Source organism: Xanthomonas populi (assembly GCF_002940065.1).
Lineage (GTDB): Bacteria > Pseudomonadota > Gammaproteobacteria > Xanthomonadales > Xanthomonadaceae > Xanthomonas > Xanthomonas populi.
In genome coordinates, this window is record NZ_MDEJ01000009.1 from 1 (window position 1) to 56,334 (window position 56,334).

The 56,334-nt window shown below is 63.9% G+C and carries 32 protein-coding genes, 1 other RNA gene and 9 pseudogenes; 17 read left to right on the plus strand and 25 right to left on the minus strand.

What is annotated here, in order from left to right; translation table 11 throughout:
• Window positions 1-211: 211 nt before the first annotated feature.
• From XpopCFBP1817_RS21515 to XpopCFBP1817_RS23870, 4 genes and pseudogenes are all read right to left on the minus strand, one after another.
• Entirely contained in the window at window positions 212-484 is a 273-nt protein-coding gene (locus XpopCFBP1817_RS21515; protein ID WP_158251266.1) for a hypothetical protein, read from the minus strand.
• Window positions 485-1,053: 569 nt separating this feature from the next.
• Window positions 1,054-1,677: a VC1465 family Xer recombination activation factor gene (locus tag XpopCFBP1817_RS02595; protein WP_279627091.1), complete on the minus strand. Its 624-nt coding sequence runs from the start codon at window positions 1,675-1,677 to the stop codon at window positions 1,054-1,056.
• Window positions 1,678-2,301: 624 nt separating this feature from the next.
• Window positions 2,302-2,649, minus strand: coding sequence for an SEC-C metal-binding domain-containing protein (locus XpopCFBP1817_RS23865; protein ID WP_128415863.1), 348 nt, complete (start codon window positions 2,647-2,649; stop codon window positions 2,302-2,304).
• 358 nt (window positions 2,650-3,007) lie between these two features.
• Window positions 3,008-3,304 (minus strand): annotated as a pseudogene (locus tag XpopCFBP1817_RS23870) (helix-turn-helix domain-containing protein); the annotation flags it as partial.
• On the opposite strand from XpopCFBP1817_RS23870, the pseudogene XpopCFBP1817_RS02610 reads away from it, so the two are divergent.
• From XpopCFBP1817_RS02610 to XpopCFBP1817_RS02625, 4 genes and pseudogenes are all read left to right on the plus strand, one after another.
• Window positions 3,203-6,724: pseudogene (locus XpopCFBP1817_RS02610) on the plus strand (response regulator); the annotation flags it as partial. The pseudogenes XpopCFBP1817_RS23870 and XpopCFBP1817_RS02610 sit on opposite strands and share 102 nt — an antisense overlap.
• Window positions 6,725-6,756: 32 nt before the next feature.
• The gene (locus tag XpopCFBP1817_RS02615; RefSeq protein WP_128415864.1) at window positions 6,757-7,749 is read left to right on the plus strand and encodes an HD-GYP domain-containing protein; all 993 of its coding nucleotides are present in this window, start codon (window positions 6,757-6,759) and stop codon (window positions 7,747-7,749) included.
• Window positions 7,750-8,094: 345 nt separating this feature from the next.
• Complete coding sequence (locus XpopCFBP1817_RS02620) at window positions 8,095-9,525, plus strand: DHA2 family efflux MFS transporter permease subunit (protein ID WP_128415865.1); 1,431 nt, start codon at window positions 8,095-8,097, stop codon at window positions 9,523-9,525.
• 761 nt (window positions 9,526-10,286) lie between these two features.
• Window positions 10,287-10,553: pseudogene (locus tag XpopCFBP1817_RS02625) on the plus strand (transposase); the annotation flags it as partial.
• 125 nt (window positions 10,554-10,678) lie between these two features.
• Here XpopCFBP1817_RS02625 and XpopCFBP1817_RS02630 read toward each other — a convergent pair.
• Both XpopCFBP1817_RS02630 and XpopCFBP1817_RS02635 read right to left on the minus strand, forming a co-directional pair.
• Window positions 10,679-10,936, minus strand: coding sequence for a hypothetical protein (locus XpopCFBP1817_RS02630; protein ID WP_244171042.1), 258 nt, complete (start codon window positions 10,934-10,936; stop codon window positions 10,679-10,681).
• 553 nt (window positions 10,937-11,489) lie between these two features.
• Window positions 11,490-16,499, minus strand: a complete 5,010-nt coding sequence (locus XpopCFBP1817_RS02635) for an NAD-glutamate dehydrogenase (protein WP_128415867.1) — start codon at window positions 16,497-16,499, stop codon at window positions 11,490-11,492.
• Window positions 16,500-16,785: 286 nt separating this feature from the next.
• Between XpopCFBP1817_RS02635 and XpopCFBP1817_RS02640 the strand changes: the two genes are divergently transcribed.
• Genes XpopCFBP1817_RS02640 through XpopCFBP1817_RS02650 form a run of 3 tightly spaced genes read left to right on the plus strand, consistent with a single transcriptional unit; the run spans window position 16,786 to window position 21,968 of the window.
• Window positions 16,786-17,445, plus strand: coding sequence for a TetR/AcrR family transcriptional regulator (locus tag XpopCFBP1817_RS02640; RefSeq protein ID WP_128415868.1), 660 nt, complete (start codon window positions 16,786-16,788; stop codon window positions 17,443-17,445).
• Window positions 17,446-17,459: 14 nt separating this feature from the next.
• Window positions 17,460-18,785 (plus strand): efflux RND transporter periplasmic adaptor subunit, encoded by a 1,326-nt coding sequence (locus tag XpopCFBP1817_RS02645; RefSeq protein WP_128415869.1) that lies wholly within the window; start codon window positions 17,460-17,462, stop codon window positions 18,783-18,785.
• A gap of 12 nt (window positions 18,786-18,797) precedes the next feature.
• Window positions 18,798-21,968, plus strand: coding sequence for a multidrug efflux RND transporter permease subunit (locus XpopCFBP1817_RS02650; RefSeq protein ID WP_128415870.1), 3,171 nt, complete (start codon window positions 18,798-18,800; stop codon window positions 21,966-21,968).
• A gap of 376 nt (window positions 21,969-22,344) precedes the next feature.
• Here the strand turns inward: XpopCFBP1817_RS02650 and XpopCFBP1817_RS02660 are convergent, their stop codons facing one another.
• Complete coding sequence (locus XpopCFBP1817_RS02660) at window positions 22,345-23,337, minus strand: LacI family DNA-binding transcriptional regulator (protein ID WP_128415871.1); 993 nt, start codon at window positions 23,335-23,337, stop codon at window positions 22,345-22,347.
• Between the two features lie 176 nt (window positions 23,338-23,513).
• On the opposite strand from XpopCFBP1817_RS02660, the gene ptsP reads away from it, so the two are divergent.
• The 5 genes from ptsP (at window position 23,514) to XpopCFBP1817_RS02685 (ending at window position 32,095) form a co-directional block, all read left to right on the plus strand.
• Complete coding sequence (gene ptsP / locus XpopCFBP1817_RS02665) at window positions 23,514-26,039, plus strand: phosphoenolpyruvate--protein phosphotransferase (RefSeq protein WP_128415872.1); 2,526 nt, start codon at window positions 23,514-23,516, stop codon at window positions 26,037-26,039.
• Window positions 26,036-26,992, plus strand: a complete 957-nt coding sequence (pfkB, locus tag XpopCFBP1817_RS02670; protein WP_128415873.1) for a 1-phosphofructokinase — start codon at window positions 26,036-26,038, stop codon at window positions 26,990-26,992. Before ptsP ends, pfkB begins: the two co-directional genes overlap by 4 nt.
• Before the next feature lie 115 nt (window positions 26,993-27,107).
• Window positions 27,108-28,835 (plus strand): PTS fructose transporter subunit IIC, encoded by a 1,728-nt coding sequence (locus tag XpopCFBP1817_RS02675; protein WP_128415874.1) that lies wholly within the window; start codon window positions 27,108-27,110, stop codon window positions 28,833-28,835.
• Between the two features lie 184 nt (window positions 28,836-29,019).
• Complete coding sequence (locus tag XpopCFBP1817_RS02680; protein ID WP_167393796.1) at window positions 29,020-30,297, plus strand: carbohydrate porin; 1,278 nt, start codon at window positions 29,020-29,022, stop codon at window positions 30,295-30,297.
• 637 nt (window positions 30,298-30,934) lie between these two features.
• Complete coding sequence (locus XpopCFBP1817_RS02685; RefSeq protein WP_167393800.1) at window positions 30,935-32,095, plus strand: alpha/beta hydrolase family protein; 1,161 nt, start codon at window positions 30,935-30,937, stop codon at window positions 32,093-32,095.
• 302 nt (window positions 32,096-32,397) lie between these two features.
• Here the strand turns inward: XpopCFBP1817_RS02685 and secF are convergent, their stop codons facing one another.
• The 7 genes and pseudogenes from secF to XpopCFBP1817_RS02720 all read right to left on the minus strand — a co-directional run bounded on the left by secF (window position 32,398) and on the right by XpopCFBP1817_RS02720 (window position 39,030).
• Window positions 32,398-33,366, minus strand: a complete 969-nt coding sequence (gene secF, locus XpopCFBP1817_RS02690; protein WP_128415875.1) for a protein translocase subunit SecF — start codon at window positions 33,364-33,366, stop codon at window positions 32,398-32,400.
• 59 nt (window positions 33,367-33,425) lie between these two features.
• Window positions 33,426-35,270, minus strand: coding sequence for a protein translocase subunit SecD (gene secD, locus XpopCFBP1817_RS02695; protein ID WP_167393797.1), 1,845 nt, complete (start codon window positions 35,268-35,270; stop codon window positions 33,426-33,428).
• A gap of 199 nt (window positions 35,271-35,469) precedes the next feature.
• A non-coding RNA gene (locus tag XpopCFBP1817_RS02700) (sX9 sRNA) lies at window positions 35,470-35,545 on the minus strand.
• A gap of 60 nt (window positions 35,546-35,605) precedes the next feature.
• A complete protein-coding gene (gene yajC / locus XpopCFBP1817_RS02705; protein ID WP_128415877.1) occupies window positions 35,606-35,959 on the minus strand; it encodes a preprotein translocase subunit YajC in 354 nt (117 codons plus the stop codon).
• A gap of 131 nt (window positions 35,960-36,090) precedes the next feature.
• Window positions 36,091-37,236: a tRNA guanosine(34) transglycosylase Tgt gene (tgt, locus tag XpopCFBP1817_RS02710; RefSeq protein WP_128415878.1), complete on the minus strand. Its 1,146-nt coding sequence runs from the start codon at window positions 37,234-37,236 to the stop codon at window positions 36,091-36,093.
• Window positions 37,237-37,317: 81 nt separating this feature from the next.
• Window positions 37,318-38,386: pseudogene (gene queA, locus XpopCFBP1817_RS02715) on the minus strand (tRNA preQ1(34) S-adenosylmethionine ribosyltransferase-isomerase QueA).
• A gap of 212 nt (window positions 38,387-38,598) precedes the next feature.
• Window positions 38,599-39,030, minus strand: a complete 432-nt coding sequence (locus XpopCFBP1817_RS02720) for an Lrp/AsnC family transcriptional regulator (RefSeq protein ID WP_064634670.1) — start codon at window positions 39,028-39,030, stop codon at window positions 38,599-38,601.
• Between the two features lie 120 nt (window positions 39,031-39,150).
• On the opposite strand from XpopCFBP1817_RS02720, the gene XpopCFBP1817_RS02725 reads away from it, so the two are divergent.
• Window positions 39,151-40,647 carry an aminotransferase class III-fold pyridoxal phosphate-dependent enzyme gene (locus XpopCFBP1817_RS02725; protein WP_128415879.1) on the plus strand — a complete coding sequence of 499 codons (1,497 nt, stop codon included), beginning with the start codon at window positions 39,151-39,153 and terminating at the stop codon, window positions 40,645-40,647.
• Window positions 40,648-40,868: 221 nt separating this feature from the next.
• Here the strand turns inward: XpopCFBP1817_RS02725 and XpopCFBP1817_RS02730 are convergent, their stop codons facing one another.
• From XpopCFBP1817_RS02730 to XpopCFBP1817_RS02745, 4 genes and pseudogenes are all read right to left on the minus strand, one after another.
• Window positions 40,869-41,576, minus strand: a complete 708-nt coding sequence (locus tag XpopCFBP1817_RS02730; RefSeq protein ID WP_128415880.1) for a glycosyltransferase family 32 protein — start codon at window positions 41,574-41,576, stop codon at window positions 40,869-40,871.
• Between the two features lie 244 nt (window positions 41,577-41,820).
• Window positions 41,821-42,692: pseudogene (locus XpopCFBP1817_RS02735) on the minus strand (metallophosphoesterase family protein); the annotation flags it as partial.
• A gap of 96 nt (window positions 42,693-42,788) precedes the next feature.
• Window positions 42,789-43,862: a phytase gene (locus XpopCFBP1817_RS02740; RefSeq protein WP_425479044.1), complete on the minus strand. Its 1,074-nt coding sequence runs from the start codon at window positions 43,860-43,862 to the stop codon at window positions 42,789-42,791.
• A gap of 44 nt (window positions 43,863-43,906) precedes the next feature.
• Window positions 43,907-46,464, minus strand: a pseudogene (locus tag XpopCFBP1817_RS02745) (TonB-dependent receptor).
• Between the two features lie 151 nt (window positions 46,465-46,615).
• Between XpopCFBP1817_RS02745 and upp the strand changes: the two are divergent.
• Window positions 46,616-47,249: pseudogene (gene upp, locus XpopCFBP1817_RS02750) on the plus strand (uracil phosphoribosyltransferase).
• A 141-nt stretch (window positions 47,250-47,390) separates the two neighbouring features.
• Here the strand turns inward: upp and XpopCFBP1817_RS02755 are convergent.
• Window positions 47,391-49,052: pseudogene (locus XpopCFBP1817_RS02755) on the minus strand (glycoside hydrolase family 9 protein); the annotation flags it as partial.
• Window positions 49,053-49,478: 426 nt separating this feature from the next.
• On the opposite strand from XpopCFBP1817_RS02755, the gene XpopCFBP1817_RS21780 reads away from it, so the two are divergent.
• Entirely contained in the window at window positions 49,479-49,730 is a 252-nt protein-coding gene (locus XpopCFBP1817_RS21780) for a hypothetical protein (protein ID WP_167393795.1), read from the plus strand.
• Between the two features lie 66 nt (window positions 49,731-49,796).
• Here XpopCFBP1817_RS21780 and ggt read toward each other — a convergent pair whose 3' ends face one another.
• The 6 genes from ggt to rsmD all read right to left on the minus strand — a co-directional run bounded on the left by ggt (window position 49,797) and on the right by rsmD (window position 53,777).
• Window positions 49,797-51,590, minus strand: a complete 1,794-nt coding sequence (gene ggt, locus XpopCFBP1817_RS02760) for a gamma-glutamyltransferase (RefSeq protein ID WP_128415882.1) — start codon at window positions 51,588-51,590, stop codon at window positions 49,797-49,799.
• A complete protein-coding gene (locus XpopCFBP1817_RS02765) occupies window positions 51,587-51,871 on the minus strand; it encodes a YfhL family 4Fe-4S dicluster ferredoxin (RefSeq protein ID WP_128415883.1) in 285 nt (94 codons plus the stop codon). Before XpopCFBP1817_RS02765 ends, ggt begins: the two co-directional genes overlap by 4 nt.
• Complete coding sequence (locus XpopCFBP1817_RS02770; RefSeq protein WP_128415884.1) at window positions 51,862-52,044, minus strand: hypothetical protein; 183 nt, start codon at window positions 52,042-52,044, stop codon at window positions 51,862-51,864. Before XpopCFBP1817_RS02770 ends, XpopCFBP1817_RS02765 begins: the two co-directional genes overlap by 10 nt.
• Before the next feature lie 61 nt (window positions 52,045-52,105).
• A complete protein-coding gene (locus XpopCFBP1817_RS02775; RefSeq protein ID WP_167393799.1) occupies window positions 52,106-52,603 on the minus strand; it encodes a hypothetical protein in 498 nt (165 codons plus the stop codon).
• 47 nt (window positions 52,604-52,650) lie between these two features.
• Window positions 52,651-53,157: a pantetheine-phosphate adenylyltransferase gene (coaD, locus tag XpopCFBP1817_RS02780; RefSeq protein ID WP_128415885.1), complete on the minus strand. Its 507-nt coding sequence runs from the start codon at window positions 53,155-53,157 to the stop codon at window positions 52,651-52,653.
• Window positions 53,154-53,777, minus strand: coding sequence for a 16S rRNA (guanine(966)-N(2))-methyltransferase RsmD (rsmD, locus tag XpopCFBP1817_RS02785; protein ID WP_128415886.1), 624 nt, complete (start codon window positions 53,775-53,777; stop codon window positions 53,154-53,156). The genes coaD and rsmD overlap by 4 nt, the downstream gene beginning before the upstream one ends.
• Before the next feature lie 238 nt (window positions 53,778-54,015).
• On the opposite strand from rsmD, the gene htpG reads away from it, so the two are divergent.
• Together htpG and XpopCFBP1817_RS02795 are read left to right on the plus strand one after the other, a co-directional pair.
• A complete protein-coding gene (gene htpG, locus XpopCFBP1817_RS02790; protein ID WP_128415887.1) occupies window positions 54,016-55,920 on the plus strand; it encodes a molecular chaperone HtpG in 1,905 nt (634 codons plus the stop codon).
• Window positions 55,921-56,022: 102 nt separating this feature from the next.
• Window positions 56,023-56,247: pseudogene (locus tag XpopCFBP1817_RS02795) on the plus strand (transposase); the annotation flags it as partial.
• Between the last annotated feature and the right edge of the window lie 87 nt (window positions 56,248-56,334).

The following is a 56,334-nucleotide window of genomic DNA, read 5'->3' on the forward strand; positions in this document are numbered from 1 at the left end:
CGCTGATTTTTTGAAGGTATGGTCATCATCCAGTGCGTGTCACCACGGCTACGACTTGGTTGTTCGAGGTGCCCATAAGTCTGCATGGTGCGGGTTTTTGTCGATGCTTCGCCCAACAAAATGCCCGCGTCGTTGCCGAGGCGGGCAGTGGGATCTACAACTGTTTGCGCGGGGTGCTCCCGCACCCCTCTGTAGATACTTCCGTGACGCGTCACATAAACACTACGCGGCGATCGCCACCCTCGTTGAGCGAGTTGACACAAATCTCGAGCTTGGCTGGCCAGATGCGACCAAAGCGGACTGCAAGATCTGGTCGATCAATGGTCTTCCAGAAGAAAAAGAAGACCCGCATGTACTTGAGCATGGCCCACCAATGAGGCTTGAGGATAGGGAACGTGACTGAGCGGTAGAAGCCCAAAACACCATAGCGATAGTTGCGTAAGCGGCGATGACAACGAGCGCGAAATCGGGTGCGCGGATGCATAGTTCCCCCTGTATTTGGTGATGCGTTACGAAATTAGAACTCAAGCTGTGAGCGAGAGTTTTGCCATCGGCGCTCGGAGTAGCTCTCCGCGGCTACGTACTCATGCTGAAAAGAGGCTCCAAGGACTCCGGCAGGAACGACGCGGTCTGGACATAGAAGAAAGACGGCCATTCGTGGGCAAGGCATGCCTCGGATCTCACCTCCGTGGTTCGTACACGTGTGACCAGGCCGGGCTTTGACACTGAGCTTGTTCTTGCCAGGACCGGGCAGGGGGGCGTCGCGCCCACCCATCGCTGAAGCTCCAGGTTGTCGCGACGCCCAAGCTGGGCGGGTGTTATCGAGCGCATTGCGCATGCCAGGCGACGAAGCAACGAGCTGAGGGAGTGGATCGTGCGGCTTGGCAGGCACCTGAGGCTTTTCACCATCGAGGTACTGGCGGACAGCCATCGATACAAGGGCGTTGAGCGAGATGCCGAGGGTCTTGGCTTTAGTCGACGCTTCAGTCTTGAGCGGCTCAACAAGGCGGACGTTGGGAGCCGTCTTGCGGGCACCCGTGAGGATCTCGACCTTCATGCGTGGCTCCGTTCTGACTTTTGGCCCGTGTTACTGCTCGGGCCAACCGGTGGTCGGCCGGCTGCAGCTACGAAGGTCATGCGGCGATCGAGGACAACGGAGCTCTTATTGACCGGCCCAGCCGGTGAAAAGGTCCCAGATGTGTCGACACCCTGTAGACACCTGGTAGACACAGGTGCTTTGACGATCCAGTTCGGAGCCTGGCAATGATATGCCATCGCCGTGGCCACGAGGACTGGAGGCCCGTCACGCCGGCGCGCACGCTCATTGCGGAACTCCTGCGCCTGCAGGACGAGGAAGGACCACCAAGCCAGGTCGACGGATCGCAGCTCACGGCCTTCAGGAGTGACCAGGACGTCGCCAAGGATCTGGAAGCCTGACCAGGCAGGTCCGAGCAGCTTGCGGCCACGCAGGACGCGCATCAGCTTGTAGGCGCTGTACGGGATCTCCGATCGAGCAGACTCCCAGTTGGCGATGGTCCTGACGCTAACGCGCAGCAGCTGGGCGCAGGCCTTGACCGTCAGTGACTGCATCAGCCTGGCAGTGCGGAACTGTTCTGCCTGGTGCTGGAGCTGCAGTGCAGATGGCCGGCCGCGCCCCCTAAAGGGGACACGGCCCATTTCGCATAATATATATTATGTCCGACCCGGTTCTGTGTCTTCATATGCGTGCCGCCTCCAACGCGGCCCTGAGTGCTGCCGGTGGTTGCTGCCACCGGCAAGAATTGCCCTGATAGGCATGAAAAAACGGGTCAGCAGTCGGGTTAGCGCCCGGCCCTGGCCCGCACTCTTGCGCGGCTCCAGCCGCTAAGTGCAGAGCGGCGCATCCATGCGCCATACCCGCAGGGGCGCAGCCCCTGCACCCCACAAGCAGCCACACAGCGACTATCGCCGTGCTGACCGCTAAGCGGAAATGGTCAACCAACACGAGGGCCGCCATCGGCCCGCGCACGCACCCTCGCTCGGTCGCTCCGTTGCATGCTCCGTCCGGAGGCGGCCAAGTCATATCGTTCACGATATGCAGCGGATAACCGGCGTTGCGCCTGTGCCAACCAGGTCTCACAGTCCTCTACAACAGAGGCCATGGCGATCCGCTCAGCGATCGACACGGCACCCTCAGCATTGCGCTCAGCGCGAACGGCATAGGCCGCTGCAACAACCTCCTGCAGTCGAGTGACCGCCTGACGCAGGTAATCGATATCGGCGCTCACATGCCACCGCCGGCATTTCGTGACGCGTCACGATTTAGGTCCACTCCGGATGGCATTGCTTGGCCTTCTTGCCGCTGCCGCAGGGGCACGGCTCGTTCCGCCCTACACGGGGCCTGCCTGCTGGAGTCGAGAGCAAGCGGCTCACAGCAGGAGGTGGCGCAGCCGGAGGCTGCACGGGAGGAGCCTGTTTGACCGGCTTTGCTGGCCTGGGCGACTGCATCCCATTGCTTAGGGCAGCAGGAAGGTAGGTGCGAAGGACAAGAATCGCTGCGGTATTGAGTGGAACACCCAACGACTCGGAATACTGCTGGAGTTGCGCTTTCAGATCGGGCGGAAGCCGAAGATTTAGCCGTTCTCGTGGAGCTTTGGTTGATTCGTTCATGGCACCAGTTTGGCACCACTTTCAGCGCATGGGAAGCAAAACCGAGGTTTCTGAATCCACTGACTCCCCTGTTAGACGAGGGGAGTCTTCCCGAAGCAGCCAAGGCAACCCAAGAATCACACGGAAACCATTGCAGCGCAAGGGTTTCGACGCAGAACAACTCCCGCTTCGCAGAGTCGTACTGCGCCGTCCTGAGTGTCATAACGGCACCATTTTGGCACCACTTTGGCGCAGGCCGAGCAGATGAGAGGATTTGGAACTGTTTCTTTAGGGCATCAAGCTCACGAAGCAGCGGCCCCATCATATGAGCGCGGCGGAACAGAAGAGAAAGCCAGTCCAGGTCTGTTGCCTTAATCTCACGACCCTCAGCGGTCACAAGGGCACCGCGATGATTGATAAAGCAGCTGCGCCACTCGGGGTGGATCAGATCGCCATGCCGATATACACGGAGCAACTTGAAAGCGGCATAGGTCGGCCGCGCCCTACCCGTCTCCCAATGTCCAATAGTTCGAACGCTAACGTTGAGGAAGCGCGCAGCCTGCTCGCGAGTGAATCCGCGGTCTCGCTGTTGGGTTATCGCACTCCCAGCGAGAGCGGCTTTCTGGTGCTGCTGGCGGTTTATCGCGAAGGAATGCCGCTGCAGACGCCGCAACAACGCATGCTGGCGACCACTGGCTGGGTGTATGCGCCTTTCAGCGTCGGACAGATGGTGCAAAGCGCGTTGGGCGAGCGCGATGACGTGGCGCTGGATTTGTCCGACAAGAACGAGCCGACGCACACGTTCTATCGCAGCGGCACGCCATCGAGCGACAGTGCACGTCGTCCGCCGGTCGTGCAATTGCTGCCCATCTATGGGCGCACCTGGATCATCACCGCACACCCCACCGCCAGCTTTCTCGCATCCATCCACCAGACCTCGCCTTGGTTGATCGGCAGCCTGGTGATGGGTGCGTCTGCGCTGTTTGCAGCATTGCTCGGCTTGTATTTCAGCAACGGATTGCGCCGTGAAGAAGTGCTGCGCAAACAGATGGAACTGGCCGCGCTGGTCAGCAATTCCAGCGAAGCGATCGTTGCCGAAACCCCGGATGGACGCATCACGCACTGGAATCCTGCGGCCGAGACGATGTTCGGTTACACCTGCGAAGAGGCGATCGGCCGCACCTTGGCAACGCTGCTATTGCCGCAGCCGTATGCGGCCCCTGAAATCGAACACCCCGACGAACCGCATCCGTTGATAACGTCTGCAGCGCAGACCATGCGCCATCGCGATGGCTACGCGGTCTATGTGCTGGCCAGCAAGGCGCCGATCCTTGAAGGCGACGACACCCTCACCGGGCATTCGCATTTCTTCCGCGACATCTCCGAGCGCGTGCGTTCGCACCAGCGCATCGTCGATCTCAATGCATCGCTCGAACACCAGGTGGCCGAGCGCACCAGCGAGCTGGTCAAGTTCTCCGCACTGCAACGTGCGATTCTGGCGCACGCCGGTTACGCCATCATCGCCACCGATTCCAGCGGCTTTGTCACGCTGTTCAATCCGGCCGCAGAAAAGCTGCTGGGCTACCGGGCCGACGATGTGATCGGCCGGCGCAAGGCTAGCCAGTTCATCGAGCCGGAAGAACTGCAGAAGCGCGCGCATCTGCTCGCCGATCAAACCGGTAGCCCGGTGGCGCATACGTTGGAGGCCGTTGCCGCACTGACCAGCCTCGGCCGCAGCGACACCAGCGAATGGACCTATGTCAGTCACGAAGGCCGCCACCTGCCGGTGTTGCTCACCCTGAGCACCTTGCGCGACGACAACGATCAAGTGATCGGCTACCTGGGCGTGGCAGTAGATCTCACCGAGCAAAAACTGCACGAAAAACAGCTGCGTCTGGCAATGGATGCGGCCAAGAGCGCCAACCAGTCCAAGTCCGATTTCCTGGCCAATATGAGCCACGAAATCCGCACCCCGATGAACGCCATCCTGGGCATGCTGTATCTGCTTCAACGTAGCGAACTGCCCGCTGCAGCGTTGGACATGGTTGCCAAGATCGATCGGTCTGCGCGCTCGCTGCTGGAAATCATCAATGACATCCTGGATTTTTCCAAGATCGAGGCCGGCCGCATCGATCTGGAACGCGCACCGTTCGACCTCAACCAGCTGTTCGACAATATCGCCGACCTGATGCGTTCTTCGCTTAGCGCCAAGCCGGTGGAAATGATCGTCGAACCGTTGCCGCGCGACAGCCGCTGGCTGCTCGGCGATGCATTGCGCATCAATCAGGTGCTGGTCAATCTGGTCGGCAATGCGATCAAGTTCACCGAACAAGGCGAAGTGGTGCTGTCGGTGCGGCGCTTCCCCAGTGGAGACCCGAACAAGCTCAAGCTGTTGTTCTCGGTACGCGACACCGGCATCGGCATTTCAAAGGAAAAGCAGAACCTGATCTTCTCGCCGTTTCTGCAAGCCGACACCTCCACCAGCCGGCGTTACGGCGGCAGCGGCCTGGGCCTGACCATCAGCCGACGCTTGATCGAATTGATGGGCGGCGAGCTGGAAGTGGAGAGCGTGCCGGGGCGCGGCAGCGAATTCTATTTCGTGGTGACACTGGAAAAATCCGCGCCACCGCAGGCGCAGCGCGAGTTGCCGACGCTGCCGTTAGAGTCGATGCCGCGCGTATTGATCGCCGACGACCACGATGCGGCGCTCAACAATCTGGTGCGCATCGCCACCGAACTCGGCTGGCGCGTGGATGCGGTGGCCAGCGGCCAGGCCGCGTTGCAGGCGATCGAACAGGCGAGCGAGCCCTACGACATCTTCTTGCTCGACTGGCGCATGCCAGACATCGACGGCGTGGCGATCGCGCACCAGATCCGTGCGCGTGCAACAGCTGGCCCGCATCCGGTAATCGTGATGGTCACCGCGTACGAGCGCCGTCTACTGGAGCAACATCCCGAACAACAGGATCTGGATGCGGTAATGACCAAGCCGGTGACCAGTGCGGCATTGCATCGGCTGGTGGAGCAACTGATCGACGGGCGCCCTGGCGCACGCCCCGCCACGCCCACCGTTGTCGCGCGCCGGCTGGAAGGCGCGCATCTGCTGCTGGTGGACGACAGCGAGATCAATTGCGAAGTGGCACAACGCATTCTCGAAGGCGAAGGCGCCAGGGTCACCGTCGCCCACGATGGCGAACAGGCGGTCAACACGCTCAAGCGCGCGCCGGATCTTTTCCATCTGGTGCTGATGGATGTGCAAATGCCGGTGGTGGATGGCTATGAAGCGACGCGGCGGCTGCGACAGATCCCTGCGCTGGCCAGCCTGCCGGTGATCGCGCTCACTGCCGGCGCATTCCGCCCGCAGCAGGAAAAAGCGCTGGAAGCCGGCATGAACGGCTTCATCGCCAAGCCCTTCAACGTGGAGGAACTGGTCACCGCCATCCGCCATTTCCTGCAGCCGGCGCTGCACCGTATTCCCGCGCTTGCGCCCCAGACCGAGCAGCACGCCAGCGAGGAGTGGCAACACGCCGATCCGGAAGTGCTGGATGCGGCGCGCGCGCGCAGCCTGTGGCGCGAACGCGAGCCGTACGCGCGCTACCTGCTCAAGCTGCTGCGCGATCATCCAGAACCGGCGCAGACCGCTGCCGAGCATCTGCGCAACAACGAATTGGCGGCCATCGGCGCGCTGGCGCACAAGCTGCGCGGCGCGGCAGGTTCGCTGGCATTGCCGGCGCTGGCCGGTGCGGCCGGAGATCTGGAAAGCCGGATCGATCAAGGCCACGATCTCATCTCGGCGTTGACTGCGCTCAAAGACACCATGCAGCGCACCGCCACCGCGATCCATGCCTTCCTGCAAAGCAGCCAGAGCGACGAAGTCACTGGCGACGATGGTGTCGCGCTGGACAAAGACAGCGTGCAGATCCTGCAGGCCGCCTTCGCCAGCGACGACGCCGACAAGATCGACCACGCGCTGCTGATCTGCGCGCCCCATTTGCCGGGTAACCTGCAGGAAGAACTGCAACGCGCCGTCGAAGATTTCGACTTCCATCGCGCCGCAGCCACCTTGCGCGATTGGCAGGCCACCCACTTCAGCTGACCGCCGCCCGCGCCGGTTCGCAAGGATCCACCATGCCGTCCCGTCCAATGCTCTGCGTCGACGACGAATCCAGCAACCTGGCGACGCTGCGCCAGCTGTTGCGAGACGATTTCCCGCTGGTGTTCGCCAAATCCGGCGGCGAAGCGTTGGACGCGGTGAGACGCCACGCGCCGGCACTGATCCTGCTGGATGTCGAATTACCCGACATGGACGGGTATGCGGTAGCGCGCACGCTCAAGCAGCAGCCCTCCAGCATCACCATCCCGATCCTGTTCGTGATCTCGCGCAGCAGCGAACACGACGAGCGTGTGGGGCTGGAAGCGGGCGCGGCCGATTACGTCAGCAAGCCCTACTCGCCAGCGTTGCTCAAGGCACGCATCGCCACCCAACTGACGCTGACCGAAAACGCGCGCCTGGCGCAGCAATACCGCGATGCGATCCATCTGCTCGGTACCGCCGGCCAAGGCCAGGACGCCGACACCGGCGCGCATATCTGGCGCATGGCCGCGTATACGCGCGTGCTGGCCGAAACAGTGGGTTGGTCAACGCAGCAGGCGCAGCTGCTGCAAGACGCCGCGCCGCTGCACGACGCCGGCAAGATCGCGGTTCCCGGCAGCACCCTGCACAAGCCCGATTCGCTGGACGAACACGAACGCTCGGTGGTGCGGCAGCATCCGCAGGTGGGGCACGATTTGCTGCGCCACGGCCGCGGCCCGATGTTTCGACTGGCCGCAGAAATCGCGCTGCATCATCACGAATGCTGGGACGGCAGCGGCTACCCCAGGGGCTTGGCAGGCGATGCCATTCCCGAAGCGGCGCGCATCGTGGCAGTGGCCGACGTCTTCGACGCGCTATGCGGGCGGCGCGCCTACAAGGCCCCATGGGCGGTGGAAGACGCCATGCGCAAGCTTGAAAGCATGGCCGGCAAACAACTGGAACCGCGCCTGGTGCAGCATTTCCGCCAGGCATTGCCGAAGATCCTGCACATCAAGGACGCCTGGGACAGCCCGGCCGCACAGCATTGATCTGAAAGCTATCGACAACACCTTCCTTTTTGCGATGGGAGAAGGTGGCGCATAGCGCCGGATGAGGGGATGACCAGCCGGGGTACGACCAGCCGGCGCGCTATCACTGCGCGCGCTCTACATCAGCATCAGCGCCCCGGCTACCCATCTCGGCATCAACGCCGACACCCCAACATCCAGACCAGCGTGTCTACATCAACACGCATGCACCGTTCCACCCCACGCGCTTGAACCTCGGCCCACACGAGCGGACAATACTCAGGTTGCGCCAGGCGCGGGCCGATCCGGTCGCCGTCTGCGGCGCCATCGATGCGGCCCCGCAGCGGCCCCGCAACCGAGAGTCCGATGTCCTCCAGCGTGTCCGAGGCCGGCGTCACGCCGCTTCCGCGTTATCCCGATTACCGCATCATCTCGCTGATCCTGGCCTGCGCCATTTTCATGGAGCAGATGGACGCCACGGTGCTGGCGACCGCGCTGCCGACCCTGGCGCGCGACTTCGGCGTCGCCGCGCCGGCCATGAGCATCGCCATGACCAGTTACCTGCTGGCGCTGGCGGTGCTGATTCCGGCCAGTGGCGCCATCGCCGACCGCCTCGGCCTGCGTCGCGTATTTGGCGCATCGATCTGGGTGTTCGTTGGCGGCTCGATCCTGTGTTCGCTGGCCGACAGTCTGCCCATCATGGTCGCCGCGCGCGTGCTGCAAGGCGCCGGCGGCGCGATGATGGCCCCGCTAGGCCGGCTGATCCTGTTGCGTACCGTGGAGCGCCGGCACCTGGTGTCGGCGATGGCCTGGACATTGGTGCCGGCCTTTATCGGCCCGATGCTGGGCCCGCCGCTGGGCGGATTTTTCGTCTCGTGTCTGGATTGGCGCTGGATTTTCTACATCAACGTGCCGATCGGCATCGCCGGCTTTTTGCTGGTGCGACGTTTCATCCCGGATATTCCCAGCGAATCGGCCCCCGCACGCTTCGACCTGCGCGGCTTCGTGCTGTGCGGAACCGCATTGGGCTGCCTGTTGTTCGGCCTGGAAATGGTCAGCCAGGAAAACGGCATCGGCGAGGCGAGCTGGCTGTTGGCGATCGGCGGCGCTGCGGCAGTTGGGTATCTGTGGCATGCGCGCCATCACCCTGCCCCGTTGCTGGATCTGACACTGCTGCGGATCGACTCGTTCCGGCTGTCGGTGATCGGTGGTGCGCTGATGCGCATCACCCAGGGCGCGCATCCGTTCCTGCTGCCGCTGCTGTTCCAGATCGGCTTCGGCATGAGCGCCGCGCACAGCGGGCGCTTGATCCTGGCCACCGCGCTCGGCGCACTGCTGATGCGCAGCCTCACCCCGCAGTTACTGCGCCGCTTCGGCTATCGCAACAGCCTGATCGGCAACGGCGTGCTCGCCAGCCTGGGCTACATGGTGTGCGCCTTTTTCAGGCCCGACTGGCCACCGGCGCTGATGTTCGGCCTGCTGCTGTGCTGCGGCGCCTTCATGTCGTTCCAGTTCGCCGCCTACAACACCATCGCTTACGAAAACGTGCCTGCCTGGCGCATGAGCCGTGCCAGCAGCCTGTACACCACCTTGCAGCAGCTGATGCTGTCGGTGGGCGTGTGCGCTGGCGCGATGATCCTCAAACTGGCGATGCTGGCCGGCGATCACCTGCAACCGCAGCAACGCGATTTCTCGCTGGCCTTCTGCGTAGTCAGCCTGATCTCGCTCAGCGCCACCTGGTGGCATGTGCGCTTCGACAAGCATGCCGGGCAGGAAATGAGCGGGCATCGGGCTTAGGCATTAGGACCGCCCGCCTGCAATCGAAAACCATCAGAAAATCGCGTAATGTCCTCCGATAACCAAGCTTGAAAACCGGCGGCTTAATGCATGAAATTGTATGTCTACATTGATTAATGCGCTTGGAACTACATTGTCCAGCATGGGATAGACCTTAAAAAGTAGCTACCCCCGCAACGTTACGAGATATGCGTTACCACCGAGATCGAAATTGAGCTAGCGGCAATTCCCGACATCGGTGCTGACGGGTCCGACAAAAGCAACCTGAAACAGTCGATCCAGAAACTAAGAGAGCAGAATACGGTAAAGATTACCCGCCCTTTCGGATTCGCAGCCCCCTACGGAGGCTTCGGACAAGGCACTTTTCAGTCAGCACAAGAATAGAGAGTGGCACGCAAAACACTACCTGGCAGATCCACCACGCAAGCGCAAAGCCTCAGGCCTGCCAGCCGGAACGACTGATGCAGACCTGGCTAGAAGTGCGAGTGATGCAGTCGTTCTTACTGCTGAAAGCGCGCAAAAGTCCGGCCCGCTCAAATCCGCAGCGAATGAAGGTAAGCACGTCATTTTTTTAGGTCAAGATTTTGAATCAAGCGGCATGAGTCTAGGGATGTACGTCACTCTCAGACTGAGAGCATCGGGATAAACATTCGCTCTCATGCCCATGAACAGCTAGAACGAGACCTTGCTTGGCATCCAGGAACCTCTGAACAACGCACCCAAGATGCGCGACACTATCCGCTCACGTTGAGGAAGCGTCCATGCAACTGACGTTCGGTGACGCTGAGGGCCTGGGCAAGCGCAAACAGACCCGCCGCCAGATCTTCCTGGCCGAGATGGAGCAGGTCGTACCGTGGCAGCAATTGCTCGGGCTTATCGCGCCATACTATCCGGTGTCAAGACGCACTGATCGGCAGCCGTACGCCCTGTCCACGACGTTGAAGATTCATCTGCTGCAGCAGTGGTATGCGCTCGACCCGGCGATGGAAGAAGCGTTGCACGAGATCCCGACCTTGCGGCGCGGTGCCGTAGCCCTTACTGGTTATCAGCAATCAGGTCAGCACTGGTAATTGGGTGCTGAGCACCCAACATCTCTCGCAACCAGGATGCAGAAAGTCCGTCGCCGTTCGATAACTGACGTTCGCGCTGCCTTTTACGATGTAGCTGCAATACGTTCTTGCAACGCATTGAGCGATTCTTTTCCCGACTCAGCCAGCGCACGCGACGCATAGAGCAAGCGGTCGGTGAGCTCGCCGTCCAAGCCAGATTGGCCAGCCTCACGGGCTGCCTCACGGGCTGCCTCACTGGCATGCAGCATTTCCAACACGCCCTGCAGGCCTAGCAAGCAGTGATCGATATGTGCGCATTTGAGAGCCAGGCCAAGTTGCATCGGCAGATCGGACCAATGGATGCCGTTGGTTGCTTCCGCACCACGTCACTCGGACAGTCGACGGAAGAACACGTCTTCATACTCCGTGGTGCGATTGGGTGCATCGGGGCTTGTGGCACGTGAATCTGATGCAGTGCTGCCCGAATGGGCAGAGTTGTTGCGCGGCATGATGGCTCTCCTTGGATGATGGAGTCCGTCACCCCGCTTCCAAACGAGGTGGCGGACGGTGCGCGGTTGGAAGACCGGTCCAAGGGCCGGCGGGCCTTGCGGTCCCCGCGCACCGCCCGCCATAAAGCTGACGAGCACGCCCCGCCATCAATCAGCAAGCACAAAAAAAGCGCCTGCATCGACAGTGTGGGCGCTTGTGCGCCTTGGATTTCGGGCTTCCACACCCGGCTGTGGGAGTTACCGCAGCAAAGAGATCTTTATTGCGGCAGCCAAGAGTGTCAAGTGCCGCAGTTGTGTACAAAAAAAGCCGCGCTAAGGCGGCATTTTTCGTAGACGCAAATGACAACACGGCGAGCTGCGGGCACCGTGGTGGCGAAACAGTGTCTCGCCACTGCGGATATTGCGGTTACAACCCGTGCGCCGCCAACTGCCCCAACCTCTGCACTGCGACCGACACGGTCGGGTAGTCCAGGGTCTTTTGCTCGGCCACGTCGGTGAGCATGGCCAGGGTGAAGCGCAGGCTGGAATCGTCGCGTGCCAGCCAGTGGGCCACCTTGTCCTCGGCACTGATGCCGGGCATGGTCAGCACCTGGCCGACCAGCGCGCGTTGGTGTGCGGCCAGCTCGTCGCGCAATACGCCACGTGCCACCGCGTGCCAACGGCCGTTGACCTCCAGCGCGTCGATCTGCTCGAACAACCACGGCAGCCGCAGCGCTTCGCCCAGGCGGAAATGCACCTTGGAGACGTCCACCGGCTTGAGCTTGCGGGTGCGTGCGGTTTCGATGATGTCGAACGCCGGCTCCAGATAGCGCAGCTCGGACAATTGCTGCGCCAGCGCCGGGGTCAGGCCCTTGTCCTGCCACTCCTGTACGCTGGACTCGTACTGCGGGCGCTGCGTGTCCGAGAGCACGCCCGAGGCCACACGGATGTCGTTGAACGGGCCGTGGTAACGCTCCACCGCAGCGGTGATGCCGGGCATCGGGCCGGGGCGGAACAGCAGCCAACGCACGAACGAGCGTTGCAGGCGCCAGATCACTTCCAGCGCATCGATCTGCACCGACTCGGGCACCTTGCCGTCCAGCGCATCGATCTGCGTCCACAGCGCGCGCGCGTCCAGCGTTTCGCGGCTGATGGTGTAGGCCTTGGCAACCTCGCCGATGCTGCGGCCGGTGTCTTCCTGCATGCGCATCAGAAAGGTGGCGCCCATGCGGTTGATGGTGGTGTTGGTCACCGCAGTGGCGATGATTTCGCGCTTGAGGCGGTGACGCTCCATCGCATCGGCGTATTTTTTCTGCAGCGGCTGCGGGAAGTAACGCTGCAATTCCTTGGACAGATACGGGTCTTCGGGAATATCCGATTCCAGCAGCTGCTGGAAGGCCACCAGCTTGGAGTACGACAGCAGCACCGACAGCTCCGGACGCGACATGCCCTGCCCGCGCGCCTTGCGTGCGGACAGTTCGGCATCGGAGGGCAGGAACTCGATCTGGCGATCGAGCAGGCCTTGCAGTTCCAGCGTGCGGATGAAGTGCTGCTTGGAACCGAGGCGCTTGACGCTCATCCGCTCCATCAGGCTGATCGCCTGGTTCTGGCGGTAGTTGTCCCACAGCACCAGGTCGGCCACTTCGTCGGTCATCGAGGCCAGCAGCGTGTTGCGTGCCTCGTAGGTGAGCTTCTTGGCCTGCACCATGTCGTTGAGCAGGATCTTGATGTTCACCTCGTGATCGGAGGTGTCCACGCCGGCCGAGTTGTCGATGAAGTCGGTGTTGAGCAGCACGCCGGTTTGCGCAGCTTCGATACGGCCGAGCTGGGTCAGGCCCAGATTGCCGCCCTCGCCCACCACCTTGCAGCGCAACTCGCCGCCATTGACGCGCAGGCCGATGTTGGCGCGATCGCCCACATCGGCGTGCGACTCGCTGGACGACTTGACGTAGGTACCGATGCCGCCATTCCAGAACAGATCCACCGGTGCTTTGAGGATGGCGTTCATCAGCGCGTTCGGCGAGAGTTGCTTGACGTTGGATTCCAGACCTAGTGCCTCGCGCACCGGCGCGCTGATGTCGATGGATTTGAGCGTGCGCGGATAGAGGCCGCCGCCGGTGCTGATCAGCTTGGCGTCGTAGTCGGCCCAGCTGGAACGCGGCAGCTTGAACAGGCGCTCGCGCTCGGCGAACGAGGCGACCGGGTCCGGCGTCGGGTCCAGGAAAATATGCCGGTGATCGAACGCAGCCAGCAGGCGGATATGCCGCGACAACAGCATGCCGTTGCCGAACACGTCGCCGGACATGTCACCGATGCCGACAACGCTGACATCCTGGCTTTGGCAATCGCGCCCCATCGCACGGAAGTGCCGTTTGACCGACTCCCACGCGCCCCGCGCGGTAATGCCCATGCCCTTGTGGTCGTAACCGATCGAGCCGCCGGAAGCGAACGCATCGCCCGTCCAGAAACCGTGATCCAGCGCCAGCCCGTTGGCGATGTCGGAGAACGTGGCGGTGCCCTTGTCGGCGGCAACCACCAGGTAAGGGTCGTCCTGGTCGTGACGCACCACCTGCGGTGGCGGCACGATCTTGCCCCCGACGATGTTGTCGGTGATATCGAGCAGGCTCTGGATAAACAACTTGTAGCAGGCGATGCCTTCGGCCTGCACTGCGTCGCGGTCGCCACCGACCGGCGAACGCTTGACGTAGAAACCGCCCTTGGCACCGACCGGTACGATGACGGTGTTCTTGACCATCTGCGCCTTGACCAGGCCCAGCACCTCGGTGCGGAAATCCTCGCGCCGGTCCGACCAGCGCAGGCCGCCACGCGCCAACGCGCCGAAGCGCAGATGCACGCCTTCCACCCGCGGGCTGTAGACAAAGATCTCGCGGTACGGACGCGGCTTGGGCAGATCCGGCACGATTGCCGAATCCAGCTTGAAGCTGATGCAGTGGCCGTGCTTGCCGCTCTTGTCGGTCTGGTAGTGGTTGGTGCGCAGCGTGGCATCGATCACATCGATGAAGCTGCGCAGGATGCGGTCTTCGTCCAGGCTGGCGACGCGATCCATCAATTTCAGCAGCGTGGCGCGGGTGGCCTCCTGCTGCGCGCTGCGGTCGCTGCCACGTGCCTGCAGCACCGGCTCCAATGCCTTGAGCGTGGCTTCGTCGCCGGCCGCGAACACCGACAGTTCCTCGCGCAGCCGTTCCTGCCCGGCGAAGATCTGCGCCTTGGTTTCGTTGCCGGTGGATGGGTCGAAGCGCGCTTCGAACAATTCCACCAACAAGCGCGCCAACAGCGGGTAACGGGTGAACGTGACCTCGACATAGGCCTGCGAAAACGGCACCGCCGTCTGCAACAGGTACTTGCAGTAACCGCGCAGCAACGCGACCTGGCGCCAATGCAGGCCGGCGGCCAGAATCAGGCGGTTGAAACCGTCGTTCTCGGCATCGCCATTCCAGATCCGCTCGAACGCTTCGCCAAAGCCGGCATCGGCGTGGGCGGCGTTGATCTTGCCGGCGGTGGATTCGACCTCGAAATCCTGGATATACACCGGCGTCTCGCCCACCTGCAGCCGGTACGGCCGCTCGGAGATCACCCGCAGGCCCATGTTCTCCATCATCGGCATCGCATCCGACAGCGGAATGTCGTCGAGCTGGCGGTACAGCTTCAGGCGCAGGCCTTCGCCGGCGTCCAGGCGCATGCCGTCGTCGCGACGGATTTCCTGCAGGCTCAGATGCAGATCGTCAGGGCCATCCAGCGCAGCAAGATGCTCGACATCGGACACCGCCGATTCGATCGAGGACTCTTCGATATAGCCGGCCGGCAATGCACGGCCGAAGTTGGCCGCCATGCGCAAGCCGTTGGCTTCGCCATGCCGCGCCACCAGCGCCTCGCGCAAAGCGTCGCGCCAATTGCGCAGCAGATGCGCCAGCCGCGATTCCAGTTCGGTGGTATTGAATTCCAGCGCCTCGCCACTCTTGGGCCGCACGATCAGATGCAGCTGCGCCAGCGGCGACTCGCCCAGCACCACGCTGGAGTCGATGTACTCGCCATGCAACGCATCTTTCAACAAGGCTTCGATGCGCAGGCGCACATCGGTGTTGAAGCGCTCGCGCGGGATATACACCAGCGCGGAAATAAAGCGGCTGTACTTGTCGCGGCGCAGGAACATGCGGCTACGCACGCGCTCCTGCAGGCCGAGAATGCCGATCGCAGTGCGATACAGCTCTTCTTCGTTGGACTGAAACAGTTCCTCGCGCGGCAGCGTTTCCAGAATGTGCCGCAGCGCCTTGCCGCTATGGCTGCTTGGAGTCAGCCCGGACTTGCTCATCACGTATTCGTGGCGCTGACGCACCAACGGAATTTCCCACGGGCGGCGGTTGTAGGCGCTGGACGTGAACAGGCCCAGGAAGCGCTGCTCGCCGACGATGCGACCCTTAGCATCGAACTCCAGGATGCCGATGTAATCCATGTAGCCGACCCGATGCACGCGCGAGCGCGCATTGGTCTTGGTCAGGATCAGCGCGTCCTTGAGCTTGGAGGTGGTATTCAAGCCGTGCGCCGCCAACATGGTCACCGGGCGCGCTGGCGAGGTGTCGTGGCCGCGCATCAGGCCCAACCCGGTCTCTTCCACCGGCGCCAGCACGTCCTGCCCGCCCTGCTTCTCCACGCGGTATTCGCGATAGCCGAAGAAGGTGAAGTGGTCGGCCGAGGCCCAACGCAGGAATTCCTGCGCCTCGTGGCGGCTGATGTCGTCCATCGGCAGGCGGCGTGTGGCCAGGTCGTCGGCCAGCATCACCATGCGTTCGCGCATCGCAGCCCAGTCGTGCACGATCGCGCGCACTTCGGCCAGCACCTTGCGCACCGCCGCTTCCACCTTGGGCATGTCGTCGGCGGGCTGGCGGTCGATCTCCAGCACCATCAGCGACTCGCTCTTGCCCTCGCCCACCGCGGTGAGCTTGCCGGCCTTGTCGCGCGCGATGCGCAGCACCGGGTGACCGAGCACATGCACGCCGATGCCCAGGTCCGACAGCGTCATGCTCACCGAGTCCACCAGGAACGGCATGTCGTCGTTGACGATCTCCAGCAGCGTGTGCGGCGACTCGTAACCGTGGCTCTTCAAGGTCGGGTTGAACACCCGGACATTGACCGTACCGGCCTTGCGCGTGCGTGCGAATTCCAGCATGTCGGCCGCCAGCGCCGCCCACTGCTCGGGCGGATGGTTGGGAAACTCGTCCTCTTCCATGCGGCGATAAAAGCCGGCTGCGAACAGCTGCACTTCGGCCTGGCAGGCAGCCGGGTAGCGCTTGCGCAATGCGGCAAACACCGGCTCCAGCGCGACCGCCTGCGGTGCGCCGGCAAGCACGGGGACGGCACGTTCGGCGACCGGCTTGGTCTGCGTCGTGGACGATTTCGAAGCGGCTTTCTTGGCTGTCATGAGAGCGCTGGGATGCTCGGTGGGAAACCTGAATTGTACCGATGCGCGATGATCACGCCTTGCTGCATCGCGCAATCCTCATCCCGTAGTCGGCGCGCGCAGGCTGCAGAAGCGTTACCGCTGTGTAGTTCCCGGCAGAGGCGCGATGGGCACTGGCGCGCATGGCCGCTGGACGGCCAGATCCGGCAAAGTCGGGCCAGGCGCTTGTCGCATAAGGGCTTGCTCAGACCAAACTGCGACCGTCAAGTCTTTTTAAAAACTAAACTGGACGGTATAGTCTGCCGCCATGACCTCCCGCTCCCACCGTGCTGCCCGGCGCTCGGACTGCGATCGCCGCATCCATGCGGCTGTGCATGCACTGCTCGCCGAGCGCGCCATGCGGCTGAGCATGGACGCGGTAGCCGAGCGCGCCGGCTGCTCCAAGCAGACGCTCTACAGTTACTACGGTTGTAAAGAAAACCTGATGCGCGATGTCCTTCAGGACCATGTGCCTCGGGCCACGGTGCCCTTTGGCACCGCGTCGGGCGAGCTGCGCGAGGATCTGCTGGCCTTCGCGCTGGCCCACCTTGACCGGCTGAACCGCCACGATGTGGTACAGACCTACCGGTTGGTGGAAGCCGAGTCGCATCGGTTTCCCGATCAGTCGCAGCAGTTCTTCCATGACGGGGTGGTCGGCATGCAGCAGCGCCTGGCGCAGCGCTTCGAGCAGGCGATGGAGGCCGGCCAGCTGCGCAAGGACGATCCACACTGTATGGCCGAGCTGCTGTTGAGCATGATCGTCGGTCTGGATGTCGATCGGCAACGCTTTCAGGTTCCCCACCGCGCCGGCCTTCCCGCCAGGCAGCAGTGGGCGCAATTCGCTGTCGACACCTTTCTGCGCGCCTTCGCCGCGTTCGCTGCCACGCCTTCGCTGTCCCCCCTTTCTTTTCTCGCTTCAAGACCCTAACGGAGTTCTTCCTGATGATTGCACCGCTCCGCACACTCGGCCTGGCCTGTGCCATCACCGTGGCGCTCGCTGCCTGCAGCAAGCCCGAACAACAACAGGCACCGCCGCCGCCGGAAGTGTCGGTGCTGGAAATGCAGCCGCAGACATTGCCGCTGGAACGCGACCTGGTGGGCCGCCTGTCGGCGTACCGCTCGGCCGACGTGCGTGCCCGTGTGGACGGTGTGGTGCTCAAGCGCCTGTACACCGAAGGCACCGACGTCAAGGAAGGCCAGCCGCTGTTCGAGATCGACCCGATGCCGCTGAAGGCCACGTTGCTGCAGGCGCAGGGTCAGTTGGCCGCCGCCCAGGCGACTTACGCCAATGCCCAGATCGCCGCCAGGCGCGCGCGTAGCCTGGCACCGCAGCAATACGTTTCGCGCGCCGACATCGACAACGCCGAAGCCACCGAGCGCTCGTCCGGCGCCAGCGTGCAGCAGGCGCGCGGCATGGTCGAGTCCGCCCGCATCCAGCTTAGCTTCGCCAGCGTCACCTCGCCGATCACCGGCCGCGCCGGCATCCAGCGCGTGACCGAAGGCGCGCTGGTCGGTTCGGGTGAAGCGACCCTGCTGACCACGGTCGACCAGATCGACCCGCTCTACGTGAACTTTGCGATGAGCAGCGAAGAACTGGCCGCGCTGCGTCAGGCGCAGAGCAGCGGCAATGTGCAACTCAGCGGCGATGGCAAATCCACCATCAATGTGGAACTGGGCAACGGCAGGCAGTATCAGCATCCGGGTACGTTGGACGTCTCGGCCGTGACGGTCGACCCGAGTACCGGGGCGGTGTCGCTGCGCGCGACCCTGCCCAATCCGGAGCAGGCACTGTTGCCGGGCGCGTTCGTGACCTTCAAGGCCAGCCTGGGCCAGCGCAACAATGCGTATCTGATTCCGCAGCAGGGCTTGCAGCGCGACGCCCTGGGCGCCTTCGTGCTGGTGCTGGGCAAGGACGGCAAGGTGGCGCGCAAGAACCTCACCGTCGATGGCCAGCAAAAGGGTCAGTGGATCGTGACCGGCGGCGTGGCCCCGGGCGACCAGGTCATCGTCGACGGCGTGCAGAAGGCCAAGGAAGGCCAGCCGGCCAAGGGCGTTGCGTGGAATCCGAACAAGCCGGCGCAAGGCGGCCAGCCGGGCACTCCAGGCACGACTCCAGGCGCGGCTCCGGCCGCAGCTCAGGGCGGCGACGCGCAGGCCGCACCGGCAGCGGACAAGGCAGACGCAGCCGCAGCCGCACCCGCGGCGCAAGCGCAGCCCAAGCCCGATGCGGCGGCGCAGCCGGCCGACTCCCAGTCCAAGCAGCAGTGACGGAACCAGGACATGCCTAAATTTTTTATTGAACACCCGATCTTTGCCTGGGTGGTGGCGATCCTGATCTCGCTTGCGGGCGTGATCTCGATCCTGAATCTGGGTATCGAGTCGTACCCCACGATCGCCCCGCCGCAGGTCACCGTCACCGCCAACTTCCCCGGCGCCAGCGCCGATACCGCCGAAAAAGCGGTGACCCAGGTCATTGAGCAGCAGCTCACCGGTATCGACCACCTGCTCTACTTCAACTCGTCCTCGGCCGCCAACGGCCGCGTGACCATCACCTTGACCTTCGAAACCGGCACCGACGCGGATATCGCGCAGGTGCAGGTGCAGAACAAGGTGTCGCTGGCCACGCCGCGGCTGCCGTCGGAAGTCACCCAACAGGGCGTGGTGGTGGCCAAGGCCAACGCCGGCTTCCTGATGGTGGCCGCGCTGCGCTCGGACAACCCGTCGATCGACCGCGATGCGCTCAACGACATCGTCGGTTCGCGCGTGCTCGAACAGATCTCGCGCGTGCCCGGCGTGGGTAGCACCAACCAGTTCGGCGCCGAGTACGCGATGAACATCTGGTTGAACCCGGAGAAACTGCAGGGCTACAACCTGTCGGCCACCCAGGTGATGACCGCAGTGGGTAACCAGAACGTGCAGTTCGCTGCCGGTTCGGTGGGCACCGACCCCACGCCGGAAGGCATCAGCTTCACCGCCACCGTGTCGGCAGAAGGGCGCTTCAGCTCGCCGGACCAGTTCGAGAACATCATCCTGCGCACCGACAGCAACGGTGCCACGGTGCGCTTGAAGGACGTTGCACGTGTCAGCGTCGGGCCGAGCAATTACGGCTTCGACACCCAGTACAACGGCAAGCCCAGCGGTGCGTTCGGTATCCAGCTGTTGCCGGGCGCCAATGCATTGAACGTGTCCGAAGCGGTCGGTGCCAAGCTCGACGAACTGCAGCCGACCTTCCCGCAGGGCGTGACCTGGTTTGCACCGTACGAATCGACCACCTTCGTGCGCATTTCCATTGAGGAAGTGATCCACACGCTGGTGGAAGCCATCGTGCTGGTGTTCCTGGTGATGCTGCTGTTCCTGCAGAACTTCCGCGCCACCGTGATTCCCACGCTGGTGATTCCGGTCGCGCTGCTGGGCACGTTCTTCGGCATGTATGTCATCGGCTTCACCATCAACCAGCTGACGCTGTTTGCGATGGTGCTGGCGATCGGCATCGTGGTCGACGATGCGATCGTGGTGATCGAGAACGTCGAACGCATCATGAGCGAGGAGCATCTGGAGCCCAAGGCGGCCACCCAGAAGGCGATGACCCAGATCACCGGCGCGGTGGTGGCCATCACCGTGGTGCTGGCAGCGGTGTTCCTTCCCTCGGCGATGCAGCCGGGTGCTTCGGGCGCGATCTACAAGCAGTTCGCGCTGACCATCGCCATGTCGATGGGTTTCTCCGCGTTCCTGGCGTTGAGCTTCACCCCGGCGCTGTGCGGCGCGTTCCTCAAGTCGACCCATTCGACCAAGAAGAACTGGATCTACCGCACCTTCGACACGTACTACGACAAGCTGGCGCATCGCTATGTGGGCGTGGTCGGCAATACCCTCAAACACTCGCCACCGTGGATGATCGTGTTCGTGGTGCTGGTGGTGTTGTGCGGCTTGCTGTTTACGCGCATGCCGGGCAGCTTTCTGCCGGAAGAAGATCAGGGCTTTGCGTTGGCCATCGTGCAGCTGCCGCCGGGCGCCACCAAGATCCGTACCACCGAGACCTTTGCGCAGATGCGTGCGGTATTGGAGAAGCAGCCGGCCGTGGAAGGCATGCTGCAGATCGCCGGCTTCAGCTTTTTGGGTTCGGGCGAAAACGTGGGTATGGGCTTCATCCGGCTCAAGCCGTGGGAGGAGCGCGATGTGACCGCAGAGGAGCTGATCAAGCAGCTCAACGGCATGTTCTACGGCATCAAGGGCGCGCAGATCTTCGTGGTCAACCTGCCCACTGTGCAGGGCCTGGGCCAGTTCGGCGGCTTCGACATGTGGCTGCAGGACCGCTCCGGCGCAGGCCAGCAAGCCTTGACCCAGGCGCGCAATATCGTGCTGGGCAAGGCGGCGGAAAAGCAGGACACCATGACGGGCGTGCGCCCGAACGGCCTGGAAGATGCGCCGCAGCTGCAGCTGTCCGTGGACCGTGTGCAGGCGCAGTCGATGGGCCTGGAAGTCAGCGATATCTACAGCTCGATCCAGCTGATGCTGGCGCCGGTCTACATCAACGACTACTTCTCCGAAGGCCGCATCAAGCGCGTCAACATCCGTGCCGACGACCAGTTCCGCACCGGCCCCGAGTCGCTGCGCAGCTTCTTCAGCCCGAGTGCGACAGCAACCGGTACCGATGGGCAGCCGGGAATGATTCCGCTGAGCAATGTGGTCAAGGCCGAGTGGACCTACGCCTCGCCGGCACTGAACCGCTACAACGGCTATTCGGCGGTGAATATCGTCGGCAATCCGGCTCCGGGCGGCAGTTCCGGCCAGGCGATGACCGCGATGGAGGAGATCGTCAACAACGATCTGCCGCCGGGCTTCGGCTTCGACTGGAGCGGTATGTCGTACCAGGAAATCATTGCCGGTAACGCGGCCACGCTGTTGCTCGCGTTGTCGGTGGTGGTGGTGTTCCTCTGCCTTGCCGCCCTCTACGAGAGCTGGTCGATTCCGGTGGCGGTGCTAATGGTGGTGCCGATCGGCGTGCTGGGTGCGATCGTCTTCTCGATGCTGCGCGGCCTGCCCAACGATCTGTACTTCAAGATCGGCATGATCACGGTGATCGGTCTGGCGGCCAAGAACGCGATCTTGATCGTGGAGTTCGCGGTGGAGCAGCGGGCGGCGGGCAAGACCCTGCGCGAGGCGACCATGGAAGCGGCGCATCTGCGCTTCCGCCCGATTCTGATGACCTCGTTCGCCTTCATCCTGGGCGTGCTGCCGCTGGCCATCTCCAGCGGTGCCGGCGCCAACTCGCGTCACTCCATCGGTACCGGCGTGATCGGCGGCATGGTGTTTGCCACCGTGCTCGGCGTGATCTTCATCCCGCTGTTCTTCGTGGTGGTGCGCCGCATGCTGGGCGACAAGCTGGACGAGCAGTCCAAGGAATACGTCGCGGCACAGGGCGACGCTGGATCGCATCGTCCGGACCGCTGAGTCGAACGTTCGCTGTAAACCAAAAAGCCCCGGCACTGCCGGGGCTTTTTTTGTGTGCTGTCGCAACGAAACGCGATGCCCCGCAGGAGCGCCCCTGGGCGCGATGGAGCTTTATAGGCTCAGCGTGTCGAAGTGATTCGACACTGCGGATAGATCAGTTGCAGAGCTGCTGATCTGCGGCTTGGCTGCAGGGCCCTTGTCCGCCCACCGTCGTGGGACACGCTGCAAGTACGTCCATGTAAGCTCTTCTGCGGCATCCATGCCGCAGAAGGTCCCGCGACGGTGGGCGGACAAGGACCAGTCGAGATGGTCGGTGTGCATGGTGACAAGCAGGGCATGACGTGCTTCCAATTCGCCGGCGCTCCTACGAGGGCAGCTAAATGCGCGGCGTTCGTGCGCCGGTGGAGCCACGCACCACGCAGAGCCCGGTCATGACCAGGCGGCGAATCGGCAACTGCGGATTGCTCAAGCGTTCGAGCAACAACGACATCGCGGCGCGCCCCATGTCCTCGACCGGTTGCTCGACCACGGTGATGCCCGGCTCGACCAGGTCGGTCCAGCGTTCGTTGTCGAAGCCGGCCAGGGCCAGATCGTCGGGGATGCGCAGGCCGGCGGAGCGGGCGGCCTTGAGCGCACCCATCAACAACAGGCTGTTACTGGTGACGATGGCCTCGGGCCTGTCTGCACTTGCCAGCCATTGGCCGACTTCGGCAATCGCCGCTTCGGCGGTGGGCGCCACTTCGCGGTACGCAGGCGTCAGCCCTTGCGCGCCCATCGCGGCTAGATAGCCATTGCGGCGCTCGGCTGCAGTGGTACTGGTACCGAACAGCCCGCCGATGCGTCGATAGCCCTGCGCCTGCAAATGCGCGGCCAACTCGCCCATGGCGGCGGCGTTGTCCAGCACCACGCTGTCGTAGCGGCTGACGGTGCCGGCGCGGTCCACTAGCACGGTCGGGTAATCCAGTACCCGTTCGTGCATGCGCCCGACCGTGACCCGGGTCGGGGCGAAGATCAGCCCGGTAATGCGTTCTTCCTGCATCAGTTGCAGGTACAGCGCCTCGCGCTCGGGGTCTTCGTCGGTGTTGCACAGGGTCACGCGCATACCGGCGCGGTAGGCAACCTCCTCCACCGCACGGATCAGCGCGGTGAAGTACGGGTTGCGGATATCGGCGACGATCAGCCCCAGGATGCCGGACTGCTGGGATCGCAATCGCCGCGCCATCAAGTTGGGCCGGTAGCCAGTCTGGCGCACTGCCGCCTCAACCTTGGCACGCACCTGCTCACTGACAGGACCGGTGCCCAGCGCGCGCGAGACGGTGGATTTAGACACTCCGGCAACGCGGGCCACGTCATTGATGCTGATGCTCACTGGGACATACTCACTGGGACCGTTCCCGCTCCATTTTGCGCACCTTGACCCAGGCGCTGTGTCGGATTCGATGCTAACCCGAAAGCACTAACGCTTTTTTGTGCAGCGCACATTGACCCGAGTGTAGGAACGTTCCCACACTAATGCCTCATCCGTTCCTACTCCCGGAGTCCGTCTTGGCTTCTCCGTCGCCAGCCGCCCCCGTCACCCCCGAACTCGTGCGCCTGCGTGCGCATGCCCGCGACAAGGACGACGCCATCGCCCAGGCCGCCCAGTTGCTGGTCGCAGCCGGCTGTGTTGCGCCGGGCTACGACGCCAGCATGCGGCGCCGCGAAGGCCTGGCGAATACCTTCCTCGGCCACGGCCTGGCGATCCCGCACGGGGTTGGCGAAGACCGTCATCTGGTGCGCCGCGATGGCATCGCCGTACTGCAGCTGCCGGAAGGCGTGGAATGGAACCCGGGCCAGATCACCCGGCTGGTCGTCGGTATCGCCGCCCAGTCCGACACCCACATCACCTTGCTGCGCCGCCTGACCCGCTTGCTCCAGGACCCGGCCCAGCTGGAAGCGCTGTTCACCACCGACGACCCGGGCGTGATTGTGGCGGCCCTGACCGGCGACCGCACCCCCGACACCAACGCCGCACCGGCCACCGATCTGGCCGAACAATTCGAGTGGACCATCGCCTACCCCAGCGGCCTGCATGCGCGCCCGGCCACACGCTGGGCCGAGACCGCACGCGGCTTCTCGGCGCGCGCTCAGGTGCGTGCCGACGACCAGGCCGCCGATGCCAAAAGCCTGGTCGGACTGCTGCAGCTCGGCCTGCGTGCCGGCGACAGTATCACCGTCTCGGCCGAAGGCAACGATGCCGCCGCGCTGCTCAAGCGCCTGCGTGCGGTGATGGACAGCCTGACTGCGCAGGAAAAGTCCGATGCCGAACGCGCCGCGCAACGCCGCGCCGCCCCGGTGGTCGGCTGGACGCCCCCGCAGGCGCAGCCGGCCATCGTCGGCATCGGCGCCAGCCCGGGCGTGGCGATCGGCATCGTGCACCGCCTGCGCGCGGCGCAGACCGAGGTGGCCGATCAACAGGTGGGCCTGGGCGATGGCGGCGCATTGCTGCACGACGCGCTGACCCGCACCCGCCAGCAGCTGGCGGCGATCCAGGACGACACCCAGCGCCGTCTCGGCGCTTCGGACGCGGCCATCTTCAAGGCCCAGGCCGAGCTGCTCAACGACACCGACCTAATCACCCGCACCTGCCAGCTGATGGTCGAAGGCCATGGTGTGGCGTGGTCGTGGCATCAGGCGGTGGAGCAGATCGCCTCGGGTCTGGCGGCACTCGGCAACCCGGTGCTGGCCGGGCGCGCGGCCGATCTGCGCGACGTCGGCCGCCGCGTGCTGGTCCAGCTCGACCCGGCCGCCGCCGGCGCCGGCCTCACCGACTTGCCCGCCCAGCCGTGCATCCTGCTCGCCAGCGATCTGTCGCCGTCGGACACCGCCAATCTGGACACCGAGCGCGTGCTTGGTCTGGCCACCGCCCAAGGGGGGCCGACCTCGCATACCGCGATCCTGTCGCGCACGCTCGGCCTGCCGGCGCTGGTCGCGGCCGGTGGCCAGTTGCTGGATATCGAAGACGGCGTCACCGCCATCATCGACGGCAGCAGCGGCCGGCTGTACATCAATCCGTCCGAGTTGGATCTGGACGCCGCCCGCGCGCATATCGCCGAGCAGCAGGCGATCCGCGAGCGCGAGGCCGCCCAACGCGCGTTGCCGGCCGACACCACCGACGGCCACCACATCGACATCGACATCGGCGCCAACGTCAATCTGCCCGACCAGATCGCGATGGCGCTGGCCCAGGGCGCGGAAGGCGTGGGCCTGATGCGTACCGAGTTCCTGTTTCTGGAAAGCGGCAGAACGCCCAGCGAAGACGAGCAGTACGCAACCTATCTGGCGATGGCGCAGGCACTGGAAGGCCGCCCGCTGATCGTGCGTGCGCTGGACATCGGCGGCGATAAACACGTGGCCCATCTGGAACTGCCGCACGAAGAAAACCCGTTCCTGGGCGTGCGTGGCGCGCGCCTGCTGCTGCGTCGCCCCGACCTGCTTGAGCCACAACTGCGTGCGCTGTATCGCGCCGCCAAGGACGGTGCGCGGCTGTCGATCATGTTCCCGATGATCACCTCGGTGCCGGAGCTGATCACCCTGCGCGAGATCTGCGCACGCATCCGCGCCAAGCTGGACGCACCAGAAGTGCCAATCGGCATCATGATCGAAGTGCCCGCCGCCGCCGCGCAAGCCGATGTGCTGGCGCGGTATGCGGACTTCTTCTCGATCGGCACCAACGACCTGACCCAATACGTGCTGGCGATCGACCGCCAGAACCCGGAGCTGGCCGCCGAAGCCGACAGCCTGCACCCGGCGGTGCTGCGCATGATCCGCAGCACCATTGAAGGCGCGCGCAAACACGCGCGTTGGGTGGGTGTGTGCGGCGGTCTGGCCGGCGATCCGTTCGGCGCCAGCCTGCTGGTCGGCCTAGGCGTGCAGGAATTGTCGATGACGCCCAACGACATCCCCGCAGTCAAGGCACGCCTGCGCGGCACTGCATTGAGCCAGTTGCAGCAGCTGGCCGAGCAGGCGCTGGACTGCGAAACCGCAGAGCAAGTGCGCGCGCTTGAAGTAAAACGCGAGGACATGGCATGAGCCTGCAGGCCATCACGGTCACGCTGAACCCGGCGATCGACCAGACCATCCAGCTCGACCACTTGCAGCCCGGCACAGTGCATCGCGCCAGCAGCGTGCGCAGCGACGCCGGCGGCAAGGGCATCAATGTCGCCGCCTGCCTGGCCGATTGGGGCAGTCAGGTCGCCGCACTCGGCGTGCTCGGGGTCGGCAATGCCGGCGTGTTCGAAGCGCTGTTCCGCGAACGCGGTATTACCGATCACTGCCAGCGCGTGGCCGGCGAGACCCGCACCAATCTCAAGCTGGTCGACGCGCGCAGCAACGACACCACCGACATCAACCTGCCCGGTCTGCGTCTGGGTCAGCCGCATCTGCAAGGCGTGGCCGATCACCTCACCCCGCTGCTGCGCCCCGGCCTGCCGGTGGTGCTGTCCGGCAGCCTGCCGGCCGGTTTGCCGGACGACAGCTGGGCGCAGTTGCAGGCCCAGGCCAGCGCCGCCGGTGCGTGCGTGCTGCTGGACACCAGTGGCGCGCCGCTGGTGGCCGCACTCGGCGCCGCACGCGATGCGCTGCCCTATGCGATCAAGCCGAACCGGCACGAACTCGAAGCCTGGACCGGCCGGCCGCTGACCGATCGCGCCGCGCTCAGCGCCGCCGCGCATGAATTGATCGCGCGCGGCATCCAGCTCGTCGTCATTTCGATGGGCACCGAAGGCGCCTTGTTCGTGCAGCGCGACCAGCGCTTGATCGCGCGTCCGCCGCAGCTGGCGCAGGGCAGCAGCGTGGGCGCCGGGGACGCGATGGTGGCCGGTATTGCCGCCGCGCTGCTAGATGAGTCCGGCGACCTGGAAAGCTGCGCACGGCTGGCGACCGCGTTTTCGGTCAGCCGGCTGCAAAGCGGCGATGCGCGACGGCTGACGCCGCAACAGGTGCGCAAGCTCGCCAGCGAGACCGTCATCGACCACCTATCGTAGGAACTTCGCCAGCTCACATGGTTGATCGACAACCGCAGTGCGCGGAAAGAATTCCCGCAGCCACGCAGGTATGCCGCCGGCTCGATCCGGCAACCGAACAACGCAGGAGATTCGCATGTCCTCTTCCATCGTGGTCATCGCCGCTGGCGACCGCAGCACCGAAGCCGTCCTGGCGGCCGAAGCGCTGCGCCGCGCCGCCACCGCCGCCGGGCGCAGCGTGACGATCGAAATCCGCAGCGACCAGGGCGTGCTCGGCGCATTGCCGGGTGAACTCGCCAGCGGCGCCAGCCAAGTGCTGGTGATCGGCGACGCCGATGCCGACAGCGCCCGCTTCGGCGACGCACAGCTCGTGCGCCTGAGCCTGGGTGCAGTGCTGGACGACCCGGCCGCCGCACTGAGCCAGCTCGCGGTGCGTGCCGCTGCGAGCGCATCCGGTACGTCGGGCTCGGGCAGCAAGCGCATCGTTGCGATCACCTCCTGCCCCACCGGCATCGCGCACACCTTCATGGCCGCCGAAGGTCTGCAGCAGGCAGCCAAGAAACTCGGCTACCAGATGCGGGTGGAAACCCAGGGCTCGGTCGGTGCGCAGGAGGCACTCACCGACGAGGAAATCCGCGACGCCGACGTGGTGCTGATCGCGGCCGATCGCGAAGTCGATCTAGCCCGTTTCGGCGGCAAGCGCCTGTTCAAGAGCGGTACCAAGCCGGCCATCAACGATGGCCCCGCGCTGATCCAAAAAGCCTTGGCAGAAGCCGGCGTGCACGGCGGCGCAGCTCCGGTTGCGGGCGCCGCAAAATCCGAAAACACAGGCTACGGCCGCACCGGCGCCTACAAGCACCTGATGACCGGCGTGTCGTTCATGCTGCCGTTCGTCACTGCCGGCGGCTTGTTGATCGCGCTGGCATTCGCACTCGGCGGCATCTACGCCGGCGACGACGCGCACCAGGGCACGCTGGCCTGGTCGCTGTTCCAGATCGGCGCCAAGGCCGGCTTCACCCTGATGGTGCCCGCCTTGGCCGGCTACATCGCCTACTCCATCGCCGACCGCCCCGGCATCGCGCCCGGCATGATCGGCGGCCTCGTCGCAGCCAACCTCAATGCCGGCTTCCTCGGCGGGATCATTGCGGGCTTCATCGCCGGCTACGGCGTGGGCGCGCTCAACCGCTACATCCGCCTGCCGCGCAACCTGGAAGGACTCAAGCCGGTGCTGATCCTGCCGGTGCTGGGCACGCTGCTGGTCGGGCTGGCGATGATGTACGTATTCGGCCAACCGGTGGCCGACCTGCTGGCCTGGCTCACCGCCTGGTTGCGTGGCATGCAGGGCAGCAGCGCGTTGCTGCTGGGCCTGTTGCTCGGCGGCATGATGGCCTTCGACATGGGCGGGCCGGTCAACAAGGCCGCGTATGCGTTTTCCACCGGCCTGATCGCCAGCCAGGTCTACACCCCGATGGCCGCGGCCATGGTGGCCGGCATGACGCCGCCGCTGGGCATCGCACTGGCCACCTGGGTGTTCCGCAACCGCTTCACCGTGGAAGAACGCGGCTCGGCCACTGCCGCCGGCGTGCTCGGGCTGGCCTTCGTCACCGAAGGCGCCATCCCGTATGCCGCACGCGACCCGCTGCGCACCATCCCGGCGCTGGTGATCGGCTCGGCCGTGGCCGGCGCCATCTCGATGACCGCCGGTGCCGAGTTGAAGGCCCCGCACGGCGGCATCTTCGTGCTGCTGATCCCCAACGCGGTCACCCACCTGCTCAATTACGTGTTGGCACTGGTGGTCGGCGTGATCGTCACTGCGGTGGCGCTGCGCCTGCTCAAGAAGCCGGTTGCCGACGTCGTCGCCTGACGCTCGGCTGCCCCTGCCCTGACCGATTCCAAACCGCGTACCCGGCTCATCTGATCGCTGATCCGCGTCACACCTGACTGGTTTCACCACTGCGCTGCGCACCTTCGTGCAAGGTCAGCGGCTTGCCCCCCTTAGCTGTCGCATTCGCCACCTCGGCCACACCCTCTTTGTTCGGAGTTCTGCCATGACCACCCTCTCGCCTCGCCGTGCCCGCCCCCGTCTGCTGTGCCTGTCGCTGACACTGGCACTGACCCCGCTCGCGCAGGCGCAGGACGCCGCCGACGCCTTCAAGCTCAAGCTCGGCTACACCGGCGAAGCGGCCTCGATCATCGATGGCGGCCGCAAGAACGGCGACGCCTACGCCGGCCAGTTGATGGTCGGCACCGACGTCGACATGGACCGCCTGTTCGGCTGGGGCGGCGCCACGGTCAAGCTGTACGTCTCCACCCGCCATGGCACCAACCTGTCCAACAGCAGCATCGGCAACAGCACCTCGGTGCAGGAAATCTACGGCGGCCAGGGCACGCGCCTGGCCAACTTCACCCTGCTGCAAAAGCTGTTCGACGACCGCCTGGAACTGGAAGCCGGCCGCAGCGTGGCCAACCTCCATTTCCTCGGCTCGGACCTGTGCCAGTACTTCCAGAGCAACTCGACCTGTGGCAACCCCACCTTCGTGTTCCGCACCAGCAACTTCACCTACTGGCCGGTCTCCAGCTGGGCCGCACACGCCACCGCCTGGGTCACGCCCAAGGTCTATGTGCACGTGGGTGCCTACGAGGTGAATCCGGTGCAGGCGCAGGACGGCCAGCACGGCCTGAAGTGGAGCACCGACGACACCACCGGCGTGGTGGTGCCGTACGCGGTCGGCTACAAGAACAAGGGCGGCGACGGCAGCATGGCCGCGATGTACGAACTCGGCGGGTGGCAGGACAACTCCGACTACACCGACCCGCTGCGCGATCGCAACGGCAACCCGGCCGTCCTCAGCGGCCTGGGTTATGAAAACAAGCAGGGCCGCTCGGGCCTGTTCGCCCGCTTCGAACAACAGGTCACCAACCCCGACCCGGCCGGCACACGCGGCCTGACCGTATTCGGCGCCATCCTCAAGAGCGCCGGTGGCCAGGCGATCGAAGACCATTTCATCCAGCTCGGCCTGGTGCAGAAAGGCACCTTCGCCAGCCGCCCGCAGGACAATATCGCCTTTGTGCTCACCCAACAGAAGTACAGCGACGAGGCGATCGAAAACCTGCGCCTGGCCCGCGCCTCGGCTGGCGGCACCGGCACCCCGCACGACAACCAGATCATGATGGAGCTCAGCTACGGCATCCAGGTCACCAAGCACCTGCGCATCGCGCCGAACCTGCATTACGTGATCAACCCGGACCAGTTCAACGAACCGACCCGCACCAACGATCTGAAGAACGCGCTGATTGCGGGCATGCGGGTCGATTGGAATCTGTGAGTTGGGCGGTGCTGGGTTTGTCCGCGTTGCGTGCCCGGCTGCGTAACCTGACAACAGGACGTCGGCGCGAGAAAACGTTATTCGGTATACGCGGCCGCGCGCAAGCGTACTCCTACGGACGATGCGGCTGCGCGGCTTGGCGCGCCAGCGGAAGGTGGCTATGCGCAGTAGGGCGGCATTGCAAGTTGCTCTGGCTTGCGCCAGTTGCCCCCGATTTTGCTCACCGGGATCCGACGCCGGTCAGCGGAAACAAAGCCACTGCAAAAGCGGAGCAAGCAGCGACCACGACGGCGCAGTGCCCTGATTACGAACGAATCCCGGCAAAAACGAACTTGATTGGCGCGCAACGCTGCGGCCCGAGCGAGACTGTCGCCTCGACATCGGCAACGACGTTCCAATCCGTGCATACGACTGATTCGCGAAGACCATTTCTCGTCATTTCTGAAAAAAACAGTCGCGCTTTCGCCATCTTCATCCATCCACCGCCAATCCAAAAAAACTCAGCACCGTTCGTCGCCACTTCAGTGGCATTCCAAGCCTGCCCCGTACTCAGTAGGAATTTGCATTCATGAAGGTTCGTGTTTCTCGCCACCATCCGATCCACCTGACGCTAATGGCCGTTATGGCGCTGCCTGGCCTGGCAACTGCTGCGTCTCAACGCGGCGAGCTGATCAGTAGCCTAGTACTGACGACCTTCAGCAGCGCCCAGATCGCCACACAACTGGGTGGACATAGCGATGCTCCAACGCCACGTTGCAACGTCAGTGTGGCCGAGATTGTCTATGCCACCGTCGGTGTCCATGACGAACCCACCACCGCATCGGCTGCAGTGCTGATCCCCTCCGGCACCACCTGTACTGCGTCGTACCCCTTGCTCGGCTGGGGACAGGGCGCGCAGTTGCAGAGGACCAGCTCGCAGGCAGAAGGGTTCCGGGCCTCACGCGGCAACCATGAGGTGATCAGCCAATTCGCGGCGCAAGGCTATGCGGTTGTGGCCACCGATTATCTGGGAATTGGCAAGTCGACCTATCCCTTCGCACCCCATCTTCAGGCCGCCCCTGAAGCCAGCGCCGTCGTCGACGCGCTGCGCGCCGCGCGTGTCATGCTTGCGAGGCAGCATGTCCCGCTCTCGGGCAAGCTCATGCTTTCCGGTTTTTCCAGTGGCGCTCACGCCGTGATGGCAGCCCAACGCGAGATCGAAGCACACTTTTCCAGGGAATTCGACCTCGTTGCAAGCGCCCCCATTTCCGGACCCTACTCCCTGTCCAAAACGGTCCTGAAAAACTGGGGCGGACCCAAGGCCGAAGGGCTCGACGCACTGACAATCGTACTCGACACCTTCACCTTGATCGGGATGCAGCACACCTACTCCAACCTCTACACAGCCCCGATCCAGGTGTTCCAGCAACCGTTGGCACAGAAGGTCGAGACGTTGTTCCCCGGAAAATTCGATGCGATCACGCTGGGAACCGAACAACTGCCTTCAGCCGAGGACATGTTTCAGCCTGAATTTTCGCGCGATTTGGTCAGCAATCCACAAAACGCATTCCGGAAAGATCTGTTGCGTAACGATCTGGTGGATTGGGCACCGCGCACGCCAACATTGTTGTGCGGGGTGCAGGACGACGATGTAGTGCCGTTCAGCATTGCACAAGAGACGCTTGCCGATTTCAAGCGTCATGGCAGCAACCAGGTGAAACTCATTGCTGTGGCATCCGGTGCCTTTTTTCCACATACAGGCAGCAAGGCGCCCTGCATGGCTGCCGTGCGTACTCAACTGTTGGACAAGCGACGTTGAAACATGGCACCGGCCCGCTATAGCCTGCTCGGCAAGATCGAGATCGAGATCGAGCGTGTTGTTGTTGGATTTACCCACGCTCGGTCAAGTATCCGTGGTTGGTCGCATTGAGTCGCAAGCAAATCTTGCGGCACGTGCACGTCGTCGGAGTGGGCAGGAGCGAGAAAGGAACATGTGAGCCTGCGGGGGAGCGGCATTGCGTAAGCATTGACCGTATGCACCGGAACCCCAGCCATCGCGCTGTTGACACGAAAAAACCGCGCAATGCGCGGTTTTTTCGTGTTTGAACAGTCCTCGACAGATCAAGGACGGCGCGCCAGCGCCTCCACATCCTTGGCCTTGGGCAGCAGATCCTGCTTGGTCACCGCGAACGGCCCGATGCTCAGCATCGGCACAGCCACGATAATCGAGGAGATCACCACGATCACCGCGCCGATCATGTGCGTGGCCGCCAGGCCTTCCATCGACTCGCCACCGTAGATGTACAGCGCCAGTGCCGACAGGAAGAACATCACTGCCGTAATCACCGTGCGCGAGAGCGTCTGATTGATCGAGCGGTTCAGCACTTCCAGTGGCTCCACGCGCAGCGCGCGGAAATTTTCGCGCACGCGGTCGAACACCACGATGATGTCGTTGATCGCAAAGCCCATTACCGACAACAGGCCGGCCAGCACGGTCAGATCGAACTCGCGTCCCGTGAGCGACACGTAGGCCACCGTGACCAGCAGGTCGAACAACGCGGTCAGGCTGGCGACCACGGCGAACTTCCACTCGAAGCGGAAGCCGATGTAGATCAGAAAGCCCACCAGCATGAAGACCGTGGCGTAGACACCGTTCAAGGCCAGGTCCTTGCCGACCTGCGGGCCGACGAATTCGCCCGGCTGCACGGTGGCGGGATTCTGCGCGGTGCTGACCGCCTTGCGCACTGCGTCGGCAACGCTGGTTGCGGCATCGTCGCGGTTGTTGTGCTGCTCGCGTGCCTGCAGGCGAATCATCATCTGGTTGCCGCCGCGCGCGTTCTGCACCTGGGCGTTGTCGAAGCCGGCCTTGGCCAGCTGCTCGCGCACCTGGTCCACGTCCACCGTCTTCTGGAACGTGGTCTGCACCAAGGTGCCGCCAGTGAATTCCAGCGCGTAGTTGAAGCCCTTGCCGACGATGATGCCGACCGAGGCGATCGCGAGCACCAGCATCAAGATCAGCACCGGCTTGCGCAGGCGCATGAAATCGATCTTGGTGTCGTTCGGGATCAGATGGAGCGGAAAAATTTTCATTCAAAGATTTTCCTGGAAAGTCCGCACATGGATGTGCGGGCTCTTGCGAGGGACTCGCATTAAATGGCGACGGACTTCAGCTTCTTGCGGCTGCCATAGATCAGTACCGCCAGCGCGCGCGAGACGGTGATCGCAGTGAACATCGAGGCGAAAATACCGATGATCATGGTCAGCGCGAAGCCCTTCAGCGGGCCGGTGCCGAACGCGTACAGCGCCACGCCGACGATCAACCCGGTCAGGTTGGCGTCGAGGATGGTGCCGCCGGCCTTCTCGTAACCGGCCACGATCGCCGATTTGGCCGGCACGCCCAGGCGCAGCTCCTCGCGGATACGCTCGTTGATCAGCACGTTGGCGTCCACCGACAGACCCACCGACAACGCCAGACCGGCGAAGCCCGGCAGCGTCATGGTGGCGCCGAACAGCGACATCACCGCGATCACGATCAGCAGGTTGAACAGCAGCGCCACTGAGGTGATCGCGCCGAACATGCGGTAGTAAATGGTGAAAAACACCAGGGTGAACAAGAAGGAGAACACCACCGCAGTCACGCCGCGCTCTACGTTCTCTGCACCCAGGCTCGGGCCGATCACGTATTCCTCGACAAAATCCATCGGCGCGGCCAGCGAGCCGGCACGCAGCAGCTTGGACAGGTTCTCGGCTTCGACCTTCTCCAGGCCGGTGGTCTGGAAGTTCTTGCCGAACACGCCTGCGATACGGGTCGGCGACAGCGCTTCCTCCTTGACCCGCACGGTGCGCACTTCCTTGCCGTCGACCATGGTCACGGTGGGGATGCGCTCGATATAGACCACCGACATCAGCTTGCCGACGTTGGCGCTGGTGTAGTCGAGCATGCGCTGACCGGCAACATTATTGAGCGTCACGGCCACCGCAGGCATGCCGTTCTGGTCGTTGCTGACGGTGGCGTTGACCATCTGATCGCCCGACACCAGTACGCGCTTGTTGAGCAGCACCGGGGCGCCGCTATCGCGCACGCGGTAGACCTTGGCTTCGGGGGGAATGCTGCCGCTGCGCACCGCGTCTTCGGCATTGCCTTCGACCACGCCGCGGAATTCCAGCGTGGCGGTGGCGCCGATCAGGCGCTTGGCCTCGGCGGTGTCCTGCAGGCCCGGCAGCTCGACCACAATGCGGTCTTCGCCCTGGCGCTGGATGATCGGCTCGGCCACACCCAGCTCGTTGACGCGGTTGCGCAGGGTGGTGAGGTTCTGCTCGATCGCACCGCTGGCGATCTGCTTGAGTTCGGCCTCGGGCACGTTGACGGTGATGCTCTGCCCACTGATGTTGTAGACCAGCGTCGGCTGCGATTTGGCCAGCGCGGTACGCGCGGCATCGGCGCTGGCGCCCTCGCTCAGGCTGACCTGGATGCTGTGGTCGCCGCGACGCTCGACCGAGCGATAGGCGATGCGGTTATCGCGCAAGGTGGTGCGGATGTCTTCGGCAAAGCCGTCCAGACGCTTTTCCAGCGCCGCCTTCTGATCCACCTGCATGGCAAAGTGCACGCCACCGACCAGGTCAAGGCCCAGCACCATCGGCCGCCCGCCAAGCTTGGCCAGCCAGTCCGGCACGGTCGAGGCCAGATTCAGCGCCACCGTGTAGTTCTCGCCAAGTTGCTGGCGTAGCACGTCGTTGGCGCGGGTCTGTGCCTGCAGGTTGGGCAGACGCACCATCAGGCTCTCGCCTTCCTTGGTGACGGCCTTGGGCGTGATGCCGGCGCTCTTGAGCTCGGCGTCGATGCGGCTACGCAATGCGTCGTTGAGTTGGCCACCGCGGCTGGCGGTGATCTGCACGGACGGGTCTTTCTGGTAGATGTTGGGCAGCGCATACAACGCGCTGACCGCCAGCACCAGCAGGATCAGGAAATACTTCCAGCGAGGAAATTCGAGCATTGCGACAGTCCCGCGCGACACCATCCCGGCGACGCGCCTAGCAGTGAGAACGACTTCAAGCGGCCAACACACGGTCGCGAGCGGTCGTCAGGTGGATGCGGGCGGTGCCGGGACGGGAGTGTTTGCGACCCATCGGTTCCCAGCGCCGACTGCGCCCGCCTGACGGTGCGCGCAGCCATTTTATTGCTCGCCTGGCGTGGGCTAACAAAACGTAGCGAGCAGTTGTCACCTGGGGGCGGACGGCGCGCAGAAACCGGAATGCACGAGTGATACATGCCGATTTCAAGCAGCGGCCGCGCCCGCCTGACAGCTGCGCAGTCGTTTTGAAGCCGCTCTTAGTTGGCGGACTTCAGCGTGCCCTTGGGCAGCACATGGCCCACGGCACTCTTCTGCACGCGGATGCGCACGTTGTCGGCCACTTCCACGGTGAGGAAGTTGTCGCCGATGTCGGTGATCGTGCCAGCCACGCCGCTGGAGGTGATGACTTCATCGCCGCGCGAGAGTTTCTCCAGCAGCGACTTGTGCTCTTTCTGGCGCTTCATCTGCGGGCGGATCATCAAAAAATACATGACCGCGATCAGGATGATCGGCAACGCGAAGGTGGACAGGCTTCCCATCGGGCTGGCGGCCGGCGCGCCACCGGTGGCCTTCGCCTGGGCGACGGGGATCAGGAAATCGAGCAGATTCATTCAATGCATCCTAGTTTGGTGCCAGCGCGCCAATCGGCCCGCTCGCTATTCAGGTACCGCCGAAGCGGAACAGCCGGGAAGTATGCCATGCGGGTTACAAACCGTCCGCGCAAGGGCACGGACGGCCGGTTTCAGCTGATTTCCCCCGGCAACGGCGGCGTGATGGCGCCGCGTGCCGCATAGAAGGACCGCCGAAACTCCACAAAGGTTCCCGACGCGATCGCCGCACGCATCTGCGCCATCAACTTCTCGTAGTACCAAAGGTTGTGCAGGGTGCCCAGCATCGGCGCCAGCATCTCGTTGCAGCGGTCCAGATGGCGCAGGTAGGAGCGCGTGTAGCCGCTGCTGCAGGCGTGGCACCCGCAGCCCGGCTCGATGGTGTCCAGGTCGCGCTCGTACTTGGCGTTGCGGATGCGCACCGTGCCGAACGAGGTGAAATAGTGACCGTTGCGGGCGTTGCGGGTGGGCATCACGCAGTCGAACATGTCCACGCCGCGCGCCACGCCTTCGACCAGATCTTCCGGCCGGCCGACGCCCATCAGGTAACGCGGGCGCTCGACCGGCAGGCGCGGATGCAGGTGTTCGAGCATCGCATTGCGCTCGTGCTCCGGCTCGCCCACCGCCAGCCCGCCGATGGCGTAACCGTCGAAGCCGATGCCTTGCAGCCCGTCCAGCGAGCGACTGCGCAGGTCTGGATGCACCCCACCCTGCACGATGCCGAACAGCGCCGCGTCATTGCCCAGAACGTCATGCGCCTGCCGCGAACGCTGCGCCCAGCGCAGGCTCAGCTCCATCGAGCGGCGGGCCACGTCTTCGGTGGCCGGATACGGCGTGCACTCGTCGAAGATCATCACGATGTCTGAATCGAGCACCTTCTGGATCTGCATGCTCTCTTCGGGGCCCAGAAACACCCGCGCGCCATCGGTGGGCGAGGAAAACGTCACGCCCTGCTCGGTGATCTTGCGGCGATGCGCGAGCGAAAACACCTGGAAACCGCCCGAATCGGTGAGGACAGGCCCATTCCAGCGCGCGAACCCGTGCAGCCCGCCGTGATCGCCAATCACATCCAGACCGGGCCGCAGGTACAGATGGAAGGTGTTGCCCAGGATGATCTCCGCACCCAGCGCGCGGATCTGCTCGGGCAGGATGCCCTTGACCGAGCCATAGGTGCCCACCGGCATGAACGCCGGCGTTTCCACCGTGCCGCGCGGAAAGGTCAGGCGGCCACGGCGCGCATGGCCGTCGTTGGCTTGAAGCTGGAACTGGAGTCGGGACATTGGAAAGCCGGGAATGGAGAATCAGGAGTGGGGAATCGAAAGAGCGGTTGGCAGGTGGCTGATCGTTCGGCGGATGCCGATTTACGACTCCCCACTCCCGACTCCCGATTCCCTGCCCCACAACAACATCGCATCGCCATACGAAAAGAAGCGATAGCGCTGCGCGATGGCGTACTGATAGGCAGCGAAAATGCGGTCGCGTCCGGCGAAGGCGGAGACCATCATCAGCAGCGTGCTTTCGGGCAGATGGAAATTGGTGACCATCGCATCGACGCTGCGGATGCGGTAGCCGGGCAGGATGAAGATCTGGGTTTCGCCGGCGAATGGCAGCAGTTCGCCATCGGGCGCGGCGTCGGTGGTGCGCCAGGCGCTTTCCAGCGAGCGCACCACCGTGGTTCCCACCGCGATGACGCGGCCGCCGCGCGCGCGCGCGCCGCACCTGTTCGACCAGCGCGGCGCCGACGTTGAGCCATTCGGTGTGCATCACGTGCTGGTCCAGCGCATCCACGCGCACCGGCTGGAAGGTACCGGCGCCCACGTGCAAGGTGATATGGCCGAACTCCACCCCGCGCGCGCGCAACTGCGCTAGCAGCGCCTCGTCGAAATGCAGGCCGGCGGTGGGCGCGGCCACCGCGCCCACTTCGCGCGCGAACACGGTCTGGTAGCGCTCGCGGTCTTCCACCCCCGGCTCACGGCGGATATACGGTGGTAGCGGCAGCTGCCCGGCTTCCGGCAACCACTGCTGCAGCGGCGCGGGGATATCGAAGCGCAGCAGATAGAACTCGCCATCGCGGCCCAGCACTTCGGCCTGCCCGCCGGCATCCAGCGCGATCAGGCTGCCGGCCTTGGGCGACTTGCTGGCGCCGATCTGCACGCGCGCTTCGCGCTCGCCGAGCAACCGCTCGATCAGTATCTCCACCCGCCCGCCACTGGCTTTTTGCCCGAACAGGCGCGCCGGAATCACCCGGGTGTCGTTGAAGATCAGCAGATCGCCCGGCTGCAGCAGCTCGGGCAGATCGCGCACCTGGCGGTCGACCAGCGCCTGCGGCGACGGCGGTACCACCAGCAAGCGACTGGCCGCGCGCTCGGCCAGCGGCGCCTGGGCGATCAGCTCGTCGGGTAGCGAATAGTTGAAATCGGACTTCTTCAAAGGTTCGGCGGTGCAGCGATTGGGGGCGCTAGTTTAGCGGGACAGGCTGGGGCAGGTTTGGCTGCCTTTTCCTGCCAGGAGACAAAACCTGCAGAGGTCGCGGATCGGCGTGACTTCCTTCTCCCATCAGGAGAAGGTGGCACGTAGGAGGTGCTCTGATTCGCTCACGAATCAAGCCTTTTACGATTCCTCACAGCTCATTTCCAAGCTCCTCACCGCTCAAACTTCGTCGATAAAATGATCGAGGTCGTCGTGCGCTCCACCCCGTCGATGGCGCCGATGGCATCGGTGAGCACGTCCATCTCGTTGACGCCGCCGACCACGCCGAGGGCGATCAGGTCGTAGGCGCCGCTGACCGAGTGCAGCAAACGCACTTCTGGGATGTCGCGCAGCGCCTTGACCACGGAGGGCATCTTCTTGGGTAGCACGGTGATGAGGATGTGCGCGCGGATGCGGCCCTGTTCGTAGGCGTCGTGGGTGCGCACGGTGTAACCGCTGATCACGCCGTCGCGTTCGAGCTTTTCGATGCGGCTTTGCACGGTGGTACGCGACAGCCCCAGTCGGCGCGCGATCTGGGCGGTGGAGGCACGCGCGTCCTCGCGCAATAGCGACAGCAGGCGTTCGTCGGAAGGAGTGATTTTCACTATGCAAAGCTGTTTCGGCGAATCGACGAAAATACCGCACTTCTCGCCCAGATTAACGCTGCCAAACGCCGATCTTCTGCCGATAATAGGAAGGGAACGCCACCTTGTAGGAGATGCGCCATGTCTGTCCTTGCCCCGCTCGCCCCGCTGCGTGCCCATGCCGGCCGTTGCCTGACCGATGGGCTGGACGATGCCAGCATCGTGTGTCTGGCCAGCACCCACCCGGATCTGCAACAGGCCATCGACGCCGCTGCCGCCGAGTACGCGCTGGTACGCGAGGAGGCTGCCGACCTGCTGGATCTGGACGAAGACGCACAGATAGGCGCCGTGCAGGAGGGTTTCATCAATTTCTACGCCGACGATGCGGTGACCCCGTACGTGGCGCTGGCCGCGCGCGGCCCCTGGGTGATCACGCTCAAGGGCGCGGTGCTGTACGACGCAGGTGGCTACGGCATGCTCGGCTTCGGCCACACCCCCGCACCGGTCTTGGACGCCATGGCGCGGCCGCAGGTGATGGCCAACGTGATGACACCCAGCCTGGCGCAACGCCGGCTCGACCGCGCACTACGTGCGGAGATCGGCCATACCCGCGGCGGCTGTCCGTTCGCACGTTTCATGTGTCTCAACTCCGGTTCCGAAGCGGTCGGTCTGGCCGCGCGCATCGTCGATACCAACGCCAAGCTGCACACCGACCCGGGCGCACGGCATGCCGGCGCTGCGATCAAGCGCGTGGTGGTCAAGGGCAGCTTCCACGGTCGCACCGATCGGCCCGGACTGTATTCCGATTCCAGCCGCAAGACCTACACCAAGTATCTGGCCAGCTACCGCGACGAGGATTCGGTGATCGCAATCGCGCCCTACGACGTGGCAGCGCTGCAGCGCGCGTTCGACGAAGCTGCGCGCAATCACTGGTTTATCGAGGCGGTGTTCCTGGAGCCGGTGATGGGCGAAGGCGACCCAGGGCGCGCATTGCCAGCCGCGTTCTATGCCGCTGCGCGTGAGTTGACCCGCCTGCACGGCAGCCTGCTGCTGGTGGATTCGATCCAGGCCGGCCTGCGTGCGCACGGCGTGCTGTCGGTGGTGGATTACCCCGGCTTCGAGCAGCTCGACCCGCCGGATCTGGAGACCTATTCCAAGGCGCTCAATGCCGCGCAGTACCCGCTGTCGGTGCTGGCCGTGACCGAACACGCCGCGCAGGTGTATCGCAAGGGCACCTACGGCAACACCATGACCACCAATCCGCGCGCGCTCGATGTGGCCTGCGCCACGCTGGCGTTGTTCACCCCGCAGGTGCGCGAGAACATCCGCACGCGCGGCGCGCAGGCGATCGCCAAGCTCCAAGCACTGCAGTCAGAGCTAGGTGGTTTGATTACCAGGGTGCAAGGCACCGGGCTGCTGTTCTCCTGCGAGTTGGCGCCGCAATTCAAGTGCTACGGCGCCGATTCCACCGAGGAATGGTTGCGCCATCGCGGCGTCAACGTGATCCACGGCGGCGAGAATTCGCTGCGCTTCACCCCGCACTTCGCCATGGACGAAGACGAGCTCGATCTGTTGGTCGGACTGATCGCCCGCGCGCTCAAGGAAGGCCCGCGCCATCTGCAGGCTGAAGCCGCCTGAGACGGAACGGCCGGCGACACCTGCAGGCGTGGAAAACCTGCGCCTTGCAGCGCGGATGTCGCGACATTTGTGACATCGCAAGCACGATGCGCAGCGCGCTCACGCAATCGCCTTTCACCAGCGTGAACCGCACAAAACGCCGCAACTTGCGCAGCAGCCGCAACCATCGCCGCCCCGCCATGCAGATCCATTCAACAGATCTGCATGGTCACCCGCAGCCATCAGATCGGCACCGCGCTCAACTTGCGACGCAGGTAATTGGTCACCGCCCGACGCGTCGATTTGCCACGCCAGGACGCCCAGCACAGGTGCGAGCCGACGGCGATCTTGCCACCGCGGTGGCCGAGCCCGAACCAGGTGCGATCCGGATGAAACGCATCGCGCGGCGGGAACACGATGCCGGAGAACTGCCCGCTGTGCGCGTTGTAAAAACGGGTCAGCCCGCGCGGGCCGGAGATCATCGGAATCTGCCGGTGGTCTTCTAGCGTCTCCGGCGCATGCACAGTGAAGATGTGCTCGATAAACGCGCGCCAGAACGGGTGTCCCGCCTCGGAACCGAACACGGCATTACCGATCTTGAAATCCTCGTTGCCGGGCGCGCCCTCTTCGATCGGCAGCACGCACTGCTGTGCCAGCACGTCCGCGCCAAGCGGCTGCAGCAACTTGTAGTCGGTGTCGAAATAGAAGCCGCCGTGCGCGTGCATATAGGCGCAACGGGCAATGTCGGCCTTCATCACGCCAAAGCGGATCGCCTCGTAACGCTCGGCGAATTCAGGGAACGCACGACGCATCAGTTCCGAATTGTCGGCGTCATCCCAGACGTAGCAGACCCAGTCAGGCAAGAGCCGTTGCAGACGGGCCTGGATCCTGCGCTCTTCCCACAGCAGTTGCTTGGTCGGCGCGGTCAGATGAAACACGTGAGGAATCATGGTGGTTTCTCGGGAGCTGGGGGCCACCAAGACCTCCACCGCAGCACCGTGTCGAAACCGGCCACCCGGATGGAGATCCAGCTAACCACATCCTATGCCCATTATTTGCGTGATGTAAATGACATTTTTTTATGGGTATACGAGGTAACAATTGTAAAAATCAATGAATCAGCGTATTTCCCTCACATCTCCCTCATTCGGCATGACGATCCGCTCTGACAATGTCATTTCCGTCACAGACCCTTCATTCCCAGCAGCCATCGTCCCGTCCCTGGAGCGTGGCGCTAGGCGGGCAATCGCGCGGGGCGATGCGCCCGGCTTCGTGTTGGATCAGCCGTTTGGCCGCCGCCGTGTCGCGCTTGAGCTCGACGGCCTCGTACAGGAGACGCCCGGTGGCGGTGCGTGACTCGTAGAGCAACGTCTGGCTGTCGATGCGAAGCACTTGATACAGCTGGGTGTCTTCGCCGACCGGACGCATGGTGGTCTTGCGCGCCATGTCCGAGAGCCGGTACCGCTTGGGCGCGGCCACCAAGACCACAACGACCGGCATTGCCTGCCCGCCCTGGTCGCCGCGCCGGCCATAGGTGTGGTCGTGGCCAGCACCAGATCGACCTTGTGGCGGCGAATCACCGGCGGTACCTGCGCGACCAGCTTTTCGTTCTCGCGATCGGCGCGCGGGGAAAAGAACGGCTGATGGATCAGCACGATCGACCACCGATGCGGGTTATCGGCGAGCACCTTGTCCAGCCATTGCGCCTGCGCCGGGCCGGTGCCCGACTCCAGCGCGGAAGTGCCGTCGAGCACGGCGATGCGCACGCCTTGATAGTCGCAACAGTCACTGGTGCGCGCAGTCGCCGACGGCCCGTTGCGCGGCAAGGCGAAGGTCACCGGCCAATGGCTGCCGAGCGCGCGCGTGGCCTGCGGGGTGTCCTCGCCTTCTTGGTGAGACGCGTGATTGCCCGGTGCCGGCGCTACTGGGGTGCCTTCCAGCAACCAGCGCCCGGCTTCGAACCACTCGGCCCATTCGTTGTCGTCCTGGCCGTCCTTGCCGCTGACCAGATCGCCGGCGAACAACGCCAGCCGCGCGTCCGGTGCGCTGCGCCAGGCCTGGCGAATCGGTGTTTGGTTCGGCGGCCCGCTCGGCGGCGAGCAACTGACCACTCGCCATCGCGACCAGCAACAGCGCTGCAGACAGCGACGCACGCGTAGCGATCATGGCGCGCAGTCCTTCAAACGCAGCGTGCGCGCGATATCGCGCCAATCGAATGCCGCCACCGCCTGGTCGTCGTGTAAGGCGTAAAACACCCCGCCCGGGAAGCGTGCATCGCCGCGCTGATCCAGCCACACGCCGTCGGTATTGGCCGTTACCCGGCCGGCAAACGCGCCCACATGCGCCAGGCTCTGGCGATCAAACACCTGGAACACGCTGCGGTCCTTGAACTGATCTGTGGCGATCCAGTAACCGCTACCGTCGGTGCACGCCAGCAAGGTCATGCCTTCAGCCTGTGCCTTGAACAGGCCGGTGCCGACGTTGCGGCCGCGATACCGCCCGTCCATGCCGTATTCGCGTAGCTGCGTACCCACGGCCACGTCTTCTTCGGCAATCATCAAACGCGCATTGGCTTCATCGCCGAACACCGATTCGGCAATCCGCACCGCACCCGCCTCGGTGGTGTCGCCAAAGCTCTGGGTCAGGCGCGATTGCCAGCCCTGCCCTGCGTTGTTCAATTGATAGCGACGAAAGCGTTGGCCGAGTTCGGCCAATGGCGGCGGCAGCTCCTTGTTGTCCGGGGACATGTAGTTGTCGCTAACCACCACCTCGTAGCCACCGGCGTGCTTGCGTACCCAAAGGCCGTAGGGCTCGCGTAGTTCGTCCTGACCAAACGTGGTCAACGGTTTGAAATCGGGCAGCGAAAACACCTGCACACGGTGGTTGTCGCGTTCGACCACAAACACCAGGTCGTCGACCACCGAGATGCCGTTCGGGCGATCCAGTTTGCCCAAGGCCTTGCCCTTGCCGCCAACCACCCGCAGACGCTTGCCGCTGTCGCCATCGAACACCACCAGCGCATGCGTGGCCTTGGCGGTGGCGATCACCCAACGGCTGCCATCGGGCGCGATCCAGCTGGCTGGCGAATCCAGATTGTCTGAAGGCGTGGAAGTGGTGATGAAGGCTTCCGGCACCACGTCGTGCGCCACCTTGGCTTTGCTGAGCAAGGGATCTTTCAGCAGTGCTTCGTCGGCTTCGCGGTCGACCGGTGCGCTGGCGCAAGCGGTCAGCGCCATCGCGGTGGCGAGCAGCGTTGCGTGCAGCAGCGTGCGCGTTGCGATCACAGTGCCACCTTCAGGCCGAGTGCGTAGGTGCGGCCGTATTCTTCGTTCTGAAGCGTGCGTGTGGGCACACCCTGGTACAACTCCAGCGGCTCGTCCAGCAGGTTCTGCGCTTCCAGATACAGGCTGACGTGGCTGTTGAATTGATAGTTCATGCTGACATCCAGCTGCGTATTCGGGGCGACATAGATATCGTACGCGCGGCTGGCGCCGATGGTGTCCAGATACTCGCTGCGATACACCGCCGCAACGCGCGCACTGAAACCATATTTTTCATAGCCCAGGTGGCCGCTGTAGATGCGCTTGGACGAGCGCGGCAAGGTGAAGTCGTCACCGGCACGATCGCTCAGACCGGGATTGAAATCGCTGTCCAGCACGGTGGCGCTTGCACCGACCAACAGGCCATTCCAGCCTTCGGGCAGGAAGTCCAGGGCCTGCTGCCAATTGAATTCGGCACCGCGCACCTTTGCGGTGTCGCCGTTGATCGAGCGGGTGACCTGCAGGTTCGGGAACTCTGCATCGTTGGTGCTGATGGTCTGCACGATGTAATCGTCGATGGATTTATTGAACACGCCCAACGAAATCAGACCAGTGCTGCCGATGTATTTTTCGAACGACAGATCCAGATTCTTGGAACGGTAAGGATTGAGATCAGGGTTGCCGATGCTCACCTCGTTGTCGCCGCGGTTGATGCTAACGCGCGGGGAGACATCGCCAAACGATGGCCGCGACAAGGTCTTATTGGCCGCAAACCGCAGCACCCAGTCGTTGCTGGTGTCGTAGCGCAGATGCAGGCCCGGCAACACATTGGTGTAGCTGCTGGAGGCTTGGCGTGGCGTTACCGTGGCGGTGCGGCCGTTCGCCGCCACATCCACCTGATTGCCGGTGGCGTCGAACTGGGTGTTCTCCACACGCACGCCGGCCATCATGCGCAGCGCGCCGATGTCCCAGGTGCCCATCGCGTAGGTGGCGAACACATCTTCGGTGGCGGTGTAGTCGTCCTGCAGCGAGGTCTGCAGATTGCCGCCCACATCCTGCGGACGTGCGCTGTACAGAGTGCCGGAGGTGTTCCAGTAACGGCGCATGCCGTCCGAGCCGATGCTTTCGCCCAAGGTACCGCCACGGTGTTCCGGTGCGGCGGTGGTCCAGTGCTCAGATCGATCGCCGGGCCGCGACGCAGCTCGCTTTCGTCCACATTGACATCGCGCTCGCGCCAGCGGCCGAGCACGCCCATCTTCAGGCTGGAATGCTCGCCATCGAAGCGCACGTTGACCTGCGCGCTGCGCTCGCTGTCGTCCACCTGCTTGGGCGCAAGCACGAAACGGTCGAACACGAAATTGTCGTTGCTCTGCCAGCCGTTGTCGGAGAACCCCAAGCGCGGAATACCGCTGTTCTGATCGACCGTGGCCGACAGATCGTCGCCGCCATCGTTGAAGCGCGCTTCCATCTCATCGTTCACGCGCTCGGTGGTCTTGGTGTAGCCCACCTTGTAATCCACAGTGGCCGCGCTCAGGCGATTTTCACCGCCCACGCTCAAGGCCATGGTGTCCTCCTTCTTGGTGCGATAGCGCACACGCTTGGAGATCGAATCGGCCGGCAGATCGGCCACGTTGTAGCTGCCATCGCCATTGGCGCTGACCACACCATCGGCCAGACCGAAAATCGTGCGCTGACGCGTTTCGGCATCGTCGAAACGGCTGTACAGCGTGCGCAGGTAATAGCGGTTGTCCGCATCCGGTCGCCAGTCCAGATTGAGATTGGCGCCCATGCGGGTGCGTTCGATGAAGTATTTGCGGCGTTGCACTTGGCCGGCAAACAAATCGTCCGCTGCACCGCCCTCAAAGCTGTCGTAGGCCACTTCGGTATTGTCGGATTCGAATTGGCGATCCTGGTAGTTCACGCCCACTGCCACACCGACCGTGCCGTCGAAGATATCGCTGTAGTTGAACGCGCCCTTGGGGCTGGTCTTGCCCGACAGCGACGGGTGGCTGCCTTCGACAGAGCCGCGCAGCGTGCGGCCGTCGCGATCGAATGCGGAGGTGGACTCGACCTGGATCGCGCCGCCGATGGAATCGACCGGCATGTCCGGAGTCGGCGACTTGACCACCTTCAGCCGCTCGGTCGAGTCGGAGGGAATCAGGTCCAGCGGCGCCGAGCGGGTGCCGTCTTCGGGCGTGCCCATGGTCATCCCGTCGATGGTGACGCTGTTGAGCGCCGAATCCAGACCGCGGATGACCACGAAGCGGCCTTCGCCCTGATCGCGGGTCACGCTGACGCCGGGCAGGCGCTGTAAGAATTCTGCAACATTTTTGTCGGGATACCGACCCATCGCATCGGAGGCGACCGCATCTTGGATCGCATCGGAGCTGCGTTTGAGATCGACCGCGCGCACCTGCGATTCCACCTGCGGGCGCACTTCCAGCCGCTCCAGATCGATGGCCGCAGCGCTTGCTGCGCCGGCTGCGGCAGCACCCTCAGCCGCCAGCGCAAGCGAGCTCCACGTGGTCGCAGCCAACGTCAGCGTGATCGCCAGGCACAGCGGCGTCTTGTTCAACACGGGTGCTTCCCCAATTGGTTAAGAATGGGGTGGCACGCTATGTCCACGACGTTTCACTGACATGACATGTGCAAACGCAATCACGCGCGATGTGTGGCGACGCTGCCGCTGGCTGCGGCACACTTCACGTCTGTCCACCTTGTCACTGCCCATGAAAATCGTCGAAGTCCGTCACCCCCTCGTGCAGCACAAGATCGGTCTGCTGCGCGATGCCGCCTTGAGCACCAAGGGCTTCCGCGAATTGGTCACCGAGCTGGGGACGCTGCTGGCCTACGAGGCCACCGCCAATCTGGACACCGAATCGCACACCGAACCGGGCTGGGCCGGGCCGGTGACCGTCCAGCGGATTGCGGGCGCAAAAATCACCCTGGTGCCGATCCTGCGCGCAGGTCTGGGCATGTTGCCCGGCGTGCTAGCGCTGATCCCGACCGCGCGCGTGAGCGTGGTTGGGCCTGCAGCGCGACGAACAAACCCTGCAACCGGTGCCCTACTTCGAACGCCTCACCGGTCGCCTGGAAGAGCGCGACGCGCTGATCCTGGACCCGATGCTGGCCACCGGCGGCACGCTGATCGCCACCATCGACATGCTCAAGCGCGCGGGCGCGCGGCGGATCAAGGGCATCTTCCTGGTCGCCGCACCGGAGGGCCTCAAGGCCCTGGAATCGGTGCATCCGGATGTGGAGGTGTACACGGCGGCAATCGACGATCATCTCAACGAGAAGGGCTACATCCTGCCGGGCCTGGGCGATGCCGGCGATCGGATTTTTGGTACGCGGGTGGAGTGAATGATTGCGGGTGCGTGCGGACAGATCCGCTCTGATTGATGCGCTGCACGTTGGTGAACTGCATGTGGGCAAGAGAGTCATTACATGCAGTCATAGAGCTGCTGCTTGATCGTGCAGCCTGTTAGAAATCTCAGACATCCATCACCGCGTCGACGCCTCGATCGCCGCACTCACATACACCAGCGGCGCATTCCAGTTGATCGCCACTTCGTTGCTGGCATAGCTGCAGGCGTTATCCAGATACGACAGCGCCGGTAGGTTTGAGGAGTACGCCACCTTGCAGTCCTTGGCATCCTGCTGGCCAGGTTGCGGGCCACCGGCCAGCCAGCCCGGCACCGGCGCGTCGATGCCATCGGCTTCGGAGGGACGATGGTGGATATGCAGCGGGCTGCGCAGCCCTACCCCGGTAACGAACGACATCCACAACGGATTACGCCCCAGGATGTAATCCAACTGCGATTGCGCGGCATCCAAAAATGGCCGCTGCTGGGTCAACCGGTAGCCCTGCATCAGCATCATCGCGCGGTTGAGCACCACCGCGTTGCTACCCCACACGAAGTCCTTGTCCGTCATCGCCAGACGCCATGGCGAGGCCTGCCACTCATCGGCAAGACGCTGCGCCAGACCGGTAACCTCGCTCGAGATGCGTGCGCGATCGGCATGCGGAGTGAGCTGGTCGCGATGTTCGGCCAGCGACATCCAGGCCAGTCCGCCGACATTGCTCCAGCCCGGCACGCTGGCCGGCACATTGCGCGCGATCATCGCATCATAGAAGCCATCCTCGCGCGTGCTCACATACAGCTCCGCCGCAGCCCAGGCGAATTCGTCGTCCACCTGCGCGTCGTCGTAGCCGCCGGTGCGCACGTCATCGGGCTGGCGATAGATCACATCCGGGTGCTGCTGCGCCCACGCCCAGGCGCTGCGCGCGGCTTTCAACATGCGTGCCGAGGCGCCGGGATACTGCTTGTCGAACGGCGCATACACGCGGCTGGCCGCCGCCATCACCGCAGCGAAATCCAGCGTGGCGGCAGTGGCTTTCATCACCACATAGCGTTGTTGCTTCGCTTGGTCGGGCATCACCAGTCCATCAAACTGCTTGTCGGTGAGCTTGTGGTACACCCCGCCATCGGCGGGGTCCTGCATGGCCAGCATCCATTCCAGATTCCACCAGGTCTCCTGCAGGATGCCTGGCACGCCGGGCGCGTCGTTGGGGATGCTCAGGGCCTGCGCCTGGAACAACGCCGGATACTGCGCGTAGGCGGCCAGCAAGGTGTAGGTGCTGATGCCGGAATTGACGATGTACTTATTGTAGTCGCCAGCGTCGTACCAGCCCTTGGGCGCACTGATCACGCTGTCGGCCGGGCGCGTTGCCGATGCCGCCGAGGGATGGATGCGCACCTGCGTATCCGGATGCCCGGCCGCGCGCGCATAACGCCCGGCGAACCTGGCCGGCAACGCGGTGCTGGCGCGATTGAAATAGAACGCCTTCAGCGATGCATCGACCACTGGCTGGTAGGCGTCCGCCGCGATCGGGAATGGATCCGATACCGGCAACCGGTCGATCTTCAATCGATACGTGCCCGGCGTGCGCAGTGCGGAAAAGTCGGCCACGCGTGCCTGTTGCCCCGCCGGTGCCCAGGTGGCCGCCGGTGACAAGCTGCCCTCCAGCACGCGACGGCCGTTGGCATCCTCGATCGTGAAGCGGCCTGTAGCGGCCGCATCGGACGGCGGTAAGCCGACCACTGCCAGCTTGGCCGAAGCTGGCAGATAACCGAGTTGATTGACATGGATCGAGCCACCGGAACGATGGACGGCGGGCTCAGCGGCACGAGCGTTCAGGAAAAACAGCAGCGCGGCGGCAGCCAACATGGCGGCAGGATTTCTCACGCGCCAATGGTGGCCGCACCACAGCGCCACCACAAGCCCAGATCATCGCAATGCGCCTACTGGCGTACTGATGTAAACGCTGGAACCGTTCAAGGATTGCTGTCAACTGCTAGCGCCATCCCATTCTTCCGCCGATTGGACCTAGTCGGCTGCCCCGCTGTTCAAAAGCCAGGCGCACCCGAAAAAGAAGATTGGACTTCTCATCAAAACGCCCGTGCGTTTACATCGTTTACGCCAATCCACCATATCGGCTGCCGGCTAACGTGGCTTGGCGTCCTGGCGCTGTATCCGCCTCACTGCAACGGCAGGAGCACCGCCACTTCATGACCAAAAGGACATCCGATGAATATTATCGACAGCAGCAAGAAACCCAGTGCGCCCGACACCCTGGACCCTGACCAGCACCAAGCTAAACAACGTGGAATGGCCCGCTGGAAGCCATTCCTCGCAGGCAATACAAACCCGGACGTCTACTTTCTGGAAGGCAAGCTCGTCGTGCGCCTAGTCGACGCCGCCGTGACTAGCAAGAAGGACGACTACGACAACACCTACATTGTCTATGAGCCAAAGATGGTCACTACTACGGGCTGTTGAACGGATCCTAGATCAACTGCAAGAAGACACTAGGCAGGCACTCGCCTGTTAACTGTCTGCGGATCATCATGGGCCGGCCTTCGAGCCGATCTCCGTATCCAATTGCACTTGCGCCTTACCCACCGGATTACGCGGGTCGCTGCCACCGCTGAGCACATTGCTGCGCTTGTCCCATTCCACCGTCTGCAGGTTGCCCCACACGTGGCTAGAACCGCGGCCGCCGGCGGCGGTGTCGCCCGGCAGCTTGAGCGCGTGGCCCATCGCCTGCAGCGCCTTAGCAGTCTGCGGCGAGAACGCGTTGCTCTCGGCGTCGATCACGTCCGGCAGCCATTGGTGGTGATAACGCGGCAAGGCGCTCACCTGCTGCGCGTCCAGGCCGGCGTCGTAGCCCAGGATACCGAGCAGCACCATGGTGATGATGCGGCTGCCGCCCGGGGTGCCGATCACCGCGACCTTGTCGGCCGATTCCATGAAGGTTGGCGTCATCGAGCTGAGCATGCGCTTGCCCGGCTTAGGTGCGTTGGCCGCGTAGCCCATCACGCCGAAGGCATTCGGCGTGCCCGGCTTGAGCGCGAAGTCGTCCATCTCGTCGTTGAGCAACACGCCGGTGCCCTTGGGGATCAGGCCCGAGCCGTACAGCAGATTGACGGTCTGGGTAGCGCCAACGCGATTGCCTTCGCCATCAATGATGGAAAAGTGCGTGGTCTCGTCGTCTTCCAGCGGCGTCGGGTTGCCCGACAGCAGATCGCTGGGCGTGGCCTTCTCCGGATTGATCGTGGCACGCAGGCCTTGCGCGTAATCCTTGCTGGTCAGCACACGCTGCGGCACAGCGACGAAATCCGGGTCGCCCAGGAAGAAGGTGCGGTCGCGGTAGGCGCGGCGCATCGCTTCCACCACCAGATGGGTGCGGTGCGCGTCATCGAGCGTGTCCAGCTCCCAGCCTTCCAGAATCTGCAACATGGCGGCCAGCGCGATACCGCCGGAAGATGGCGGCGGCGCGGTAGTGATTTTCCAGTTGCGGTAATCGAACTGGATCGGCGTGCGCTGCTTCACCCGATAGCCAGACAGCTCGGCAGCCGTCCACTGACCGCCAGCCTGCTTGACGCCGGCCAGCAGCTTCTTGGCGGTTTCGCCTTTGTAAAAGCCGTCAAAGCCCTTGTCGCCGAGCAGTTGCAAGGTATGCGCCAGCTCGGGCTGCTTGAAGATATCGCCCTCCGCAATCGGCGTGCCGCCGCGCAGATACACCTCACGCGTGCCTGGATAGCGCTCCATCACTTCGTGCCGCGCCGCATAGCCCTTGGCCATGCGCGCGTAAACCGGAAAGCCTTCGGTGGCGATACGGATCGATGGCCCCAGCGACTGCTTCAGCGGCAGCCGGCCGTGCCTGGAGGCCAGCTCCACCAGCGCGGCGGGCAGGCCCGGAATACCGGCCGACCATGGGCCGTTGACCGATCGGTCCCGGTCCAGCTCGCCCTTCTTGTCGAGGAAGCGCGCCTGGCTTGCCGATTCGGGCGCGGTTTCGCGCGCGTCCAGCATCACGTCCTTGCCGGTCTTGGCATCGTGCAGCAGGAAGAAGCCGCCACCGCCCAGACCCGAGCTGATCGGTTCGACCACCGCCAGGGTGGACGACACCGCGATTGCCGCATCGAACGCGTTGCCGCCCTCGCGCAGGATCTGCAGACCGGCATTGGTGGCCAAGGCATGGCCACTGGCAATCGCTGCGCCGGGCGGATGCGCTGCCACCGGCGATGTGGCAGACGCCGCAGGTTTGGCGCCATCGGCAGACCACGCCGTCGGTGCCAGCACCAAGGCCAGCAACAACAGGCCGCGCGAATAAAAACGACGGGGAACAATGCTCACGGGGCGCGAGGCTCCTGTTCGTAGAGTTCGGGGTGGTCGCGCTGCAGCTGCATGAGCTTGGCCAGCAATTGGTCATGGGTTTCAGGGATGGCCGGATCCGGGTCGATGCATTCGACCGGGCACACCACCACGCATTGGGCTTCGTCGAAATGGCCCACGCACTCGGTGCAGCGCGCCGGGTCGATCACGTAGATGGTTTCGCCCATCGAGATGGCCTGATTCGGGCACGCGGGCTCGCAGACATCGCAGTTGACGCAGAGCGCGTTGATCTTTAGCGACATATCAGCACCACCATGCGATGCCACGCAGCGCTATGCAACTGCAGGCGCTGCAACGCAACATACTGCTGCAGGCGGGCGCACATGGCGCGGATCGACAAACGAACAACGTCGTAGGCGCTGTCGGAGACCGGACGGACACGGCCGGCTACGGTGGAATGGGAATTCAGCAGCATGCTGCTGGATCTGCACACTGCGGCCGGATGCGCCCTCCCGCGCATCCGGCCTGGTACGGCATTACTTGGCTTCAACGAAGGTGTATTCCGCGCCTTTGGGCTGCACGATGGTCTGCACGCGTGCATTCTCGGCGGCATTGCCGATAAACAACACGCGCACGCCCTTCATCGAATCCGGCTGCACGTCCTTGAACGCCGCATCGATCAGGTCGGCCATCTTGGTCGAAGCCGACGAACCGAAGGCCAGCATGTTGCCCGGCTGCACGCCACGCGCGAGCGCGGTCTTGACGCTTTCCAGCTGACGCTCGTAGCTGCCGGCGAACTCGGCATCGGACTCCGGCGGCAAGTAATACAGGAACGGGCTGTTGGTGGTGGTGCCCAGGTTCTGGCCAACCACTTCCTGCAGGTACTTCTTCCAGCCGGCGTTGTCGTCCTTGGCCGGCGCGGTCAGCGCAGCCGGGGCGGCGGCAGCGGTGGGCGCTGGCTCTTCCTTCTTGCAGGCGGTGACGGCCAACGCCGCGATCGAAGCGAGCACCAGCGCGCGCATTATGTGTTTCATGAAACTCCTCCCTTTGAAAAGCATGTGGTGATGGGAATGCTAGAGAATCAGGCCTGCGCGCGTGATTGGCGCACCTGCCGCAAAGCCTCGACGACCGAGGCCGGAACGAAACCGGACACGTCCCCGCCCAAGCGCGCGATTTCGCGCACCAGCGAGGACGAGATGAAGCTGTACTGCTCGGCCGGGGTGAGAAACAGCGTTTCCACCTCCGGGATCAGATGGCGGTTCATGCTGGCCATCTGGAATTCGTATTCGAAGTCGGACACCGCACGCAAGCCGCGCAGCAGCACGCCGGCGCCCATCTCGCGCACGAAATGCGCCAGCAGCGTATCGAAGCCGCGCACTTCCACGTTGGCGTGCGCGGCCAGTGCTTCCTGGGCCAGCTCGACACGCCGTTCCAACGGCAGTGCCGGACCCTTGGACGGGCTGTAGGCCACGCCCACAACCACGCGCTCGAACAACGGCGCGGCACGATTCACCAGATCGATATGCCCGTTGGTGATCGGGTCGAAGGTACCGGGATAGACGGCGGTGCGGCTGTTGGCCACGCTCATACGGAAACTACTGGGGTCGGGTCGCTGTTCAGTGTAGCAGCGGCCCGGCGGTACAGCGCATAGCGCACCTGCTGGGTGGCGCCTTCGCGATGCAGATGCCAGCCGGCCGGCACCTGCGGCGGCATCTCGGCCGGGCCTTCCAGATACAGCCAGGCATCCGGTGTGAGGTGCGCTGGCAGGCGTTCCAGCACGCTTGGCCACAGGCACGCAGCAAACGGCGGGTCGACGAACACGATGTTGGCCTGCGCCGCAGGCGCGCGCTCCAGCCAGCGCAGTGCATCCTCCTGCAGCACCTGCACCTGATCGGACGCATCCAGCTTGATCACATGCGCGCGCAGCCGCTGCACCAGGCCAGGGTCGCGCTCGATCAGGGTCGCGTGCGCAGCGCCGCGCGACACCGCTTCCAGACCCAGGGCGCCTGAACCGGCAAACAGGTCCAGCACGCGCGCACCGGGCAAGCGCGGCATCAGCCAGTTGAACACCGTCTCGCGGACCCGGTCGCTGCTCGGGCGCAGGCCCGGCAGGTCGGGCACCGCCAGCTTGGTGTTGCGCCAGCGCCCGCCGACGATACGCACCTTCCCTTCGGCGCCGCGTGGCGCCGGTCGTGCCGGGCGGCTCATCGCTGCTTTCCTGATGGAGAACAACAAGCGCTGGAGAGTGACAGGACGCGTGGCGGCATGGAGCAACGCAAGACAAACGGGGCGGCCATGATAGCGCTGCCCGGCGCTGGCGCCGCCCGTGTCGTGCTCCACGCACATTGCGCAATCCACACCCTTGCCTTGAAAAAATCCCCGTGCGACCTCATCCCCCAGGCCATCGGCCGCACTGCGGCCTTGGCCACCACGGAGCACGACCCCAATGACCGTTGATACCGTCAAGCAGACGCTTGGCTTCCAGACCGAGGTCAAGCAGCTGCTGCAGCTGATGATCCATTCGTTGTACTCGAACAAGGAAATCTTCCTGCGCGAGCTGGTGTCCAATGCCGCCGACGCCGCCGACAAGCTGCGTTTCGAAGCACTGGTGAAGCCGGAACTGCTGGAAGGTGGCGGCCAATTGCGCATTCGCGTGGACTACGACAAGCACGCGCGCACCGTCACCATCGACGACAACGGCATCGGCATGAGCCGCGAAGATGCGGTCTCGCATCTGGGCACGATCGCCAAGTCCGGCACCGCCGACTTCCTCAAGCATCTGAGCGGCGACCAGAAGAAGGACGCCAACCTGATCGGCCAGTTCGGTGTGGGGTTCTATAGCGCCTTCATCGTCGCCGACCAGGTCGACGTCTACTCGCGTCGCGCCGGCCTGCCCGCCAACGAAGGCGTGCATTGGTCCTCGCGTGGCGAAGGCGAATTCGAAATCGCCAGCGTCGACAAGCCCGAGCGCGGCACCCGCATCGTGCTGCAGCTGAAAGAAGGCGAAGACAGCTTTGCCGACGGCTGGACGCTGCGCGGCATCCTCAAGAAGTACTCCGACCATATCGGCCTGCCGATCGAAATGCGCAAGGAGCATCACGGCGAAGAGGCCGACGCGCCGTCCGAGCCGGAGTGGGAAGCGGTCAATCGCGCCAGCGCGCTGTGGACGCGCCCCAAGAGCGAGATCACTGAGCAGGAATATCAGGAGTTCTACAAGCACGTTGCGCACGATGCGGGCAACCCGCTGGCATGGAGCCATAATAAGGTCGAAGGCAAGCTGGATTACACCTCGCTGCTGTTCGTGCCCGGCCGCGCGCCGTTCGACCTGTATCACCGCGATTCGGCAAAGGGCCTGAAGCTGTATGTTCAGCGCGTGTTCGTGCTGGATCAGGCCGAGCAGTTCCTGCCGTTGTACCTGCGTTTCATCAAGGGCGTGGTGGATTCGTCCGACCTGTCGCTGAATGTCTCGCGCGAGATTCTGCAATCTGGCCCGGTGGTGGATTCGATGAAGTCCGCGCTGACCAAGCGTGCGCTGGACATGCTGGAAAAACTGGCCAAGGACAAGCCCGAGGAGTATGTAACGTTCTGGCGCAACTTCGGCCAGGCGTTGAAAGAAGGCCCGGCCGAAGATTATGCCAACCGCGAAAAGATCGCCGGCCTGCTGCGGTTCTCCTCCACCCACGACACCACCGGTGCGCAGAGCGTGTGCCTGGCCGATTATGTCGGCCGCTTGGCCGAAGGCCAGGACAAGCTGTATTACCTCACCGGCGAGAGCTACGCGCAGATTAAGGACAGCCCGCATCTGGAAGTGTTCCGCAAGAAGGGCATCGAAGTGCTGCTGCTCACCGACCGCATCGACGAATGGTTGATGAGCTACCTCACCGAGTTCGACGGCAAGTCGTTCGTGGACGTGGCACGCGGCGACCTGGACCTGGGCAAGCTGGATTCGGAAGAAGACAAGAAGGCGCAGGAAGAAGTCGCCAAATCCAAGGAAGGCCTGGCCTCCCGCATCAAGGCCGCACTCGGCGACGACGTGGCCGAAGTGCGTGTCTCGCACCGCCTGACCGACTCCCCGGCGATTCTGGCCATCGGCCAGGGCGACCTGGGCCTGCAGATGCGTCAGCTGCTGGAAGCCAGCGGCCAGGCCGTGCCGGAAACCAAGCCGGTGTTCGAATTCAACCCGGCCCACCCGCTGATCGAAAAGCTGGATGCGGAGCAGGATATGGACCGGTTTGGCGATTTGAGCCGGGTGCTGTTCGACCAGGCTGCGTTGGCGGCGGGCGATAGCCTCAAGGATCCGGCTGGGTATGTGCGGCGGTTGAACAAGTTGTTGTTGGAGCTGTCTGCGTAAGGCTTCCGGCCCACTTGTGATACATCAAGACCGGCGCATGCGCCGGTCTTCTTTAACAATTGATACGCCCAGGGTTTCCTAGACATCTCATGGCCATGGAAAATGACGGATGAGTTCAAGATCGAGGCGGTCCGGCAAGTGACTGATCGTGGGTTCAAGGTGGCAGAAGTCGCCGAGCGGCTGGGTGTCACGACGCACAGCCTGTACGCCTGGCTGCGCAAGTTTGGCAAGTCTGGCGTGGTGCAGCGCGCCGAGGTGGACCAGAGCGCCGAGGTTCGGTGGCTGAAGGCAGAGTTGCGTCGAGTGACCGAGGAGCGCGACATCCTAGGGCCTTTTAACACATACGAAGCCCTTCAACGATCAGGACGAAGCTCAGGAATCCGAGGAACATGACGTCGAGCTTCTCAAAGCGCG

Excerpts from the sequence above, each read along its gene's own strand:
- tgt (WP_128415878.1), bottom strand. The coding sequence starts at position 37,236 with ATGTCCCGACTCCAGTTCCAGCTTCAAGCCAACGACGGCCATGCGCGC.
- secF (WP_128415875.1), bottom strand. The coding sequence starts at position 33,366 with ATGAAAATTTTTCCGCTCCATCTGATCCCGAACGACACCAAGATCGAT.
- XpopCFBP1817_RS02645 (WP_128415869.1), top strand. The coding sequence starts at position 17,460 with ATGATTGCACCGCTCCGCACACTCGGCCTGGCCTGTGCCATCACCGTG.
- rsmD (WP_128415886.1), bottom strand. The coding sequence starts at position 53,777 with ATGAGCCGCCCGGCACGACCGGCGCCACGCGGCGCCGAAGGGAAGGTG.
- XpopCFBP1817_RS02650 (WP_128415870.1), top strand. The coding sequence starts at position 18,798 with ATGCCTAAATTTTTTATTGAACACCCGATCTTTGCCTGGGTGGTGGCG.
- yajC (WP_128415877.1), bottom strand. The coding sequence starts at position 35,959 with ATGAATCTGCTCGATTTCCTGATCCCCGTCGCCCAGGCGAAGGCCACC.
- XpopCFBP1817_RS02730 (WP_128415880.1), bottom strand. The coding sequence starts at position 41,576 with ATGATTCCTCACGTGTTTCATCTGACCGCGCCGACCAAGCAACTGCTG.
- XpopCFBP1817_RS23865 (WP_128415863.1), bottom strand. The coding sequence starts at position 2,649 with ATGAACGAATCAACCAAAGCTCCACGAGAACGGCTAAATCTTCGGCTT.
- XpopCFBP1817_RS02765 (WP_128415883.1), bottom strand. The coding sequence starts at position 51,871 with ATGTCGCTAAAGATCAACGCGCTCTGCGTCAACTGCGATGTCTGCGAG.
- XpopCFBP1817_RS02770 (WP_128415884.1), bottom strand. The coding sequence starts at position 52,044 with ATGCTGCTGAATTCCCATTCCACCGTAGCCGGCCGTGTCCGTCCGGTC.
- XpopCFBP1817_RS02740 (WP_425479044.1), bottom strand. The coding sequence starts at position 43,862 with ATGGCGCTGACCGCTTGCGCCAGCGCACCGGTCGACCGCGAAGCCGAC.
- XpopCFBP1817_RS02725 (WP_128415879.1), top strand. The coding sequence starts at position 39,151 with ATGTCTGTCCTTGCCCCGCTCGCCCCGCTGCGTGCCCATGCCGGCCGT.
- pfkB (WP_128415873.1), top strand. The coding sequence starts at position 26,036 with ATGAGCCTGCAGGCCATCACGGTCACGCTGAACCCGGCGATCGACCAG.
- XpopCFBP1817_RS02640 (WP_128415868.1), top strand. The coding sequence starts at position 16,786 with ATGACCTCCCGCTCCCACCGTGCTGCCCGGCGCTCGGACTGCGATCGC.
- coaD (WP_128415885.1), bottom strand. The coding sequence starts at position 53,157 with ATGAGCGTGGCCAACAGCCGCACCGCCGTCTATCCCGGTACCTTCGAC.
- XpopCFBP1817_RS02615 (WP_128415864.1), top strand. The coding sequence starts at position 6,757 with ATGCCGTCCCGTCCAATGCTCTGCGTCGACGACGAATCCAGCAACCTG.
- XpopCFBP1817_RS02595 (WP_279627091.1), bottom strand. The coding sequence starts at position 1,677 with ATGGGCCGTGTCCCCTTTAGGGGGCGCGGCCGGCCATCTGCACTGCAG.
- XpopCFBP1817_RS02680 (WP_167393796.1), top strand. The coding sequence starts at position 29,020 with ATGACCACCCTCTCGCCTCGCCGTGCCCGCCCCCGTCTGCTGTGCCTG.
- htpG (WP_128415887.1), top strand. The coding sequence starts at position 54,016 with ATGACCGTTGATACCGTCAAGCAGACGCTTGGCTTCCAGACCGAGGTC.
- XpopCFBP1817_RS02675 (WP_128415874.1), top strand. The coding sequence starts at position 27,108 with ATGTCCTCTTCCATCGTGGTCATCGCCGCTGGCGACCGCAGCACCGAA.
- XpopCFBP1817_RS21780 (WP_167393795.1), top strand. The coding sequence starts at position 49,479 with ATGAATATTATCGACAGCAGCAAGAAACCCAGTGCGCCCGACACCCTG.
- XpopCFBP1817_RS02620 (WP_128415865.1), top strand. The coding sequence starts at position 8,095 with ATGTCCTCCAGCGTGTCCGAGGCCGGCGTCACGCCGCTTCCGCGTTAT.
- XpopCFBP1817_RS21515 (WP_158251266.1), bottom strand. The coding sequence starts at position 484 with ATGCATCCGCGCACCCGATTTCGCGCTCGTTGTCATCGCCGCTTACGC.
- secD (WP_167393797.1), bottom strand. The coding sequence starts at position 35,270 with ATGCTCGAATTTCCTCGCTGGAAGTATTTCCTGATCCTGCTGGTGCTG.
- XpopCFBP1817_RS02635 (WP_128415867.1), bottom strand. The coding sequence starts at position 16,499 with ATGACAGCCAAGAAAGCCGCTTCGAAATCGTCCACGACGCAGACCAAG.
- XpopCFBP1817_RS02775 (WP_167393799.1), bottom strand. The coding sequence starts at position 52,603 with ATGAAACACATAATGCGCGCGCTGGTGCTCGCTTCGATCGCGGCGTTG.